Origin of the sequence: Nocardioides sp., assembly GCF_964228225.1 — a bacterium.
Classification (GTDB): Bacteria; Actinomycetota; Actinomycetes; order Propionibacteriales; family Nocardioidaceae; genus Nocardioides.
This window is the reverse complement of the sequence record NZ_CAXQZB010000040.1, coordinates 1-49,816: the sequence shown is the minus strand read 5'-3', so window position 1 is coordinate 49,816 and position 49,816 is coordinate 1. Positions and strand designations below refer to the sequence as shown.

General features: G+C 74.1%; 40 protein-coding genes. 20 read left to right on the top strand and 20 right to left on the bottom strand.

Annotated elements, in window-relative coordinates; all coding sequences use genetic code 11:
- Both ACERUJ_RS08910 and ACERUJ_RS08905 read right to left on the bottom strand, forming a co-directional pair.
- Nucleotides 1-1,709 (bottom strand): class I SAM-dependent DNA methyltransferase (locus ACERUJ_RS08910; protein WP_370248161.1); only part of this gene is annotated, 1,709 nt, incomplete at its 3' end.
- A 92-nt stretch (nt 1,710-1,801) separates the two neighbouring features.
- The gene (locus ACERUJ_RS08905; RefSeq protein WP_370248160.1) at nt 1,802-3,307 is read right to left on the bottom strand and encodes an APC family permease; all 1,506 of its coding nucleotides are present in this window, start codon (nt 3,305-3,307) and stop codon (nt 1,802-1,804) included.
- Between the two features lie 292 nt (nt 3,308-3,599).
- Here ACERUJ_RS08905 and ACERUJ_RS08900 point away from each other — a divergent pair, with 292 nt between their 5' ends.
- The 4 genes from ACERUJ_RS08900 to ACERUJ_RS08885 all read left to right on the top strand — a co-directional run bounded on the left by ACERUJ_RS08900 (nt 3,600) and on the right by ACERUJ_RS08885 (nt 10,962).
- Nucleotides 3,600-4,910: a nicotinate phosphoribosyltransferase gene (locus ACERUJ_RS08900; RefSeq protein WP_370248159.1), complete on the top strand. Its 1,311-nt coding sequence runs from the start codon at nt 3,600-3,602 to the stop codon at nt 4,908-4,910.
- Nucleotides 4,907-5,479, top strand: a complete 573-nt coding sequence (locus tag ACERUJ_RS08895) for an isochorismatase family protein (protein WP_370248158.1) — start codon at nt 4,907-4,909, stop codon at nt 5,477-5,479. The genes ACERUJ_RS08900 and ACERUJ_RS08895 overlap by 4 nt, the downstream gene beginning before the upstream one ends.
- A complete protein-coding gene (locus ACERUJ_RS08890; protein WP_370248157.1) occupies nt 5,476-6,201 on the top strand; it encodes an NUDIX domain-containing protein in 726 nt (241 codons plus the stop codon). Before ACERUJ_RS08895 ends, ACERUJ_RS08890 begins: the two co-directional genes overlap by 4 nt.
- Before the next feature lie 72 nt (nt 6,202-6,273).
- Nucleotides 6,274-10,962 carry an ATP-dependent helicase gene (locus ACERUJ_RS08885; protein ID WP_370248156.1) on the top strand — a complete coding sequence of 1,563 codons (4,689 nt, stop codon included), beginning with the start codon at nt 6,274-6,276 and terminating at the stop codon, nt 10,960-10,962.
- Between the two features lie 87 nt (nt 10,963-11,049).
- Here the strand turns inward: ACERUJ_RS08885 and ACERUJ_RS08880 are convergent, their stop codons facing one another.
- The 7 genes from ACERUJ_RS08880 to ACERUJ_RS08850 all read right to left on the bottom strand — a co-directional run bounded on the left by ACERUJ_RS08880 (nt 11,050) and on the right by ACERUJ_RS08850 (nt 19,658).
- Nucleotides 11,050-11,355, bottom strand: a complete 306-nt coding sequence (locus tag ACERUJ_RS08880) for a helix-turn-helix domain-containing protein (protein ID WP_370248155.1) — start codon at nt 11,353-11,355, stop codon at nt 11,050-11,052.
- Between the two features lie 170 nt (nt 11,356-11,525).
- Nucleotides 11,526-12,137 (bottom strand): CDP-diacylglycerol--glycerol-3-phosphate 3-phosphatidyltransferase, encoded by a 612-nt coding sequence (pgsA, locus tag ACERUJ_RS08875; protein ID WP_370248154.1) that lies wholly within the window; start codon nt 12,135-12,137, stop codon nt 11,526-11,528.
- Nucleotides 12,134-13,561: a 30S ribosomal protein S12 methylthiotransferase RimO gene (gene rimO, locus ACERUJ_RS08870; protein ID WP_370248153.1), complete on the bottom strand. Its 1,428-nt coding sequence runs from the start codon at nt 13,559-13,561 to the stop codon at nt 12,134-12,136. Before rimO ends, pgsA begins: the two co-directional genes overlap by 4 nt.
- A gap of 212 nt (nt 13,562-13,773) precedes the next feature.
- Nucleotides 13,774-15,426, bottom strand: a complete 1,653-nt coding sequence (locus tag ACERUJ_RS08865; protein ID WP_370248152.1) for a helix-turn-helix domain-containing protein — start codon at nt 15,424-15,426, stop codon at nt 13,774-13,776.
- Entirely contained in the window at nt 15,423-18,161 is a 2,739-nt protein-coding gene (locus ACERUJ_RS08860) for a DNA translocase FtsK (RefSeq protein WP_370248151.1), read from the bottom strand. The genes ACERUJ_RS08865 and ACERUJ_RS08860 overlap by 4 nt, the downstream gene beginning before the upstream one ends.
- Before the next feature lie 183 nt (nt 18,162-18,344).
- On the bottom strand, nt 18,345-19,265 hold the full coding sequence (locus ACERUJ_RS08855) for a M56 family metallopeptidase (protein ID WP_370248150.1): 921 nt from the start codon (nt 19,263-19,265) through the stop codon (nt 18,345-18,347).
- Between the two features lie 21 nt (nt 19,266-19,286).
- Nucleotides 19,287-19,658 (bottom strand): BlaI/MecI/CopY family transcriptional regulator, encoded by a 372-nt coding sequence (locus tag ACERUJ_RS08850; protein WP_370248149.1) that lies wholly within the window; start codon nt 19,656-19,658, stop codon nt 19,287-19,289.
- A gap of 98 nt (nt 19,659-19,756) precedes the next feature.
- On the opposite strand from ACERUJ_RS08850, the gene ACERUJ_RS08845 reads away from it, so the two are divergent.
- Genes ACERUJ_RS08845 through cydD form a run of 3 tightly spaced genes read left to right on the top strand, consistent with a single transcriptional unit; the run spans nt 19,757 to nt 25,767 of the window.
- Nucleotides 19,757-21,223 carry a cytochrome ubiquinol oxidase subunit I gene (locus ACERUJ_RS08845; RefSeq protein ID WP_370248148.1) on the top strand — a complete coding sequence of 489 codons (1,467 nt, stop codon included), beginning with the start codon at nt 19,757-19,759 and terminating at the stop codon, nt 21,221-21,223.
- A 42-nt stretch (nt 21,224-21,265) separates the two neighbouring features.
- Nucleotides 21,266-22,300, top strand: a complete 1,035-nt coding sequence (gene cydB / locus ACERUJ_RS08840) for a cytochrome d ubiquinol oxidase subunit II (RefSeq protein WP_370248147.1) — start codon at nt 21,266-21,268, stop codon at nt 22,298-22,300.
- Nucleotides 22,297-25,767: a thiol reductant ABC exporter subunit CydD gene (cydD, locus tag ACERUJ_RS08835; RefSeq protein ID WP_370248146.1), complete on the top strand. Its 3,471-nt coding sequence runs from the start codon at nt 22,297-22,299 to the stop codon at nt 25,765-25,767. The genes cydB and cydD overlap by 4 nt, the downstream gene beginning before the upstream one ends.
- A gap of 14 nt (nt 25,768-25,781) precedes the next feature.
- Here the strand turns inward: cydD and ACERUJ_RS08830 are convergent, their stop codons facing one another.
- The 9 genes from ACERUJ_RS08830 to gcvT all read right to left on the bottom strand — a co-directional run bounded on the left by ACERUJ_RS08830 (nt 25,782) and on the right by gcvT (nt 33,798).
- Nucleotides 25,782-27,467 (bottom strand): ribonuclease J, encoded by a 1,686-nt coding sequence (locus tag ACERUJ_RS08830; RefSeq protein WP_370248145.1) that lies wholly within the window; start codon nt 27,465-27,467, stop codon nt 25,782-25,784.
- Nucleotides 27,468-27,551: 84 nt separating this feature from the next.
- Nucleotides 27,552-28,448, bottom strand: coding sequence for a 4-hydroxy-tetrahydrodipicolinate synthase (gene dapA, locus ACERUJ_RS08825; protein WP_370248144.1), 897 nt, complete (start codon nt 28,446-28,448; stop codon nt 27,552-27,554).
- Nucleotides 28,449-28,500: 52 nt separating this feature from the next.
- The gene (locus ACERUJ_RS08820) at nt 28,501-29,439 is read right to left on the bottom strand and encodes an LLM class F420-dependent oxidoreductase (protein WP_370248143.1); all 939 of its coding nucleotides are present in this window, start codon (nt 29,437-29,439) and stop codon (nt 28,501-28,503) included.
- Nucleotides 29,440-29,496: 57 nt separating this feature from the next.
- Entirely contained in the window at nt 29,497-29,931 is a 435-nt protein-coding gene (locus ACERUJ_RS08815; protein WP_370248142.1) for a hypothetical protein, read from the bottom strand.
- A 163-nt stretch (nt 29,932-30,094) separates the two neighbouring features.
- Nucleotides 30,095-30,622, bottom strand: a complete 528-nt coding sequence (locus ACERUJ_RS08810) for a dihydrofolate reductase (RefSeq protein WP_370248141.1) — start codon at nt 30,620-30,622, stop codon at nt 30,095-30,097.
- Between the two features lie 5 nt (nt 30,623-30,627).
- The gene (locus ACERUJ_RS08805) at nt 30,628-31,440 is read right to left on the bottom strand and encodes a thymidylate synthase (protein WP_370248140.1); all 813 of its coding nucleotides are present in this window, start codon (nt 31,438-31,440) and stop codon (nt 30,628-30,630) included.
- 19 nt (nt 31,441-31,459) lie between these two features.
- Nucleotides 31,460-32,344, bottom strand: coding sequence for a PhzF family phenazine biosynthesis protein (locus ACERUJ_RS08800; RefSeq protein WP_370248139.1), 885 nt, complete (start codon nt 32,342-32,344; stop codon nt 31,460-31,462).
- Complete coding sequence (locus ACERUJ_RS08795) at nt 32,341-32,601, bottom strand: hypothetical protein (protein WP_370248138.1); 261 nt, start codon at nt 32,599-32,601, stop codon at nt 32,341-32,343. Before ACERUJ_RS08795 ends, ACERUJ_RS08800 begins: the two co-directional genes overlap by 4 nt.
- A gap of 90 nt (nt 32,602-32,691) precedes the next feature.
- Entirely contained in the window at nt 32,692-33,798 is a 1,107-nt protein-coding gene (gene gcvT / locus ACERUJ_RS08790) for a glycine cleavage system aminomethyltransferase GcvT (protein ID WP_370248137.1), read from the bottom strand.
- A gap of 85 nt (nt 33,799-33,883) precedes the next feature.
- On the opposite strand from gcvT, the gene ACERUJ_RS08785 reads away from it, so the two are divergent.
- Nucleotides 33,884-35,395 carry a leucyl aminopeptidase gene (locus tag ACERUJ_RS08785; protein ID WP_370248136.1) on the top strand — a complete coding sequence of 504 codons (1,512 nt, stop codon included), beginning with the start codon at nt 33,884-33,886 and terminating at the stop codon, nt 35,393-35,395.
- 18 nt (nt 35,396-35,413) lie between these two features.
- On the opposite strand, the gene ACERUJ_RS08780 is transcribed toward ACERUJ_RS08785, so the two are convergent.
- Nucleotides 35,414-35,788, bottom strand: coding sequence for a hypothetical protein (locus ACERUJ_RS08780; protein WP_370248135.1), 375 nt, complete (start codon nt 35,786-35,788; stop codon nt 35,414-35,416).
- A gap of 237 nt (nt 35,789-36,025) precedes the next feature.
- On the opposite strand from ACERUJ_RS08780, the gene lpdA reads away from it, so the two are divergent.
- The 9 genes from lpdA (at nt 36,026) to ACERUJ_RS08735 (ending at nt 45,965) form a co-directional block, all read left to right on the top strand.
- On the top strand, nt 36,026-37,423 hold the full coding sequence (lpdA, locus tag ACERUJ_RS08775; protein ID WP_370248134.1) for a dihydrolipoyl dehydrogenase: 1,398 nt from the start codon (nt 36,026-36,028) through the stop codon (nt 37,421-37,423).
- Nucleotides 37,424-37,495: 72 nt separating this feature from the next.
- A complete protein-coding gene (gene sucB / locus ACERUJ_RS08770) occupies nt 37,496-39,280 on the top strand; it encodes a 2-oxoglutarate dehydrogenase, E2 component, dihydrolipoamide succinyltransferase (protein WP_370248133.1) in 1,785 nt (594 codons plus the stop codon).
- Nucleotides 39,281-39,430: 150 nt separating this feature from the next.
- The gene (locus tag ACERUJ_RS08765; RefSeq protein WP_370248132.1) at nt 39,431-40,342 is read left to right on the top strand and encodes a TIGR01777 family oxidoreductase; all 912 of its coding nucleotides are present in this window, start codon (nt 39,431-39,433) and stop codon (nt 40,340-40,342) included.
- Between the two features lie 31 nt (nt 40,343-40,373).
- A complete protein-coding gene (locus ACERUJ_RS08760; RefSeq protein WP_370248131.1) occupies nt 40,374-41,297 on the top strand; it encodes an alpha/beta hydrolase-fold protein in 924 nt (307 codons plus the stop codon).
- A 56-nt stretch (nt 41,298-41,353) separates the two neighbouring features.
- Nucleotides 41,354-42,097 (top strand): lipoyl(octanoyl) transferase LipB, encoded by a 744-nt coding sequence (gene lipB / locus ACERUJ_RS08755; RefSeq protein WP_370248163.1) that lies wholly within the window; start codon nt 41,354-41,356, stop codon nt 42,095-42,097.
- 80 nt (nt 42,098-42,177) lie between these two features.
- Nucleotides 42,178-43,125, top strand: a complete 948-nt coding sequence (locus ACERUJ_RS08750; protein ID WP_370248130.1) for an ABC transporter ATP-binding protein — start codon at nt 42,178-42,180, stop codon at nt 43,123-43,125.
- On the top strand, nt 43,122-44,147 hold the full coding sequence (locus ACERUJ_RS08745; protein WP_370248129.1) for a hypothetical protein: 1,026 nt from the start codon (nt 43,122-43,124) through the stop codon (nt 44,145-44,147). Before ACERUJ_RS08750 ends, ACERUJ_RS08745 begins: the two co-directional genes overlap by 4 nt.
- Before the next feature lie 85 nt (nt 44,148-44,232).
- Nucleotides 44,233-45,165 carry a lipoyl synthase gene (gene lipA, locus ACERUJ_RS08740; RefSeq protein ID WP_370248162.1) on the top strand — a complete coding sequence of 311 codons (933 nt, stop codon included), beginning with the start codon at nt 44,233-44,235 and terminating at the stop codon, nt 45,163-45,165.
- Nucleotides 45,166-45,221: 56 nt separating this feature from the next.
- Entirely contained in the window at nt 45,222-45,965 is a 744-nt protein-coding gene (locus tag ACERUJ_RS08735) for a DUF4191 domain-containing protein (RefSeq protein ID WP_370248128.1), read from the top strand.
- Nucleotides 45,966-46,031: 66 nt separating this feature from the next.
- Here ACERUJ_RS08735 and ACERUJ_RS08730 read toward each other — a convergent pair whose 3' ends face one another.
- On the bottom strand, nt 46,032-46,490 hold the full coding sequence (locus ACERUJ_RS08730; protein WP_370248127.1) for an RDD family protein: 459 nt from the start codon (nt 46,488-46,490) through the stop codon (nt 46,032-46,034).
- Between the two features lie 201 nt (nt 46,491-46,691).
- Between ACERUJ_RS08730 and glnA the strand changes: the two genes are divergently transcribed.
- The 3 genes from glnA to xerC all read left to right on the top strand — a co-directional run bounded on the left by glnA (nt 46,692) and on the right by xerC (nt 49,678).
- Nucleotides 46,692-48,110 carry a type I glutamate--ammonia ligase gene (gene glnA / locus ACERUJ_RS08725; RefSeq protein ID WP_370248126.1) on the top strand — a complete coding sequence of 473 codons (1,419 nt, stop codon included), beginning with the start codon at nt 46,692-46,694 and terminating at the stop codon, nt 48,108-48,110.
- 383 nt (nt 48,111-48,493) lie between these two features.
- Entirely contained in the window at nt 48,494-48,766 is a 273-nt protein-coding gene (locus tag ACERUJ_RS08720; protein WP_218279195.1) for an AlpA family transcriptional regulator, read from the top strand.
- A gap of 159 nt (nt 48,767-48,925) precedes the next feature.
- On the top strand, nt 48,926-49,678 hold the full coding sequence (gene xerC, locus ACERUJ_RS08715; RefSeq protein ID WP_370248125.1) for a tyrosine recombinase XerC: 753 nt from the start codon (nt 48,926-48,928) through the stop codon (nt 49,676-49,678).
- The last annotated feature ends 138 nt before the right edge of the window (nt 49,679-49,816 follow it).

Genomic DNA, 49,816 nt, shown 5'->3' with positions numbered 1-49,816 from the left:
TCGTCGAGCAGCGCCTCGACGACGTCGACCGGGGCCGGGGCCGGGTGGGCGAGGAAGAGCCGGGCGGCGTCGTCCCAGGCCCCCTGGTCGGCGGGCAAGGGGACGGCGGCGCGGTGGCGGGCGCTGAACCGGACCGCTCCGGGCTGCAGCCCGCTGCCGTGGAGCCGGGCCGCGAGGAGGGCCGACGTCGTGGGAGCCAGCAGGACCGCGAGGGCACGCGCCCACGCCGGCGGGTCCTCCGGCCCGCCGACCACCGGGACGACGCTGATCACCGGCACCGAGGGCAGCCAGCGCCCCTCCGGGTCGGCCACCGCCTCCACGACCCGGCCCTGCGGCGCGACCAGGACCTTGGGCACCAGCCGGCTCCGGGCCCACCCCGCCAGCGGCTCGGGGAGGTCGGCCGGCGCCACCGCGGGCGCCTGCCAGGTGCGTCGCGCGAACCGGGCCGGCCGACGACCCCACCCGCAGCGTGCGGGGTCGATCAGGCCCGAGGTGACCAGCGGGGCCCACGCCCGCGGCGCCTCCGGATCCTCGAGCTCCGCCGCCTCCCGCACGTGGGGCACCAGGCCGTAGTACTCGTCGCGGAAGTCCGCCGTGATCGTCGCGAGGTCGCCCAGCACCCCGCGGGTGCGGGGCCTCACCGCGGGCACGCGGTGCTCCACCCGCCCGGCCCGCGCGCCGAGCGCCGCCCAGCCCGCGGCGTCGCGGGGCGCCGGCCGCAGGCGCCCGCGGGCTCCCCGCGCGTAGGAGCTCCAGACCCGCACGCGCGGTCGATCCCCGACGGCGTCGGCGGGACCGTCGCGACCCGTCACCGGACCACGTTCCACGACCACCGCGCACGTCTGCACGTGCAGTCCCGGGAACGGTCCGGTGGCGGCCGTGGTCGTCACCGGCTCGACCCACAGGTCCAGCAGCCGGCCCTGATCCAGGACCGCGGAACGCACGGCGACGGCGTCGCGGGCGGCCAGCACCGAGACCGGCTGCACCATCGCGATCCGGCCGCCGGGCGCGACGAGGTCGAGCGCACGGTGCAGGAAGACCGCGGCGGCGTCGGTGTAGGCGCCGAGCCCGCCCGTCGCCGTGGTCGCGGTCGCGGCCCGCAGCCGGCCGAGGAACGGCGGGTTCCCCAGCACGACGTCCACCGGCGCGGCCGGATGCTCCCCCAGCCCGTCGGCCACGCGCAGCCGCGCGACGACGTCGTCCACGTCGGCCGCGGGGTCCGCCAGCAACAGCCGGAGTCGGGCGACCGCCACCGCCACGGGGTCGAGATCGGTGCCGTGCAGCGCTCGGGACGGGACGCCGCGCCGCCGGGCCGCCAGCAACAGGTCGCCCGCCCCGCAGGCCGGGTCGAGCACCGAGGTCGCCGCGGGCGCGCCCGCCAGGGCTCGCGCGACGAGCCAGTCGGCGAGGTCGGGCGGGGTGTAGAACGCCCCCCGGCGGTCCCGGTCCCCGAGCAGGGCGAGGTGGAGCCGTGCCAGCGCGGCGCCGACGTCCGATCCCCCCGGGCCCGCCGGGACGGGCTCGCGGACCAGCGCGGCCGCCATCCCGGTGAGGTCGCTCGCACCGGCGGGCACCGCGAGCCCCCAGGTGTCGACGGGCACCGGCCGACCGTGGTGCGCCGTGACCGCCGTCAGCAGCGCCGACCAGCCCGCCTCGCCGTGGTCGGCGATCAGGGCGGCGGCCTCCGGCCACGGCGTCGTCGACTCCACGGGGGTCGAGCGTAGGGCGCTCCCCCTCCGCGACGACGACGGCGCCCCGGGCCCGCCGCTGCGGATCCCGGGGTGCCGTGGAACGGGCCGGCTCAGGCCAGGCCGGAGGGGTCCTCGAACACCGCGGTCTCGGCGTTGAGGGTCCGGCCGGCGAAGTACGCCGGGCGGGTGATCCGCATGTAGACCATCACCGCGAGGCCGAACAGCAGGATGCCGACACCGATGATGAACACCGCACCGATGCCGCCGACGGCCGAGCCGCTGCCGAAGTCGGGATCGGTGGAGTCGACCAGCGTCTTGACGAACACCGCCCACAGCGCGATGCCGCCGATCAGCGGGGCGAGGAAGCGGAACACCAGGTGGCGGGCGCTGGTGAACGCCGAGCGGCGGAAGTACCAGACGCAGCTGAAGGCGGTGATGCCGTAGTAGAAGCAGATCATCAGGCCCAGGGTGAGGATCGTGTCCTCCAGGACGTTCTCGCTCAGCAGGCGCATCGCGGCGTAGAAGATCGTGGCCACCGCACCGGAGACGATCGTGGCGTAGACCGGGGACTTGAACCGCGGGTGCACCCCGGCGTAGCGGGCCGGCAGCGCCTCGTAGTGGCCCATCGCGAGCATGGTGCGCGTGGGCGAGAGGAACGTCGACTGCAGCGAGGCCGCCGAGCTGGTGAGCACCGCCAGGCTCATCAGCACCGCCAGCGGTCCCAGCACGGGCGAGGCCAGCGCCACGAACACGTTGTCGGCGATGTCCTCGTTGTTCAGTCCGAGCCCGTCGGTGCCGAGACCGGCGAAGAGCAGCACCGCCACGGCGATGAGCAGGTAGAGCACCACCACGACCGTGACGGTGATGACCGCCGCGCGCCCCGGGGTGGAGTCGGCGCCCTCGGTCTCCTCGTTCAGCGTCAGGCAGGTGTCCCAGCCCCAGTAGACGAAGATCGAGACCGACACACCGGCCGCCAGCGCCGAGAACGAGTCGATCTCCAGCGGGTTGAACCACGACCAGCTGAAGGACAGGTCGCTGGTCGCGTCGGCGCCGCCGGAGCCGGCGATCGCGGCGACGATGAAGACCACGAGCACGACGATCTGGAAGCTCACCAGGACGTACTGGATCGGACGCGTGGCCTCGATCCCGCGGTAGCAGATGTAGACCGCGATCACCATGAACGCGGTGCAGGTGAGGATGTTGACGGCGTCGTTGTTGGTGAGGTCCTCGAGGCTGTCGACCCCGGTGACCTGCGCGAGCGCGAGGTAGAAGAAGTCCACCGCGATGGCGGCGAGGTTGGACAGCACGATCACGGTCGCGGCGATCAGGCCCCAGCCGCCCATGAAGCCGACGTAGGGGCCGAAGGCCTTGGTGGCCCAGGTGAAGGAGGTGCCGCTGTCGGGGGTGTCGGCGTTGAGCTCGCGGTAGCCGTAGGCCACCAGCAGCATCGGGATGAAACCGATGAGGAAGATCGCGGGCAGCTGCGGCCCGACCTCCTGCGCGGCGTAGGCGATCGAGGCGGTGAGGGTGTACGCGGGCGCGATGACCGACACCCCCAGCGCGACACTGGCGACCAGACCCAGGGATCCGGTGCTCAGGCCCTTCTTGGACTGCATCGATGAACTCATCGAGGTCCTTCCATCATCGGTGACGGCGCGCGCCGTCGCTGGAGCCGATGGCGTCGTCGCCCTCGGCGGTGGGGCGGGGAGGTGGGCGACGTCGATCCCGATGTCCACGCGCCCCTGCTCCGCCGCAGGTGGTGCCTGATTCTGTGGCCCGCAGGGCCCGAGGGCAACGACATCGCCGCACATCGGACGGATCCGTCGCGGATCCGCCTGAGAACCGATCGCGCGACACGCCGGGGACTGGACTTCTTCCACCCGCAGGTTATAGTCATTCTGACTACTGATGAAGGAGGCGGCGATGGCCCCCTCGGGACTCCTCACCGACCGCTACGAGCTGACGATGCTGCGCTCGTTCCTCGCCGAGGGACGGGCCGAGCACCCCGCGGTGTTCGAGGTCTTCGCCCGCCGCCTGCCCGAGGGCCGCCGCTACGGCGTGCTGGCCGGCCTCGGCCGGCTGCTCGAGCACCTGCCGCGCTTCATCTTCGAGCCCGACGACGTCGCCTGGTTGCGGCGCGAGGGGGTGGTCGACGACGCCACCGCGGCCTACCTGGCCGACTTCCGGTTCCGCGGCGAGATCGACGCCTACCCCGAGGGTGACCTCTACCTGCCCGGCAGCCCCGTGCTGCAGGTGCGGGGCACCCTGGCGGAGGGCGTGCTGCTCGAGACGCTCGTGCTGAGCATCCTCAACCACGACAGCGCGATCGCGAGCGCCGCGGCCCGGATGCGCCTCGCGGCCGGCGACCGACCGCTGCTGGAGATGGGCAGCCGGCGCACCCACGAGGAGGCGGCGGTGGCCGTGGCGCGGGCGGCCTACGTCGCGGGCTTCGACGCCACCAGCAACCTCGCCGCCGGGCGCCGCTACGGCGTACCGACCATGGGCACCGCCGCCCACGCCTTCACCCTGGCCCACCCCACCGAGCGGGAGGCGTTCGCCGCCCAGGTGGCGGCCCAGGGGGTGGGCACGACGCTGCTGGTCGACACCTACGACATCGCCGCGGGCATCCGCACCGCGATCGAGGTGGCCGGTCCCGGGCTCGGCGCGATCCGCATCGACTCCGGCGACCTCGCCGAGGAGGCGGCCCGGGCGCGCACGCTGCTCGACTCCCTCGGCGCCGCCGGCACCCGGATCGTCGTCACCAGCGACCTGGACGAGTACGTGATCGCGGCCCTGGCCGACTCCCCCATCGACTCCTACGGCGTCGGCACCCGCGTCGCCACCGGCTCGGGCCACCCCACCGCGAGCATGGTCTACAAGCTGGTGGCCGTGGGCGACGCCCCCGGCGGCCCGCTGCGGCCGGTCGCCAAGCGCTCGGCCGACAAGGCCTCGGTCGGCGGCGCGAAGACGCCCTACCGCCGCCACGACGACGGCGTGCTCGTGGAGGAGTGGTTCGTCACCGGCGACCCCGCGGCCACTCCCGACGGCGAGCCGGTCCGCGTGCCCGTCGTGCGGGCCGGGGAGGTCGTGCACACCCCGACCCTGCCCGAGGTCCGCGATCGCTGCCGCGCCGCGCTGGCCACCCTGCCCCCCGAGGCCACCGCCATCACCGGGGGCAACCCGTTCCTGACCGCCACGCACCGAGGAGGACACCCATGACCCGCGCCCTGCTGATCGTCGACGTGCAGAACGACTTCGTGGAGGGCGGCTCGCTGGCCGTCGCCGGGGGCCGCGCCGTCGCCGAGGGCATCACCGCCCACCTGCGCTCCCACGCCGAGCAGTACGCCGCCGTCGTCGCCTCGCGCGACTGGCACCACGCCGAGGGCACCAACGACGGCCACTTCGCCGCCCCGGGCGCCGAGCCCGACTACGTCGCCACCTGGCCGGTGCACTGCGTCTCAGGGGCCGAGGGCGCCGAGTACGCCCCCGGGCTCGACACCACCGCGATCACCCACCACGTGCGCAAGGGCATGGGCGTAGCGGCCTACAGCGCCTTCGAGGGCGTCACCGAGGACGGCCGGTCCCTGGCGCACGTGCTCGACGGGCTCGGCGTCACCGCCCTCGACGTCGTCGGCATCGCCACCGACTACTGCGTGCGGGCCAGCGTGCTCGACGCCCGGGGGCACGGACTGGAGGTGCGGCTGCTGCCGGGGCTGCACGCCGCGGTGGCCCCCGAGACCGGCGACCGGGCGGTGCGGGAGATGGCCGAGGCGGGGGCGTCGGTGTGAGCGCCGCGCCCCTCGTCCCCTCCGTGGCGCTCGCCGTCGACCTCGCGGTCCTCACCCTGCGCGCCGACCGGTTGCACGTGCTGCTCGTGCGGCGCGGCGTGCCGCCCTTCGAGGGTGCCTGGGCGCTGCCCGGCGGGTTCGTTGGGCCGACCGAGGACGCCGAGACCGCGGCCTGGCGCGAGCTCGCCGAGGAGACCGGGATGGGGCAGGTGCCTGGCAGCGGTCATCTCGAGCAGCTGCGCACCTACAGCGCCCCCGACCGCGATCCCCGCGACCGCGTGGTCTCGGTGGCCCACGTCGTGCTGGCACCGGACCTGCCCGACCCGACCGCGGGCTCCGACGCCGCGGAGGCGCGGTGGTGGCCGGTCGAGGAGATCCTCGATCCGGCACCCGCCGCGGCGGCCCCGGTGCTCGCCTTCGACCACGCCGAGATCCTCACCGATGCCCTGGAGCGCGTGCGGGCCAAGCTCGAGTACACGACCCTCGCCCTGGAGTTCGTCACCGAGCCGTTCACCCTGGGAGACCTGCGCCGCGTCTACGCCGCGGTGTGGGGTGCGCCGCCGGATCTCGGCAACTTCCGGCGCAAGGTGCTGGGCACCGAGGGGTTCGTCGTCGCCACCGACGACCACGGCGGCGACAGCGGCCGGCCCGCCCGGCTGTACCGGCGCGGCCCGGCGCGGCTGATCTCGCCCCCGATGCTGCGCACCCCCGGCGAGGACTGAGCGGGCCCTCCCGCGCCCGGCCCGCCGCGCCCACCCGCCCGGGTGTCGGTGGCCTCGGCCAGACTGTCGGGCGTGACCCCGGCGGCCCTCGAGGAGTTCAGCGAGCCGACCCGCACCTGGTTCCGCGCGGCCTTCGCCGCCCCGACCCCGGTGCAGGCGGAGGCCTGGCGCGCGATCAGCGCGGGCCGCCACGCGCTCGTCGTGGCGCCCACGGGCTCGGGCACGACCCTCAGCGCCTTCCTGTGGTCCCTCGACCGGCTCCTCACCACGAGCCCGCCCGAGGCCAAGGAGCACCGCACCCGCGTGCTGTACCTCAGCCCGCTCAAGGCGCTGGGCGTCGACGTCGAGCGCAACCTGCGGGCCCCGCTCACCGGCATCCGCCACACCGCGGCGCGTCTCGGCGTCGAGGTCGGCGACGTCACCGTCGGGGTGCGCTCGGGCGACACCCCCGCCCAGGAGCGGCGCAGCCTCGCGTCCCGGCCGCCCGACATCCTCATCACCACCCCCGAGTCGCTGTACCTGATGCTCACCTCCCGCGCCCGGGAGAACCTGCGAGGAATCGAGACGGTGATCCTCGACGAGGTGCACGCCGTGGCGGGCTCCAAGCGCGGCGCCCACCTCGCGCTCTCGCTCGAGCGGCTCGACGGCCTGCTCGAACGCCCGGCCCAGCGGATCGGGCTCTCGGCCACGGTCCGCCCCCTGGAGGAGGTGGCCCGCTTCCTCGGCGGGGCCGCGCCGGTGGAGATCGTCGCGCCGCCGGCCCACAAGGAGTGGGACCTGCGGGTGGTCGTGCCCGTGGCCGACATGACCGACCCCGACGCCGCCCCGCCCGGCGCCCCCGAACGGGCCCCGGCGCCGGTGGTCGAGCAACCGGCCTGGGCCGCCGAACTCGGCGCCCTCGCCGGGCCGAGCTCCGAGGACGGCCGGGGCCGCAGCCTGTGGCCCTACGTCGAGTCGCGCGTGGTCGACCTCATCGAGCAGCACCGCTCCACGATCGTGTTCGCCAACTCCCGCCGCCTCGCCGAGCGGCTCACCGCGCGGCTCAACGAGATCGCCGCCGAGCGGGCCGGTGTCGACGCCGGGGAGGTGGACGCCGCGGGGCCGGTCGCCGTGCCGGCGGCGGCGCCGGGGGCCAGCGGCACCGCCGCGGGCGTCGTCGTCGGGGCGCCGGTGATCGCCAAGGCCCACCACGGGTCGGTCAGCAAGGAGCAGCGGGCGCTCATCGAGGACGACCTCAAACGGGGCCGGCTGCCCGCGGTGGTGGCCACCAGCAGCCTCGAGCTGGGCATCGACATGGGTGCGGTCGACCTCGTGGTGCAGATCGAGTCGCCGCCCTCGGTGGCCAGCGCGCTGCAGCGGGTCGGGCGCGCCGGACACCAGGTCGGCGAGGTCTCCCGCGGCGTGCTGTTCCCCAAGCACCGCGGCGACCTCCCCCAGACCGCGGTCGCCGTGCAGCGGATGCGCGAGGGCGGCATCGAGGCGCTGCGCGTGCCGCAGAACCCCCTCGACGTGCTGGCCCAGCAGATCGTGGCGGCCTGCGCGCTCGAACCGGTCGACGTCGAGGAGCTGTTCGCCGAGGTGCGGCGCGCGGCGCCCTACACCCACCTGCCGCGCTCGGCCTTCGAGGCCGTGCTCGACCTGCTCAGCGGGCGCTACCCGAGCGAGGAGTTCAGCGAGCTGCGGCCCCGGCTGGTGTGGGACCGCGTCGCCGGCACCCTCACGGGGCGTCCGGGCGCGCAGCGGCTCGCCGTCACCAGCGGCGGCACCATCCCCGACCGGGGCCTGTTCGGGGTCTTCCTCGCCGGGGCGGAGGGGCCGGGCAAGCGCGTGGGCGAGCTCGACGAGGAGATGGTCTACGAGTCGCGGGTGGGCGACGTCTTCGCCCTGGGGGCCACGAGCTGGCGCATCGAGGACATCACCCACGACCGCGTGCTCGTGACCCCCGCGCCCGGTCTGCCCGGGCGGCTGCCGTTCTGGAAGGGCGACACGCTCGGCCGACCCGCCGAGCTCGGGGCCGCCATCGGTGCCTTCGTGCGGGAGCTGGGTTCCTTGGCCCCCGACGCCGCCCGCGCCCGCGCCGAGGAGACCGGTCTGGACGCCTACGCCGCCGACAACCTCGTCACCTACCTCACCGACCAGGCCGAGGCCACCCGGCTGCTGCCCAGCGACACCACCCTGCTGCTCGAGCGGTTCCGCGACGAGCTGGGCGACTGGCGGCTCGTGCTGCACTCCCCCTACGGCACGCCCGTGCACGCCCCGTGGGCGCTGGCGATCAACGCCCGGCTGCGCGAGCGCTACGGCATCGACGGGCAGGCGATGGCCAGCGACGACGGCATCGTGATCCGGCTGCCCGACACCGACGGTGAGCCGCCCACCGCCGAGATCGTCGTCTTCGACGCCGAGGAGATCGAGGCGCTGGTCACCACCGAGGTCGGCGGCTCGGCACTGTTCGCCGCGCGGTTCCGCGAGTGCGCGGCGCGGGCGCTGCTGCTGCCGCGACGCGACCCCGGACGCCGCTCGCCGCTGTGGCAGCAGCGGCAACGCGCCGCCGCGCTGCTGGAGGTCGCCTCGCGCTACCCCACCTTCCCGATCGTGCTGGAGGCCGTGCGCGAGTGCCTGCAGGACGTCTACGACCTGCCGGCGCTCACCGACCTCATGAAGCGGCTGGACCGCCGCGAGGTCACGGTCGCCGACATCGCCACCACCACGCCCTCGCCGTTCGCGCGCACCCTGCTGTTCGGCTACGTCGCCCAGTTCGTCTACGAGGGCGACTCCCCGCTGGCCGAGCGGCGCGCAGCGGCCCTGAGCCTGGACCAGTCGCTGCTGGCCGAGCTGCTCGGCCGCGCCGAGCTGCGCGAGCTGCTCGACCCCGAGGTACTGGCCGAGGTCGAGGCCGAGCTCCAACGGCTCGCCCCCGACCGGCGGGCCCGCGACGCCGAGGGCGTGGCCGACCTCCTGCGCCTGCTCGGACCGCTCTCGGCGGCCGAGGTCGCGCAGCGGTGCGTCCCGGCCGACAGCGATGCCGGGGGCGATGCCGGGGGCGACACCGGGGCCGACACCCTGGCCCGGGCCACGACATGGCTCGGCTCCCTGGGCGCCGCGCGCCGCGCCGTGGAGGTGCGCATCGCGGGCGAGCCGCGCTGGGTCGCGATCGAGGACGTCGCCCGGCTGCGCGACGGCGTCGGCGTGCCGGTGCCGCCCGGCACGCCCGACGCGTTCGCGGAGCCCGTGGAGGACCCCCTGGGCGACCTGCTCGCCCGCTACGCCCGCACCCACGGCCCGTTCCGCACCGACGACGTCGCCGCCCGGTTCGGGCTCGGCGTCGCGGTGGTGCGCCACACCCTGCAGCGCCTCGCCGCCCAGGGCCGCGTGCTCGAGGGCGAGTTCCGGCCGGGCGGATCGGGCAGCGAGTGGTGCGACGCCGAGGTCCTGCGACGCCTGCGCCGACGCTCCCTGGCCCGGCTGCGGCAGGAGATCGAGCCGGTCGAGCCGCGGGCGCTCGGACGGTTCCTCGCGGCCTGGCAGCACGTCACCGGTCGGGGCCTGCGCGGCGTCGACGGCGTCCTGACCGCCGTGGAGCAGCTCGCCGGGGCGCCGGTGCCCGCGAGCGCACTCGAACCGCTGGTGCTGGCCTCCCGGGTGCGCGACTACGAGCCCTCCCTGCTCGACGAGCTCACCGCCTCCGGGGAGGTGCTGTGGGCGGGCCACGGCAGCCTGCCGGGCACCGACGGCTGGGTGTCGCTGCACCTGGCCGACCAGGCCCACCTCACCCTCCCCGAGCCGGAGGCGCCGCCGGCCGGTGAGCTCACCGACGCCCTGCTGGCCGCCCTCGACGGCGGTGGCGCCTGGTTCTTCCACCAGATCGCCGAGACGGTGCGGCGCGAAGTCGGCCGCGCCTCGCTGACCGACGCCGACCTCGCCGCGGCCCTCTGGGACCTCGTCTGGGCCGGGCTGGTCGGCAACGACACCCTCACCCCGCTGCGGGCCCTGCTGCGGGGCGGCCGCACCACCCACAAGTCCCGGCGCCCCCCGCCCCGCCCCGGTCGCATCCCGCGGGCCGGCGCCGGCGGCCGGATGATCCGCAGCGGCCCTCCCGAGACCGCCGGGCGCTGGTCGCTGCTGCCCGAGATCGAGACCGACGCCACCCGCCGGGCCCACGCCGCCGCCGAGGGCCTGCTGGAGCGCCACGGCGTGGTGCTGCGCGGCAGTGCGGTGAGCGAGCGGGTCAGCGGCGGGTTCGCCGCGGTCTACAAGGTGCTCAGCGCCTTCGAGGACTCCGGTCGCTGCCGCCGCGGCTACTTCGTCGAGGGCCTCGGCGCCGCGCAGTTCGGCACCAGCGGCGCCGTCGACCGGTTGCGCAGCCTCGCCGAGGTGCCGGCCGACGCCGCCCCGGTCGCGCTGGCCCTCGCCGCCACCGACCCCGCGAACCCCTACGGCGCGGCCCTGCCCTGGCCCGAGTCCGACGGCGGTCACCGGCCCGGGCGCAAGGCGGGCGCGCTCGTCGTGCTCGTCGACGGCGCCCTGGCGCTCTACGTCGAGCGCGGCGGCCGCACCCTGCTCACCTGGAGCGAGGAGCCCGAGGTCCTGCACCCCGCGGCCGCGGCCCTCGCCGAGCGGGTGCGCTCGGGCGCCCTGGGCCGGCTCACGGTCGAGAAGGCCGACGGCGAGGCCCTGCTCGGGCGAGGCGGCAGCCCGCTGCGGCAGGCGCTGGAGGACGCCGGCTTCATCGCCGGCCCCCAGGGCCTGCGCCTCCGCGGCTGAGGCGCCCACCACCCGGTCCGCCGGCGTCGCGCTCGCGCTCGCGCCCTCGGCGCCGGATTTCCGGCGGGGTCCGACAGGGGGGCAGGGTCAGGCGGCGGAGGCGACGACGTCGGGGCGCGGCGCGGGCACGGGGATCGGGGTGGCGCCGGCGGCGGCGGCCTCCTCGAGCGCGACCGCGTCGGAGACCTCGCGCAGGACCTGGGAGAGCGGGAGCTCGAGGGCGCCGCACAGCGAGGCGAGCAGCTCGGAGGAGGCCTCCTTCTGTCCGCGCTCGATCTCGGAGATGTAGCCCAGGCTCACCCGGGCCTCGGCCGAGACCTCACGCAACGTGAGCCCGCGCTCGAGACGACGCTCACGCAGGACGTCGCCGAGCGATCGACGAAACAGCACCATGAGCGGCCTCCCTTTCCTGACAGTGAACGCAACGCTACCGGAGGGCTGTGTCTTCCCGGGGGGAACCCAGCCGATGACACGCCCGATCGTGGCGTGCCCGCGCGCCGACAGCCTCACCCCGCGGGACGACCGGGGCGCCGGGCCGTCAGCCCTCAGCGAACAGGCGCTGCTCAGACCGTGGCGGGCGCGGCCTCGCGGCGCTGGCGGGCGAAGTCGCGGAAGAACTCGTAGCCGGAGTAGGCGGTCATCACGACGGCGACGGCGAGCAGTCCCTGCGCGGCGTAGAACCAGATCTGCCCCGGCACGTCGAGCCAGCCGTCGACCTGCTTGCCGGGCAGGGTGAGCATACCCAGCGCGAGCCCCTGGAAGGTCGTCTTCCACTTGCCGCTGGCCTTCGCGGCGATCACGACGGTCTTGGCGACCGAGAGCCGCAGCAGGGTGATCGACCACTCGCGCAGCAGCACCAGGATCGTCACGGCCCACCACACGTCGCCGATGATCGAGAGCGCGACGAGCGCAGTGCCGGTCAGTGCCTTGTCGGCGATGGGGTCGGCGATCTTGCCGAAGTTCGTCTCGAGGTTGCGCGCGCGGGCGAGGTCGCCGTCGATCTTGTCGGTGGCCATCGCCACGAAGAAGATCCCCCAGGCGATCGTGCGCCACATGACCGAGTCGTGGTCGTGGGCCAGCAGCGCCCAGCCGTACACCGGGACCAGCAGGATCCGCAGCGTGGTGAGCGCGTTGGGCAGGTTCCAGTTGCTCGGGGCGGTCGAGGTCTCGGTCATCGGGCGACTCCGGTGGGGCGGGCCACGAGGTCGACGCCGTCGGTGGCGACCACGGTGGCGGTGACGAGGTCACCGATGCGGTGACCGGTGCCGAGCAGGCGGGTGGTGCCGTCGACCTCGGGGCCCTGGAAGCCGGTCCGGCCCTCCGCGGTGGCGCCGTCGTCGCCGCCGTCGGTGTCACTGTCGGTGTCGAGGGACTCCACGAGCACCTCCACGACCTCGCCGATCCGCTCCTCGGCCCGCTGGGCGTTGAGCTCCTCGACCAGCTGCTGCACCTGCTGGGTGCGCGCCCAGACCTCGTCGGGATCGAGCTTGTCGGTGAAGCCGGCCGCCTCGGTGCCGTCCTCGTCGGAGTACCCGAACACGCCGGTGACGTCCATCCGGGCCGCGACGAGGAAGTCGCACAGCGTCTGCAGGTCCTCCTCGGTCTCCCCCGGGAACCCGACGATGACGTTCGAGCGCACGCCGGCCTCCGGCGCGAGCGCGCGGACCCGGTCGAGCAGCGCCAGGAAGTTCTCGGGGTCGCCGAAGCGCCGCATCCGCCGCAGCACCGCGGCGCTGGCGTGCTGGAAGGACAGGTCGAAGTACGGCACGACGCCGGGTGTGCCGGCGATCGCCTCGAGCAGCCCGGGCCGCACCTCGGCGGGCTGCAGGTAGGACACCCGCACCCGCTCCACGCCGTCGATGCCCGCCAGCTCGGGCAGCAGCGTCTCCAGCAGCCGGATGTCGCCGAGGTCCTTGCCATAGGAGGTGGAGTTCTCCGAGACCAGGAACAGTTCGCGCACGCCCTCGCCCGCCAGCCACCGCGCCTCGGCGACGACGTCGGAGGGACGCCGGCTCACGAACGCGCCACGGAAGCTGGGGATCGCGCAGAAGGTGCAGCGGCGGTCGCAGCCGCTGGCCAGCTTCAGCGGCGCCGTCGGACCGGACTCGAGCCGGGTGCGGGGCGCGACCGCGGGCGCGGCACGCTCGGCCGGCGTGATCGGCAGCAGGCGGCGCCGGTCCTGCGGTGTGTGGGGGTGGTGCGTCTCGCCCGCCAGGATCGAGCGCAGCCGCCCGGCGATGTCCTCGTAGTCGTCGAACCCGAGCACGGCGTCGGCCTCGGGCAGCGACTCCGCGAGGTCCTTGCCGTAGCGCTCGGCCAGACACCCCACCGCGACGACGGCGCGCGTGCGGCCGTGGTCCTTGAGGTCGGCGGCCTCGAGCAGCGCGTCGACGGAGTCCTTCTTGGCCTGCTCGACGAAGCCGCAGGTGTTGACCACCACGGTGTCGGCCTGGTCGGGGTCGTCGACGAGGCGGAACCCGTCGGCAGCGAGGCGGCCGGCCAGCTCCTCGGAGTCGACCTCGTTGCGTGCGCACCCGAGGGTGAGCATCGCGACGGTGAGGGGCGCGTCGGGCCGGTCGGGGCTGGGATGTGAACTCATGTCGGGTCGAGTATGCCGCGCGGCGGCGCTCCGGACGCAACGCGCGACGCGGGCGGCGTGGTGGCCTCCGCCACGCGTCACCACCGGCGCGGTCGCCGCGGCACCCGGCGCACGGCCGGTGCAGGGACGGTGCAGGGACGACGACGGGTGCGCCGGACCACCTGGCTCCGGCGCACCCGAGCAGCGCTGTGTCGCCCCGGCCGTGGGCGGCCTCAGCCCGCGAAGGTGCGCTCCGCCTGGCGTCCGGTGGCACCGAGGGCGCCGTGGTCGGTGTCGCCGACGGTGACGCTCAGGCCGCCGTCGGTGGAGCGGATCCGCACCGGGGCGAGCGCGTCCACGCGCGCGGTCTGCATGAAGGCGAGGTCCTCGTTGAACACCACCCGGCCGCGGGCGTCGCGGATCTCGACCCGCGCCCCGCCGGTGGCGGCGGTGACCTCGACCGTGACGACGTTCCCGGTGGTCGCGCTGCTGAGCGCCCCCTTCTGGCCCGGGGAGCCGTTGAGCACGACCCGGCTGGCCGCCGGCTCCGGGGCACCGGTCACCAGACGTGCCACCGACCACACCAGCACCCCGGCCATCACGGCGGCCACGAGCACCGACCAGTTCACGCCACCGCGGGTACCGCGCAGCGCCCCGGTGCCGGTGGACAACTCGGCCTCGAACACGCAGCGCGGGTCCAGGGGTGCGTCGGCGTAGCGGTCGTCGTAGCGGGCCAGCAGCGGGGCGGCGTCCACCCCGAGCACCCGCGCGAGGGTGCGCAGGTGACCGCGGGCGTAGAAGTCGCCCCCGCAGGCGGCGAAGTCGTCGACCTCGATGGCCTCGATGATGTGGGTCCGGATGCGGGTGCGCTCGGCCACCTGCTCCACGCTGAGCCGCAGCCCGGTGCGCGCGGCGGCCAGATCGGGCCCGATCACGGGGTCGCTGACCCGCACCACCGCGGTCGCGTCCGGCTCGGCATCCACGACCGGCGCGCCGTCCACCGGGGTCACGGCGTCGGGAGCGACCTCCTCCTCGACGCGACGCCACCGCGGACGCGGCGGCAGCACGACGTCGCCACGACGGCCCAGGCTCAGCGCGCGCGTCGGTGCGGCGCCCTGATCCTCGTCGTCCTCGTCGTCCTCGTCGGGTGCGGCCGTCTCGACGACGTCGACGGGCTCGGTCACCCCGGCGATCCCCGCCGACGGCTGCTCGTCGGGCTGCTCGACCGGCTGCTCGACCGGCTGCTCGACCAGCGCGCCGGCCGGTGCGTCGACCTCCGGCCGCAGGTCGCGGGTCTGGATCAGCGGCTCCTCGTCGGGCCCGGGCTCGACGGTCTCGACCCAGCGTGGCGGGTCCACGACGGCGACGGCGGTGAAGCCGGCGCTGAGGTCCTCCAGCGCCTCGGTGAGCTCGTGCCAGTCCGCACCGACCAGGCGGGTGCCGAGGGAGAGCCGCACCCCGATCGGGTCGCCGTCGCTGCGGCGGATGGTGAGCGCGCCGTCGCGCAGCAGCGAGGCCCGCGGCTGGTGCTCGACGCCGGTGACCTCGGGCCACGCGACGCCGGTCCAGGTGCGCCCGCGCCGGGCGCGCACGCCGCGGTCGTCGAGCACCATCAGCGGCACCCGCGCGTCCAGCAGGGTCACGAGCTGCCACACCACCAGGCCGATGAGGCCGAGCAGGGCCGCGACGTCCCACGCCGCCGACCCACCGCTCGCGATGCGCCAGGCGTACGCACCGGCCAGGAGCAGGGCGAGACCGCCGAGGAGGGCGGAGACCAGGCCGTCGCGGTGCACCTCCACGACGTCCTCCGCGGACGGTGTGGGCCGGTCGGCAGCCGGCTCGATCGGACCGTGGTCGGTGGCGGGTCCACGCTGGTCGAGGCTCACTGCTCCCCCTGGATGGTGAAGATGACGGCGTCGAGCTCGTCGGGCTTGATCAGCACGTCGCGGGCCTTGGAGCCCTCGGAGGGACCGACGACGCCGCGGGACTCGAGGATGTCCATCAGGCGCCCGGCCTTGGCGAACCCGACCCGCAGCTTGCGCTGCAGCATCGAGGTCGAGCCGAACTGGGTGGAGACGACCAGCTCGATGGCCTGGATCACCAGGTCCATGTCGTCGCCGATGTCGTCGTCGAGCTCGCGCTTGCTCTGCGCCGGCGCGGTGACGTCGTCGCGGTAGGTGGGCTGCAGCTGCTCCTTGCAGTGCGCGACCACCGCCGCGATCTCGGCCTCGGTGACCCACGAGCCCTGCACGCGGATGGGCTTGGAGGAACCCATCGGCAGGAACAGACCGTCACCCTGACCGACCAGCTTCTCCGCACCCGGCTGGTCGAGGATGACACGGCTGTCGGCGAGGGAGGAGGTGGCGAAGGCGAGCCGGCTCGGCACGTTGGCCTTGATCAGACCGGTGACGACGTCCACCGAGGGGCGCTGGGTGGCGAGCACCAGGTGGATGCCCGCCGCGCGGGCCAGCTGGGTGATGCGCACGACGGCGTCCTCGACGTCGCGCGGGGCGACCATCATGAGGTCGGCGAGCTCGTCGACGATGACGAGCAGGTAGGGGTAGGGGGTGAGCACGCGCTCGCTGCCCAGCGGCACCTCCACCTTGCCGGCCCGCACCGCCTTGTTGAAGTCGTCGACGTGGCGGAACCCGAAGTTGGCCAGGTCGTCGTAGCGCAGGTCCATCTCGCGCACGACCCACGCGAGGGCCTCGGCGGCCTTCTTGGGGTTGGTGATGATCGGGGTGATCAGGTGCGGCACGCCCTCGTAGGCGTTGAGCTCGACCCGCGTGGGGTCGACCATGATCATCCGCACCTCGTCCGGCGTGGCGCGCATGAGCACCGAGGTGATCATCGAGTTGATGAAGCTCGACTTGCCCGAGCCGGTCGCGCCGGCCACCAGCAGGTGGGGCATCTTGGCGAGGTTGGCCACCACGAACCCGCCCTCGACGTCCTTGCCGAGGCCGGCCACCATCGGGTGGTGGTCGCTGCGGGCCACGCGCGAGCGCAGCACGTCGCCGAGGGAGACGATCTCCTTGTCGAGGTTCGGGATCTCCACCCCCACCGCGGACTTGCCGGGGATCGGGCTGAGGATCCGCACGTCGGCCGAGGCCACGGCGTAGGAGATGTTCTTCTGGATGCCGGTGATCTTCTCGACCTTCACCGCCGGGCCGAGCTCCACCTCGTAGCGGGTGACGGTCGGGCCGCGGGTGTAGCCGGTCACCTGCGCGTCGATGTTGAACTCGTCGAGCACCTGGGTGAGGCGGCCGACGATCTCGTCGCTGGCCTTGCTGCGCGCCTTGTGCGGCGAGCCCTCCTTGAGGATCTCGTGGGTCGGCAGCGAGTAGACGATGTCGCCGGAGAGCGCGAGCTGCTCCATGCGCGGCTCCACCGGGGTGTGCGCCGGGGGCAGCAGGTCGGCGTGGGCGTCGCGGGCCGGGGTCGGCTCGTCGTCGTCCACCGGCGGGCTCCAGGCCGCGGTCGCGGGGCCGGGGTCGGGCAGGGCGGACGCCGGGGCGTCGTCCAGGCCCAGGGCGACGTCGAGGGCGTCAGGGCCCGCCGCGCCCTCCGCCGCCGGGCCGGGGTCGGAGGGGTCGAAGGGGTCGCTGGCGGGCAGCTCGTCCAGCCCGCGCACCCGACGCCGCCGGGTCTCGCGGGTCTCCACCACGGGGCTGTCGTAGGGCACGGCGTGCTCGGGCAGCTCGAGGTCGTCGTCGGCGCGGACGTCGTCGTGCTGGTCCCAGGAGCTGCGGTGGCCGACGAGCAGGTCGGCGAGGTGCGCGAGCCGCTCGGGCACCCGGTACAGCGGGGTCGCGGTGATCACGAGCACCCCGAAGACGCTCACCAGCGCCAGCACGCAGACCACGAGCGCGGAGGACCGCAGCAGGTCCAGCATCAGCGAGGAGACGACGTAGCCCACCGCTCCCCCGGCCTCGCGCAGCGAGGAGGTGTCGCCCGACACGGGCTGGGGGTTGCCGCCGGCGAGGTGCACGATGCCCTGCACGCCCAGACCGAGGGCGGCCCAGCCGACCGCCTGCCGTCCGGCCGGTCCCTGACCGACGGGGTCGCGCAGGAGGCGCCAGCCCGACCACACGATCGCCAGCGGCACCAGCCACCCGATCTTGCCGACCGTGCCGACCACGGCCACCCGCACGCCGTCCATGAGACCGCCGGGCACCTCGAACCACACGGCGGCCGCGACCACGCAGGCCAGCGCCACCAGGGTCAGGCCGACGCCGTCGCGGCGGTGCTCGGGCTCGAGGTCGCGGGCGCTGCGGCCGATGCCGCGCGCGATCGCGCCGAGGCCGTGGGCCAGGGCGAGCCAGCACGCGGCGAGACCACGGGCGAGGGCGAGGAAGACGGTGGCGACCGGTCCCCGCCCGCTGCGCACCGCGCGCGGTGCCGGCCGCGCGGCGGGCTTGCGGCCCTTGCCGGCGGCGCTGCCCTTGCGTGCCGAGCTGGCCTTGCCGGACGCGGGCTTGCGCGTGCTGGTGCTCGCGCGGGGCTTGCGGGTGCTGGTGGACTTCCGAGCGCGACTGGGGGCGCGGGAACCGCCTCCTCGACCGGTTGAGGTGGAGGTGGAGGTGCCTCGCGAACCCGTCGGGGAAGACGTACGGGTCGCCATGACACCAAACCTAGGCCACTTTCACACCAGCCACAGGGACCACAGGAATGCGTGTCTTCACCATCTGTCACGCCTCTCACCGCCCCTCGTGGTCGCCGCGGTGGTCGTCGTACCAACCGTCTGTGCTGTTTCTCGGCCCGAGAACAGCACAGACGGTTGGTGCGACGAACCCCCGGAGCCGCCCTAGGCCAGGTCCCGCGCCCAGGGCAGGACGACGGCGAGGGTGGGGAGCAGGAGCAGGGCCGCGGCGGCGAGGAGCGCGAGCGCGGCCTGAAGCCGGTGGGGCCGCTCGTCGGCGAGCAGCCGCACCCGCACGACGAGGTCGACGTCGGCGGCGCCGAGCAGCACACCGGGCGGATGGCCCGACACACCGGGCGGGCCGGCGTCGTCGGCGCGCGCCTGGGCGAGGCCGACCAGCGCGCGGCCGAGGTCGCGGCGCCCCTCCCGGCCACGGCCGCGCACCGCGGCCCGGTCGGCCAGGACCTCCACGAGCAGCCGGACCTCGCTGAGCGCCGCCGCGCTGCGCACCCCGCGCGGGAAGGCGGCGTGCAGCACCGAGAACGCCTCCAGCACGAGGTCGTGGCGGGCCCGCAGGTGGGCCCGCTCGTGGGCCAGGACGGCGTCGACCTCGTCGGCGCCGAGTCGGGCGAGCACACCGGCGGTGAGGACGACGCGGGACTGGCCCGGGCGGTCGCCCGGCACGCAGTAGGCCAGGGGGACGTCGTGGTCGAGCAGGCGCACGCCCGGCGCTGAGCGGGTGCCGACGACGTCGAGCTGCGCGCGGTGACGACGTCGCAGGAGCCGCAGCCGGGTGCCGATCCGGTGGCCGTGCACCAGCAGCCGCGCGGCCACCACGAGCACGACCACCAGGGCGACGCCGGCGACGAGCAGGGCGTCGAGCTCGTCGCGATGCCGCCACCCGCGGTCGGTGGCCAGCAGCACGCCGGCGCCGAGCGCGGCGAGCACCGCCGCGAGCGCCACGCTCTGCCACAGCACGACCGCGGCGCGCGGGGTGGAACGCAGCGCCGGCAGGCGCAGCAGCAGCACCGGCACCGGGCCGGCGAGCACCAGGGCCAGCAGCCCCAGCACCGACGGCGCGATCACGGCCGATCCATGGGGCGGCGCTCAGTCCTCGAGGGCGGCCAGCGCCGCGCGCAGGGCGGTGGCGTCCTCGGGCGAGGCGCCCTCGACGAAGGCGACCAGCGCGGTGGCCCGGTCGTGGCCGGTGAAGTCGGCCCGGGTCTCGTGCAGGATCTCGGCGGTCATCGCGGCCCGACTGCCCCGGGGCCGGTAGCGGTAGGCCCGGCCGTCGCGCTCGCGCACCACCAGGCCCTTGCGCTCGAGCCGGTCGAGCACGGTCATGACGGTCGTGTAGGCGAGGTCGCGCTCGGCGGCGAGGTCGGCATGGACCTCCCGCACGGTGGCGTAGGTCTCGGGCGCGAGCCAGAGCCGCTCCATGACGGAGCGCTCGAGGTCGCCGAGTTGCGAGAAGGGCACGAGGTGATTGTACCTACGGCGAACCGCGTACTACAGTCGGTCGTAGTTACTACGGTCTGTAGTACGCAAAGCAGTAGTACTACGCATGGGAGGACCTCATGGACGTCGTCGACCTCGCGCGGTGGCAGTTCGGGATCACCACCGTCTACCACTTCGTCTTCGTGCCGCTCTCGATCGGCCTCACCGCCCTGGTCGCGGTCCTGCAGACCCGCTGGCTGCGCACCCGCCACCCCGACTACCTGCGCCTGACCCGGCTCTTCGGCACCCTGATGCTCATCAACTTCGCCATCGGCGTCGTGACCGGCATCGTGCAGGAGTTCCAGTTCGGCATGAACTGGAGCGACTACTCCCGCTTCGTGGGCGACGTCTTCGGGGCCCCGCTGGCGATGGAGGGCTTGGTCGCCTTCTTCCTGGAGTCCACGTTCCTCGGCCTGTGGATCTTCGGCTGGGACCGGCTCCCCCGCGGCCTCCACCTGGCCACGATCTGGATCGTGCACCTGGGCACCCTGGCCTCGAGCTGGTTCATCCTCGCCGCCAACTCCTGGATGCAGCACCCCGTGGGCTACCGCTTCAACCCCGACACCGGCCGCGCGGAGCTCACCGACATCGCCGCGGTGATGACCAACAAGGTCCAGCTCGTCACCTTCCCCCACGTCATCGCCGCCTCCTACCTCACCGCGGCGGCGTTCCTCGTCGCCGTCGCAGGGTGGCTGGCCTGGCGGCGTGACGCCGACGGGCGTCCGGTCGGCGAGGCCGACCGCGGGATGTACCGGCGCGCGATCCGGCTCGGCGCCGGCGTCGCCCTGGTGGCCGGGCTGGCCGTGGCGGTCACCGGCGACCTCCAGGGCAAGGTGATGACCGAGGTGCAGCCCATGAAGATGGCCGCCGCCGAGGGCCTCTACGACTCCGCCGACTCCTGCGCGCCCTTCTCGATCCTCACCCTCGGCACCCCCGACGGGCGCAGCGAGAAGTTCTCGGTGACCGTGCCGTGCCTGCTGTCCTACCTCGGCACCGGATCCACCGACGGTGCCATCGCCGGCATCGACGACCTGCGCGCGCAGTACCGCGCGACCTACGGCAGCGACCCGGGCACCGCCTACTACCGCGCCGGCGACTACGCGCCCACCATCCCGGTGACCTACTGGTCCTTCCGGCTCATGATCGGGCTCGGCATGGCCGCCTCCGCGGGCGCCGGCCTGGTGCTGCTGCTCACCCGGCGCGACCGCATGCCGACCTCGCGCTGGTTCGGCCGCCTCCTGGTGGGGCTGCCCCTGCTCGCCGTCGCGGGCAACTCCTTCGGCTGGATCTTCACCGAGATGGGGCGCCAGCCCTGGGCCGTGTTCGGCCTGATGACCGTCGACCACGCCGTCTCGCCGGGCGTCTCGGTGACCGAGGCGGCCCTCGGGCTCGCCGCGCTCACCCTCGTCTACGCCGTGCTCGCGGTGATCGAGGTCCGGCTGCTGCTGCACACGATCCGCACGGGCGCCCCGGCCTACGTCGAACCGCCTGCGCCGACCCTGCGCGGGCCCCAGGACGACGACGTCCCACTGACCTTCGCCTACTGACCCGCACCCGCCACCCCACCGACCCTGCGCCCGGAGCACGCCATGGAACTCACCACCGTCTGGTTCAGCCTCATCGCCGTCTTGTGGATCGGCTTCTTCTGCCTGGAGGGATTCGACTTCGGAGTCGGGATCCTGCTGCCCGTGCTCGCGCGCGACGAGGCCGAGCGCCGGGTCCTGCTCAACACCGTCGGCCCGGTCTGGGACGGCAACGAGGTCTGGCTCCTCGTGGCCGGCGGCGCGACCTTCGCCGCCTTCCCCGAGTGGTACGCCACGCTGTTCAGCGGCTTCTACCTGCCGCTGCTGCTCATCCTGCTGGCCATGATCGTGCGCGGCCTGGCCTTCGAGTACCGCCACCACCGCGACGACGCCGCCTGGCGCGCCCGCTGGGACCGTGCGGTGATCGTAGGCTCCTGGACGCCGGCGGTGCTGTGGGGGGTCGCGTTCGGGGCGCTCCTGCACGGCGTGCCGCTCGACGCCGACCACGAGTTCACCGGCTCCCTGCTCACCCTGCTCCACCCCTACGCCCTGCTCGGCGGACTGGTGACCCTGGGCCTGTTCACCACCCACGGCGCGATGTTCCTGGCCCTGAAGACCCTCGGCCCCGTGCGCAGTCGCGCCTCCGCGCTGGCGGTCGAGGTCGGGCTGGTCACGGCGCTCGCGGCGGTGGCGTTCCTGGTCTGGACCCAGGCCATCACCGGCACGCCGGCCTCGGCCGTGGCCTTCGTCGGCGCGGCACTGGCACTGGTGGCGGGACTGGTCGCGGCCGCCACCGACCACGAGGGCCGGGCCTTCCTCGGGACCTTCGCCGCGATCGCCCTGGCGGTGGCCGGCCTGTTCCTCGCCCTGTTCCCCCAGGTGATGCCCGCCGACGTCGCCGCCCACAGCCTCACCACCACCAACGCCGCCGCGACGCCGTACACCCTCACGCTCATGACCTGGGTGGCCGCGGCGATGACGCCGGTCGTGGTGGGCTACCAGGCCTGGACCTACTGGGTGTTCCGCCGCCGCATCGGCGTGCAGCACCTGCCGGGTGCGTCGACCACGTCCGCCGATCCCGAGCGGGAGGGCGTGGCATGAAGCCGCTGGACCCCCGGGTCCTGCCGCTGCTGCGCCCGGGAGCCCGCGCCCTCGGCGTCGCCGCCCTCGCCCAGACCGTGCTCGCGGGACTCATCGTGGCGCAGGCCGTCGCCCTCGCGGCGCTGCTGGTCGCGGTGATCACGGGCGGTCCGTGGCACGGCGCGGCGCTGGCGCTGGCCGCGGTCCTGCTGGGCCGGGGCGCGGCCGGGATGGTCGCCGAGACCGCCACCACCCGGGCGGCGGGCCGCATCGGCGCCCAACTGCGCCAGGACACCCTCCGCGCCGCCGCCCGGCTCGGCGACACCGAGTCCGACACCGAGTCCGACACCGGCGACCACGACCACGGGGACGCCGTGCCGCACCCCCGCCACCGACTGGGCGAGCTCGCCGCGCTGGCCACCCGCGGCGTGAGCGCGCTCGAGCCGTACCTGGTGCGCTACCTGCCCGCCCTGGTGCTCGCGCTCGTGCTGCCGCTGCTGACCCTCGCCGCCCTCGCCCGCGCCGACCTCCTCGCGGCCGGCGTCGTGGCGGCCACGCTGCCGCTCGTGCCGCTCTTCGCCGCCCTGATCGGGCTCGCCACCCGCGACCGCGTGGACCGGCAGTGGCGCAGCCTGAGCGTGCTGGCGGGCCACTTCGTCGACCTGCTGCGCGGGCTGCCGACGCTCGTGGCCCACGGCCGGGCCCGCGCCCAGCACGACCGCATCGCCGCGGTCAGCGAGCAGGCGCGCCGCGCGCAGCTGCCGGTGCTGCGACTGGCCTTCGCCTCCTCGCTGGTGCTCGAGCTCGTCGCGACCCTCTCGGTGGCACTGGTGGCCGTGGTCGTCGGCCTCCGGCTCGCCGCCGGCCACCTCGACCTCGACACCGCGCTCGTCGTGCTGCTGCTCGCGCCGGAGGCCTACTGGCCCTGGCGGCGGGTGGGCGCGGAGTTCCACGCCGCCGCCGAGGGCGCCGCCACCCTCGCGGCCTGGCAGGACCTGCAGGACCGCACCGCGGTGCGCACGCACGGTCAGCGCCGGCCCTGCGAGCGGACCGGACCGCGCGACGGCCTGCGCGTGCGCGGGGTGGCGCTGGGCTGGCCCGGTCGCGCGACCCCGGCCGTCGTCGGCCTCGACGCCGACGTCCCGGCCCGCGGGCTCACCGTCGTGGTGGGCCCCTCGGGCGCGGGCAAGTCCACGCTCCTGGCGGCGCTCGCCGGACGCCTGGTGCCGTCGGCGGGCGCGGTGGAGGTGGACGGCGTGCCGCTCACCGACATCGACCCCGTGTGGTGGCGCCGCCAGATCGCGGCGCTGGACCAGCGGCCGTGGGTGCCCGAGGGCACCGTGCGCGCCGCCCTGCGCCCCGGCGCGACCACCGGCGGCCCGGAGGAGGACGCCGTGCTGCGCCGCACCCTGACCCGGGTCGGCCTGCCGACGGACCTGGACCACCGGCTGGCCGAGGACGGCGCCGGCTGGTCAGCCGGCCAACGGGCCCGGCTCGCCCTGGCGCGGGTCCTGGTCTCGGACCGCCCGGTGGTCCTGGCCGACGAACCCACCGCGCACCTGGACCCGGCCACCGAGGCCCTCGTGGTCGACGTCCTGCGCGAGCTGGCGCAGCGCCGCACCGTCGTCGTCGTGTCGCACCGACCCGCCGTGCTGGCCGCCGCCACCACCGTCGTGACGCTGCCGGCCCCGGCGCCTCTCCCCCTGCCGCGCCCGAGGCCGACCCAGCTCGCGGCCTCGGGCGACCGTGCGGACGCACCACGCGCCGACGCACCTGCCGCCCCCGCGCCGGAGCCGACCGGGGGCGAGCACGCCGAGCGGCGACGGCTCCTGGTCGGCACCCTCGCCGGCATCGGCGCCTCGGGCTGCGGCGTCGCGCTCACCGCCACGGCCGGCTGGCTCATCGCCCGCGCCGCCGACCACCCGCCGGTGCTCACCCTGATGGTCGCGATCGTCGGGGTGCGGGCATTCGGCCTCGGGCGCCCAGTCCTGCGCTACGCCGAGCGGCTGCTCACCCACGACGCCGCGCTGCGTGCGCTCGCCCGGCGCCGGGTGAAGGTGTGGGACGACCTCGTGCCGCTGGTGCCGGGCCGGCTCGGGCGTCGCGGCGACCTGCTGGCCGCCGTCGTGGACGACGTCGACGCCGTCGTCGACCTCACCGTGCGGGTGCGCGTGCCGCGCTGGACCTGGGCAGGGACGACGCTGCTGACGATCGCCGTCGGGGCCCTGCTCTCCCCCGCCTCCGCGGTCGCGATCGGACTCGGGTCGGTGGTCGCGGCTGCGGGTGCCACCGCGGTGGCGCGGCTCGGCGCCCAGCGTCATCTCGGCGCCGCCGTCGCCGCGCGCGGGGTGCTCGCCACGCGGGTGACGGCGCTGCTCGACCAGGTCGACCCGCTGCGCGACTGGGACGCCCTGGAGCCGGCTCTGGCCGCCGTGGCCGCCACCGACCGCGGGGCGTCGCGGCGTCGCGTGGCGGCCGCGCGGTGGGCCGGGGCGGCGCAGGCGTGGCCCCTGCTCGTCACCGCGGCGACCGTGGCGGCCGTGGCCGCGCTCGTCGCCCCCACCCCCGGCCCCGTGGCGGCGCTGCTGGTGCTCGTGCCGGTGGCCTTGCTGGAGGTCGTGCTCCCGTTGGGCGCCGCCGCCTCCGCCGGCGTCGGGGCCGGGGCCGCGCTGGCCCGACTCGACGCCCTGGCCGACGTCGCGCCGGCCGCGGCCGACCCGCGGCGTCCCGCGCCGCCGCCGCCCGGCCACGACGTCGTCGTCACCGGGCTGCGGGCCGGCTGGCCGGCCGCGGGGCCCACCGCGACGGCCCTCGATCTGCCACGGCTGGTGCTGCCGGAGGGAGCAGCGCTGGCCGTGGCGGGCCCCTCGGGCTCGGGCAAGTCCACCCTCGCCGCCGTGCTCGCGCGGTTCCTGCTGCCCGAGGCGGGCGACGCACGGCTCGGCGGCACCGGGATCCCCGCGCTGCGCGGCGAGGACGTGCGGCGTCGCATCGGCTGGCTCGGCGACGACCCGTGGCTCTTCTCCTCCACCGTGGTCGAGAACGTGCGCCTGGCCCGTCCTGGGGCCGACGACGCCCAGGTGCGCGCCGCGCTCGAGGCGGCCCGGCTGGGCGACTGGCTGGCCGGGCTCCCCGCGGGGCTGCAGACCCGCATCGGCGACGGCGGGGTCGGGGTCTCGGGCGGGGAGCGCGCGCGGATCGGGCTCGCCCGGCTGCTGCTGGCCGATCCCGACGTCTGGGTGCTCGACGAGCCGACCGCCCACCTCGACCACGTCACCGCACGGGTCCTGGCCCACGACGTCCTCGACGCACGCGGCACCCGCAGCCTGGTGTGGATCACCCACACCGAGGAGGCCCTGGACCTGCTCGACGACGTCGTCCGGCTGCAGACGCCGGGCCGGGCCGACGTCGTACCAACCGGTCCTGCTGTTTCCAGGCCGGGAAACCGCAGGGACGGTCGGTACGACGAACCCCCGGGAGCCGCCTGAGGAGGGAGCGGGGGTCAGGCCTCGACGACGACCGGCAGGATCATCGGACGGCGGCGGTGGGTGTTGCTCACCCAGCGCCCGACGACGCGGCGCACCACCTGCTGCAGCTGGTAGGAGTCGGTGGTGCCCTCGGCGATGGCGGCGTCGACGGCCTGCACGATGGGCTGGCGGATGGCGTCGAAGGCGCCCTGCTCCCAGGCGTGGCCGCGCGCGTGGATCTCGGGACCGCCGGAGACCTTCCCGGTGACGGAGTCGACCACGACGATGATCGAGATGAAGCCCTCCTCGCCGAGGATCCGACGGTCCTTCAGCTCGGCCTCCGTGACACCGCCCACCGAGGTGCCGTCGACGAAGACGTAGCCGGCCTCGACCTTGCCGACGATGCCGGCCTTGCCGTCGACCAGGTCGATGACCATGCCGTCCTCGGCCACGACGACGTTCTCGACGCCGGTGGCGCGGGCGAGCTCGGCGTTGGCGAGCATGTGGCGGATCTCGCCGTGGACCGGCAGCACGTTGCGCGGCTTGACGATGTTGTAGCAGTACAGCAGCTCACCGGCGCTGGCGTGGCCGCTGACGTGCACCAGGGCGTTGCCCTTGTGCACCACGCGCGCCCCCCAGCGCGACAGGCCGTTGATGACCCGGTAGACGGCGTTCTCGTTGCCCGGGATGAGGCTGGAGGCGAGCAGCACGGTGTCGCCCTCCTCCAGGTGCACGAAGTGGTGGCTGCGGTGGGCGATCCGGCTCAGCGCGCTCATCGGCTCGCCCTGGCTGCCGGTGGAGATCAGCACCTGGCGCTCGGGGGCCAGGTCGGCCAGCTCCTTGGCGTCCACCAGCACGCCGTCAGGCACCGTGAGGTAGCCCAGGTCGCGGGCGATCGCCATGTTGCGCACCATCGAGCGCCCGACGTAGGCCACCTTGCGGTCGTGGGCGACGGCGGCGTCGAGCACCTGCTGCACGCGGTGCACGTGGGAGGCGAAGCAGGCCACGATGATCCGCTGGCTGGACTCGCGGAAGACCCGGTCGATCACCGGGGTGATCGATTTCTCCGCGGCGGTGAACCCGGGGGTCTCGGCGTTGGTGGAGTCGGTGAGGAACAGGTCCACCCCCTCCTCGCCGAGCCGGGCGAAGGCGCGCAGGTCGGTGATCCGGCCGTCCAGCGGCAACTGGTCCATCTTGAAGTCGCCGGTGTGCAGGACCAGCCCCGCCTCGGTGCGGATCGCCACCGCGAGGGCGTCGGGGATGGAGTGGTTGACCGCGATGAACTCCAGCTCGAAGGGCCCCATCGGGAGCCGCTCGCCCTCCTTGACCGGGTAGTGCACGGTCTCGCGCAGGCGGTGCTCCTGCAGCTTGCTGCGCAGCAGCGCCAGGGTGAGCGCGGACCCGACCAGCGGGATGTCCTGACGCTCGCGCAACAGGTAGGGGACGGCCCCGATGTGGTCCTCGTGGCCGTGGGTGAGCACGATCGCCACGATGTCGTCGAGGCGGTCCCGGATGGGGGCGAAGTCGGGGAGGATCAGGTCCACGCCCGGGTGGTTCTCCTCGGGGAACAGCACCCCGGCGTCGACGATGAGCAGCTTGCCGGCGTGCTCGAAGACGGTCATGTTGCGCCCGACCTCGCCGAGCCCACCCAGCGGGATGACGCGCAGGCCGCCGTCGGGCAGCGGGGGCGGGGTGCTCAGCTCGGGGTGCGGGTGGCTCACAGGTCTCCTTGTCGGCTCGCGCCGCCGACCACGCAGGGGTCGGACGGTTGGCGGGAGTGGGTGCCGCGGCGCGCCGCGACGGGGTCAGAGCAGGCCGGCGGCGGCGAGCCCGGCGCGCAGCGCCGCGTACTCGTCGTCGTCGAGGGGCACCAGCGGCGAACGGACCGTGCGGTGCTCGAGCACGCCGAGCAGCTGCAGGCAGCCCTTGGCGGTGGTGGCGCCGTAGTTCGGCACGCCCATGACGGCGGCGAACGCCGGCGCGAGGCGGTGGTAGATCTCCAGCGCACCGGCGTGGTCGCCGGACTGGAAGGTGCGGATCATCGCGGACAGCTCGCGGCCGGCGGCGTGGCCGACGACCGAGACGAGCCCGCAGGCGCCGTGGGCGAGGAACGCCAGGGTGTTGACGTCGTCGCCGCTGTAGACGGAGTAGCCCAGCTGCACCAGGCGGGCCGCGCGCGGCATGTCGCCCAGGGCGTCCTTGACGGCGACGACCGGCTCCCAGCCGATCATCTCCTCGTACGAGGCCAGCTCGATGGCGCTGCCGGTGCGGCCGGGCACGTCGTAGAGCATGACCGGCAACTCGGCGGCCTCCACGACCTGCCGGAAGTGCTGCACGATGCCGCGCTGGCCGGGCTTGTTGTAGTAGGGCGTCACGAGCAGGACCGCGTCGGCCCCCTGCTTGCGGGCCTGCTGGGCGAGCCAGACCGAGGTGCTGGTGTCGTTGGTGCCGACCCCGGCCACGAGGTGGACGTCGGGCCCGACGGCGTCGCGGACCGCGGCGAGGACCTCGCCGTCCTCCTCCTTGGAGGTCGTGGCGGACTCCCCCGTGGTGCCGGAGACGACCAGGCCGTCGTGGCCGGTGGCCACCAGATGGCGGGCGATGCGCTGGGTGCCCTCCAGGTCGAGCGCGCCGTCGGGGGTGAACGCGGTCGCCATCGCCGTCAACATGGTGCCGAACGGAGCGGCGGGCGCGGTGCTCATGGGGCTCAGGCTATCGCTTCACCGACCGGGTGAGGGTGTCGGGACCCGCCGCTCACACGTGCGGCATCACCTCGGCGGCGATGAGGTCGAGGTGCTCGAGGTCGCGCAGGTCCAGCACCTGCAGGTAGATCCGCCGCGCCCCGATCGCGGCGAAGTCGGCGATCCGCTCGATCGCCTCGGCCGGCGTGCCGGCGACGCCGTTCGTCCGCAAGTCCCCCACCTCCCGGCCGATCGCCGCGGCCCGGCGGGCGATCTCGGCCTCGTCGCGCCCGACGCAGACCACCAGCGCCGCGGAGTAGGTGAGGTCCTCAGGGTCGCGGCCCAGCCGCTCGCACGCCGCACGCACCCGGGCGAACTGCGCCGCACCGGCCTCGGCGTCGACGAAGGGCAGGTTGAACTCGTCGGCGTAGCGGGCGGCCAGGGCGGGGGTGCGGGTGGGACCCATGCCGCCGATGAGCACCGGCGGCGGGTCCTGCACCGGCTTGGGCAGCCCCGGGCTGTCGGTGACGCGGTAGTGGGCGCCCTCGAAGTCGAAGCCGCCCTCGGTGGCCCACAGCCCGGTGATGATCGCCAGCTGCTCCTCGAAGCGGTCGAAGCGCTCGCGGGTGCTCGGGAACGGGATGGCGTACTTGGTGTGCTCGGCCTCGAACCAGCCGGCGCCGATGCCGAGCTCGATGCGTCCCCCGCTCATCTGGTCGACGTTGGCGACGCTGATCGCCAGCGGCCCGGGGTGGCGGAAGGTCGCGCTGGTCATCATCGTGCCCAGACGGATCGTCGAGGTCTCCCGGGCCAGGCCGGCCAGGGTGATCCAGGCGTCGGAGGGGCCGGGCAGCCCCGGGGTGCCCATGCCGAGGTAGTGGTCGGAGCGGAAGAAGGCGCCGAACCCGAGCGCCTCGGCCCGCAGGGCGACGGCCAGCAGGTCGTCGTAGACCGCGCCCTGCTGGGGCTCGGTGAAGATGCGCAGCTCGGTCGGGCCGGACGTCTCGCTCATGTCCGCCAGCCTGCCACGCGCCACCGACACCCCCGGCGCCGGACCGGGGCGGACGGCTCAGCCGACGGCGAGCACCAGCGGCACCGCCGTCGGCGCCGGCACGTCGACCTCGAGGGTCAGCCCGTCGGTCGGGCTCAGGTCGGCCTCGAACACCAGCGGACGCGACGCCGCGGGGGGCAGCGTGCCCTGAGCGGTGAAGCGGAACACCAGCACCCGGGCGTCGTCGTCGCCCTCGCACTCGACCCGCTCGGCGGGGGTCCAGCCCGCGGCCCGCGGGTGCTCCGGGTCGGCGGCGGCCGCCCCGGCCACCCGCACCACGACCTCCAACGGCCCGAGGGGGTCGCCGGACTCCGACGCCTCGGCCCCGGGGTGCGGCGGTCGGGCCACGACCAGGTCGACCAGCAGACGGCGCCCGCGGCGTACCGCCGAGCCCACCACGTGCGGGGGGACCGAGGCCGCCCCGGCGAGACGACGACGCGACAGCACTCCCATGGGGCCCGGACCTCCTCGGCGGGCGGCGTCACGCTCCGGGAGCCACGCCGCGAACTCGGCTGTTGTCTGACAATCGGCCTCCCACCCTACGCGTCCCCGGCCCCGGTCCCGCACCTGCCCCGGATCTGCCCGGATCTGCCCGGATCTGCCCGGGTCCGGCGGGTCAGACGGGTCCGGGCCGCCGGCGCCAGCGCACGACGTCGAAGCCGTCGTGGGCCGTGCGCTCGACCTCGACCCACTCCCGGGGGTCGATGCGGGGGTAGTGGGTGTCGCCGTCGGGGGTGAGGGCGACCTCCGAGACCACCTGCTCCTCGGCGTGGGGCAGCAACGCCTCGTAGACCGTCGCACCGCCGGCCACGAACACGGTGCCGCCCGCGGCACGGGCCGCGGCCAGGCCCTCCTCGACGGACCCGGCCACGACGACCTCGGGGTGTCCGGGGTCCCAGGTCGTGTCGCGGGTGAGCACCACGGTGCGGCGCCCCGGCAGCGGCCGGCCGATGGAGTCGTAGGTGGCGCGCCCCATCAGCAGGGTGTGGCCCAGCGTGGTGGCGCGGAAGTGGGCGAAGTCGGCGGGCAGGTGCCAGGGGATGCCGCCGTCGGCGCCGATCACCCCGTTGCGGGCCACCGCCGCGATCAGCACGACCGGCCCGGGCTCCGCCGGCGTGTTCCCGGGGTCCGCGGGGAGACTCACCGCGCTCAGACCGCGATCGGGGCGGCGATGGCGGGGTGGGGGTCGTACCCCTCGACGGCGATGTGCTCGAGGTCGAAGGCGTCGAGCTCGGTCACCCGGGGGTCGAGCACGAGGCGCGGCAGCGGCCGGTGGTCGCGGGTGAGCTGGAGGCGGGCCTGGTCGAGGTGGTTGAGGTAGAGGTGGGCGTCGCCGAGGGTGTGCACGAAGTCGCCCACGCGCAGCCCGACGACCTGGGCGACCATGTGGGTCAGCAGCGCGTAGCTGGCGATGTTGAAGGGCACGCCCAGGAACACGTCGGCCGAGCGCTGGTAGAGCTGCAGCGACAGCCGCGCGGGGCCGCCGTCGTCGGCCGGGGCGACGTAGAACTGGAACAGGGTGTGGCACGGCGCCAGCGCCATCTGCGGCAGGTCGGCCACGTTCCACGCCGACACGACGTGTCGCCGGGAGTCGGGGTCGGTGCGCAGCTGGGCGACGACGTCGGCGAGCTGGTCGACGTGACGCCCGTCGGGGGTGGGCCAGGACCGCCACTGGTGGCCGTAGACGGGACCGAGGTCGCCGCGCTCGTCGGCCCACTCGTCCCAGATCGTGACGCCGCGCTCCTGCAGCCAGGCGACGTTGGTGTCGCCGCGCAGGAACCACAGCAGCTCGGCGAAGACCGAGCGGGTGTGCACCTTCTTGGTGGTGACCAGCGGGAACCCGGCTTCGAGGTCGAAGCGCATCTGGTGGCCGAACACGCTGCGGGTGCCGGTGCCGGTGCGATCGCCCTTGACGACGCCGTCGTCGAGGATCCGCTGCAGCAGTTCGTGGTAGGCCTGCACGCGAGCAGCCTAGACCGGGTCAGGACGGCAGGCGGAGCACCCCGCGCAGCGTGGTCCAGGTGTCGCCGGCCACCCACACCTGATCGCCCTGGCGCGACACGTGCACGCGCCCGGCCCGGCCCAGCACGGTGCCCTGGGCCGCGACGTAGTCGGCCGGCAGCACCCGGCCGGCCAGCCACTGCCCCAGTCCGGCGTTCAGGCTCCCGGTGACCGGGTCCTCCGGCACGCCGTACTGCGGGCAGAACGCCCGCACCTCGACGTCGGCCTCGCCCGCCCCGGCCGCGCCGTAGGGACCGACGACGCCGAGCTTGAGGTCGCCGAACGCGGCGAAGTCGGGACGCAGCCCGAGCACCGTGGCGGCGTCGGCGAGCAGCAGGCCCAGCCACCCGGGGCCGTTGTCGATCCACGAGGCCTCGACGACGGCGTCGGGATCCAGGCCCAGGGCGGCCGTGGCGGCGGCGAGCTCGGCCGGCGTCGGGGGCCCGGAGCGCAGCAGGTCGGGGGCGGCGAAGGCCAGCCGGCCGCCGGTGCCCGTCTCGCGCACCGTGACCAGCCCGACGCCGCACTCCTGGACCAGCCGCCCCGGGACCCGGGGCACTCCCCCGGCCTCGCGCCAGGCGTGCGCGCTGCCGAGCGTGGGGTGGCCGGCGAAGGGCAGCTCGCCGCCGGGGGCGAAGATCCGCAGCCGGTAGTCGGCGCCGGCCGCGGCCCCCTCGGGCGTGGGCGGCAGCAGGAAGGTGGTCTCGGACAGGTTCGTCCAGTGGGCGAACCGCGCCATCGTGGCGTCGTCGAGGTCCTCGGCGTCGTGGACGACCGCCACGGGGTTGCCGGACAGGCCACCGTCGCTGAACACGTCCACGCAGCGGTAGGTCCAGCCCGGGAGGTCCTGCCCGGGCCGGCTCATGCCCGCAGGCTCATGGGGCCGTAGACCTCGCGGTCGACCTCGAGGAGCACGACCTGCTCGACGCCCTCGGCCAACAGCGCGGGCCAGACCTCGCCGATCCACGACTCCGCGTCGCCCTGGGACAGGAACCGCTGGTCGGCGAGCTCGCCGCCCTCGAGCGTGACCTCGGCGGCGTCGGCGTCGAGCAGCCGCCAGGACCACGGTCGCTCGGAGGCGTTGGGACGACGGAACACCGAGGGCTGATCGGGCAGGCTCATGGCACCAGTCTGCCGCCCCGCGCCGACACCCGGTCGCACCGACCGGGTGGTCGCCCCGGCGACCGGGCGGGTGGGGTCGGGCGGGTGAGGTCAGTCGTCGGAGCGCACCGAGGTCTCCACGAACGGCAGCGGCCGCAGCCGGAACTCCTCGCGACGCCCGCGGACGTCGACGCCCACCACGGCGTCGGGGGCCACGACGGTGGAGAGCAGGGCGAGCGCGATCCCGCGCCGCAGCGTCGGGGAGAACGTGCCGGAGGTGACCTCGCCGAGCAGGACGTCGGGGGTGAGGCTCACGCTCATGCCCGGGCGCGGGATCGCCCGGCCCACGGCCTCCAGCGCGTAGATCCGACGCCGCGGCCCCGCGGCGCGTTCGGCGAGCAGCACCTCCCGGCCCCAGAACGCGGGCTTGTCCCAGCCGACCGCCCAGCCGGCGCGGCCCTGCAGCGGGGTGATGTCCAGCGACAGCTCGTGGCCGTGCAGGGGGTAGCCCATCTCGGTGCGCAGGGTGTCGCGGGCCCCCAGGCCGCAGGCCCGCACCCCGAACTCGGCCCCGGCCTCCAGCAGCGCGTCCCACAGCGCGGGGGCCACCTCGTGGGGGCCGATCAGCTCGTAGCCGCGCTCGCCGGTGTAGCCGGTGCGGCACACGGTGATCGGCCGGCCGGCGAACTCGGCGGTCTCGAAGCGCATGTAGGAGTGCCCGGTCGGCAGGCCGAGGCGGTCGAGCAGGTCGTCGCTGTCGGGCCCCTGCACGGCCAGCACCACGAGGTCGCGGTGCCGGTCGGTGACCTCCACCCCGGCCGGCGCCTGGGCCTGCAGCCGCCGCACGACCTCGGGGGTGTTGGCGGCGGTGGGCACCAGCAGGACGTCGTCGTCGGCGCGCAGGTAGGCGATGAGGTCGTCGACGACCCCGCCGGAGGCGTCGTCGCAGCACAGCGTGTACTGCGCCTGACCGGGGCCGATGCGGTCGAGGTCGTTGGTGAGCGTGGCGTTGACGAACGCGCGGGCCCCGGGTCCGGTGACGGTGGCCTTGCCGAGGTGGCTGACGTCGAAGACACCCACGCCCTCGCGCACCGCGGCGTGCTCCTTCAGCACCCCGCCGCCGGCGTACTCCAGCGGCATCTCCCAGCCGCCGAACTCGGCGAACTTGGCGCCCAGCGCCGCGTGACGGTCATGCAGGGGCGAGCGCAGCAGCGTCATGGACCGAACCTAGCGCCCGGCACACCTCACCGCGCCCCACCCGGGTGCGGACCGCGCCGACGGCCCCGGCGCCTATCCTGCTCGGGTGACGTCGTACGCGCTGCGCAGCGCCAGCCCCGCCCGCACCAAGGCCGACGCCGTCGTGGTCGGCGTCCGGCCCGGCGAGGGGTCCGGCGGCCGGCCGAGCCTGGCCGAGGGCGCGGAGGACGTCGCGGCGGCGTACGGCCGCAAGCTCACCTCCCTGCTCGGCACCCTCGGGGTCACCGGCGCGGCCGGTGAGATCGTGAAGGTGCCCACGCAGGGCACGCTCGGCAGCCCCGTGCTCCACCTGGTGGGCCTCGGCAAGGACGACTCCGTGGTCGCGCTGCGCCGCGCCGCCGGTGCGGCCGCCCGGGCGGTCAGCAACGCCGCGTCCGTGGCGCTGGCGCTGCCCGCCGACACCCCGGAGCGCGTGCGCGCCGTGACCGAGGGGTTCCTGCTCGGCGGCTACACCTTCACCGCCTACAAGAGCAGCACCCGCAGCACCGCGCCCGCCGAGGTCGCGGTGCTGAGCCCGGCCGCACGCCAGGCCGAGGCCAAGCAGGCCTTCGCCGAGGCGCAGACGATCGCCACCGCGACCGCCCGCACCCGGGACTGGGTGAACACCCCGCCCAACGACCTCACCCCGCCGCTGTTCGCCGAGCGGGTCGAGCAGGTGCTGGCCGAGCGCGGCCGGGACGCGGCCCCGATCACGGTGACGGTGCACGACGAGGAGCAGCTCGCCGCCCTCGGCTGCGGCGGCATCCTGTCGGTCGGGCGTTCCTCGGCCGCCCCGCCGCGCCTGGTCACCCTCGAGTACGCCCCGCCGGGCGCCGTGGCCCACCTCGCGCTGGTCGGGAAGGGCATCACCTTCGACTCCGGCGGTCTGTCGATCAAGCCCGGCGGCAGCATGACCACGATGAAGTCCGACATGGCCGGCGCCGCCGCGGTCGTGCACGCGACCCTCGCCATCGCCGAGCTCGGGCTCCCGGTACGGGTCAGCACCTGGGCGGCCCTGGCCGAGAACATGGTCAGCGGGCGCGCGTCGCGGCCGGGCGACGTCGTCACGATGTACGGCGGCACCACCGTCGAGCTCGCCAACACCGACGCCGAGGGCCGCATGGTGCTCGGTGACGCCCTGGTGATGGCGGCCGAGGCCGAGCCCGACCTCATCGTCGACGTCGCCACCCTCACCGGTCACATGGTGATGGCGCTGGGCGACCGGCTCAGCGGCCTGCTCGGCACCGACGACGCGGTCGACCTCGTGCGACGCGCCGGGGAGGTCGCCGGCGAGGAGCACTGGCCGATGCCGATCCCGCCGGTGATGAGCGAGCGCATCCGCAGCAGCACGGTGGCCGACCTCTCCCAGCACGACTGGATCCGCTGGGGCGGCGGGCTGTTCGCCGCCGCGTTCCTGCGCGAGTTCACCGGCGGTCGTCCGTGGGCCCACCTCGACATCGCGGGCCCGTCGTTCGTCTCCGCACCCACCGGCCACTGGACCGCGGGCGGCACCGGCGTCACGGTCAGCACGCTGGTGGAGCTGGCCCGACTGATGGCCGACGGGTCCGACGGGGCCTGAGCGCTCGGGCTCAGCCGCTCAGCGGCCCTGCTCGCGCTGCTGTCGCTTGATGCGGCTGTTGTAGTCGCGCATGCGCTGCGGGATGCCGACCACGGCGGCGTCGTAGGACGGCACCCGGTGGTTGTTGGCGAAGTCGTGGGCCCACTTCACCGACGGCACGCGCCGACGCGTCCACTCGCCGTCGTGGGCCACCAGCAGCAGGGTGACCTCGCTGACGGCGGTGCGGGGCTCGACGAAGCCCTCCACGCCGGTGCGGGTCTCGACGAACTCCTGCAGATGGGCGAGGTCGACCTTGTCGGAGGCACGCACCCGGGTGGAGCCGGTGCGCAGCCCGTCGCGCACGGGGCCGCTCATCGCGGGGCCGCGTCGCTTGAACCGGTCGAGGAACGCCATACCCCCAGTCTGCCAAAGAACCCAGGCCGCCGCCGCGGACGCCACGACGGGGCCACGACCGGACCGTGAGGCCGGGCCCGTCCCGGGGCGCGGTGGACGGGGCTACCGGCCCGTAGCGGTGCCGTTGCGAGGCGGCCCGGCGGTAGTGCAAGGATGGGACCGACCTCCCGCAGATCGCAGGACGCACCACGGGGGCAGGTCCTGGAAGGGGACCGCTGGGGACCGGAAGGGGACAGGGTGACCGACGTCGACGTGCTCGTGCTGGGCGCGGGCTCCGGCGGCTACGCCACCGCGCTGCGCGCCGCGCAGCTCGGCCTCCGCGTCACCCTCGTCGAGCGCGACCGGCTCGGCGGCACCTGCCTGCACCAGGGCTGCATCCCCACCAAGGCGCTGCTGCACGCCGCCGAGGTCGCCGACCACGTGCGCGACGCGGCCCACGTCGGCGTGCGGGCCAGCCTGGAGGGCATCGACATGCCCGCCGTGAACGCCTACCGCGACCAGGTCGTGTCCCGGCTGTTCAAGGGCCTCACCGGCCTGGTGGGCAGCCGCGGCATCACCGTCGTCGCGGGTGAGGGGCGCGTGACCGGTCCCCGGGAGGTCACCGTCACCGACGCCGCCGGCGTCGCCACCGTGCACACCGGACGTCACCTCGTGCTCGCCACCGGGTCGATGCCCCGCACCCTGCCCGCCGTCCCGATCGACGGGCGCCGCGTCGTGACCTCCGAGGAGGCGCTGCGGCTCGACCGCGTGCCGGCCTCGGTCGTGGTGCTGGGCGGCGGCGTCATCGGCTGCGAGTTCGCCAGCATCTGGCGCAGCCTCGGCGCCGAGGTCACCCTGGTCGAGGCACTCCCCCGGCTCGTCGCCGGTGAGGACGAGGCCGCTTCCGCCGCCCTGCAGCGCGGCTTCCGCAAGCGCGGCATCACCGTGCGCACCGGCTCCCCCGTCACCGGGGTGAAGGTCGAGGAGGGCACCGCCGGGCCCGTCACCGTCGCCCTCGAGGGCGGAGACACGCTGCGCGCCGACCTGCTCCTCGTCGCCGTCGGCCGGGTGGCCCGGGTCGACGACCTCGGGTTCGAGGCGATCGGGGTGCGCGTCGAGCGCGGTCTCGTGGTCACCGACGAGCGGTGCCGCACCGGCGTCGACGGCGTCTACGCCGTCGGCGACCTCACCGCCGGCCCCCAGCTGGCCCACCGCGGCTTCGCGCAGGGCATGTTCGTGGCCGAGGACATCGCCGGCCTCTCCCCCGCCCCGGTCGACCCCGCCGCGGTCCCGCGCGTGACCTACAGCCGACCCGAGGTGGCCTCCGTCGGGCTCACCGAGACCGAGGCCGTGCAGGCGCACGGCGCCGACGCCGTCCGGTCCCTCACCTACGACCTCGCCGGCAACGGCAAGGCCCAGATCCTCGGCACCCAGGGCTTCGTCAAGCTCGTGCGCCGCGTCGACGGGCCGCTGCTGGGTGTCCACCTCGTGGGAGATCGCGTCGGCGATCTGGTGGGCGAGGCCCAGTTGATGGTCGGCTGGGAGGCCCACCCCGAGGACGTCGCACCCCTGGTGCACGCCCACCCCACCCTCGACGAGGCCCTCGGCGAGGCCTGCCTGGCCCTGGCCGGCTCCCCGCTCCACACCCACGGTTGACCCGCACGACCCCGCAGCACCCTGATCCACCAGCACCAGCACCGACCCACACATCGAAGGACACGCGATCCCATGGCCACCGAAGTCACCCTGCCGGCACTCGGCGAGTCCGTCACCGAAGGCACCGTCACCCGCTGGCTCAAGCAGGTCGGTGACACGGTGGCGGTCGACGAGGCGCTGCTCGAGGTCTCCACCGACAAGGTCGACACCGAGATCCCCTCCCCCGTCGGCGGCACCCTGCTCGAGATCCGCGACGCCGAGGACGACACGGTCGAGGTCGGCGCCGTGCTCGCGCTGATCGGCGAGGCCGGCGAGGCCCCCGCCGGCGGTGGCGAGCCCGCCGCGCCGGCCCCCGCGGCCGCCCCCGAGCCCACCCCCGAGCCCGAGCCGGCACCGGTCGCCGAGGCGCCCGCCGCTCCGGCGGCCGAGGCCCCGGCTGCGGCGCCCGCCGCCGCTCCCGCGGCCGCGTCGGGCACCGCCGTCACCCTGCCGGCGCTGGGTGAGTCCGTCACCGAGGGCACCGTCACCCGCTGGCTCAAGCAGGTCGGCGACGCCGTCGCCGTCGACGAGGCGCTGCTCGAGGTCTCCACTGACAAGGTCGACACCGAGATCCCCTCGCCCGTGGCCGGCACCCTGCTGGAGATCAAGGTCGCCGAGGACGAGACGGTGGAGGTGGGCGCCGAGCTCGCCGTCATCGGCGACGCCTCGGCCGCGGCGGCTGCACCGGCCCCCGCCCCGGAGCCCGCGCCCGCCCCGGAGCCGACGCCGGCCCCCGAGCCCGCTCCCGCGCCCGAGCCGACCCCCGCCCCCGAGCCCGCTCCGGCGGCGCCCGCGGCTCCGGCGGCGCCCGCGGCTTCGGCGGCACCCGCGGCGCCGGCCGCTCCGGAGCCGGCCGCGCTGGCCGCCGTCGCCAACACGGCCTCCGGCGACGGCCCGAACTACGTCACCCCCCTGGTGCGCAAGCTCGCCGCCCAGCACGGCGTCGACCTCGCCCAGGTCACCGGGTCCGGCGTGGGGGGTCGCATCCGCAAGCAGGACGTGCTCGACGCCGCCGCGGCGCAGAAGGCCGCCGCCCCGGCTCCCGCCGTCCCGGCCGCCGCTGCCGCACCCGCGGCGCCGAGCGCCCCCGCGGCCACCCCGTCGCCGCTGCGCGGGACCACCGAGAAGCTCAGCCGGCTGCGCAAGATCATCGCCGAGCGGATGATCGAGTCCCTCGACACCTCCGCCCAGCTCACGCAGGTGGTCGAGGTCGACGTCACCAACATCGCCCGCCTGCGCGAGGCGAACAAGGCCGACTTCGCCGCGCGCGAGGGCGTGAAGCTCAGCTACCTCCCGTTCTTCGCCAAGGCCGCGATCGACGCCCTCAAGGTGCACCCCAAGCTCAACGCCGCCATCGACACCGAGAAGGGCGAGGTCACCTACTACGACCACGAGAACCTCTCGATCGCGGTCGACACCGAGAAGGGCCTCATCACCCCGGTGATCAAGGACGCCGGCGACCTCTCGATCGCCGGTCTGGCCAAGAAGATCGCCGACGTCGCCGAGCGCACCCGCACCAACAAGATCGGCCCCGACGAGCTGTCCGGCGGCACCTTCACGATCACCAACCTCGGCAGCGTGGGCGCCCTGTGGGACACCCCGATCATCAACAAGCCGCAGGTCGCCATCCTCGGCCCCGGCTCGGTGGTCAAGCGCGCCGTCGTGATCGACGACCCCAACCTGGGCGAGACGATCGCGGTGCGCCACATGGTCTACCTCGCGCTCACCTACGACCACCAGCTGGTCGACGGCGCCGACGCCGGCCGGTTCCTCTCCGACGTCAAGAAGCGCCTGGAGGCCGGGGTCTTCGACCTCTGACCCTCCTCCCCCGGCGGCCCTGCGTGGGTCGCCGGGGGGACGTCGTCACAAGCATTCGGCAGGTGGAATCAGCGATTTCACCTGCCGAATGCTTGTGACGACGGGAAACGGTGACCACAGGGGTGACCGTGATCCTGGGAGGGTGGGGGCATGGAGCAGCTGCACGTCGTCGTCGCCGGAGCCTCGGGGTTCCTCGGACAGGCCCTGGTGGCCGAGCTGGGGTCGCGGGGTCACCGGGTCACCCGGCTGGTGCGTCGCGACCCCGCCGGGTCCGGGGAGTCGCAGTGGGACCCCTACGCCGGCACCGACGGGCGGCTCGACGCCGCGGTGATCGAGGACGCCGACGTCGTGGTGAACCTCGCCGGCGCGCCGACGGTCGGCAACCCCCACTCCAAGAAGTGGGCGCGTGAGCTGCTCGAGAGCCGGGTGCGCACCACCCACGCCCTGGCCGTCGCGATCGCGGGCTCGCAGCGGCGTCCAGCGTTCCTGGCCGGCAACGGCATCTCCTACTACGGCGATCACGGCGACGCGGTGGTGACCGAGGCCTCGGAGTCGCGCGGCGACGCCCTGCTGACCCGGGTGACGCGCGACTGGGAGGCCGCCGCCGATCCGGCGCGTGCCGCCGGGGCCCGCGTGTGCGTGCTGCGCACCTCACCGGTCATGGACCGTCGCCACGCCCCGCTGCAGCAGCTGCGGCTGCTCTTCAAGGCCGGCCTGGGCGGACGGATCGGCAGCGGCCGGCAGTACATGCCGATGTCCACGCTGCGCGACTGGGTGGGCGCCACGATCTTCCTCGCCGAGCACGACACGGTGAGCGGGCCGGTCAACATCGCACTCCCCGAGGCGCCCACCAACGCCGAGTTCACCCGGGCGCTGGCCGCCGCACTGCACCGCAAGGCGTTCCTGCCCGCGCCCGCCGCCGTCGTGCGGCCCGCCGCCGGCGCGATGGGCCCGGAGCTGCTGGGCTCCGTGCGCGCCCACCCGAGCGTGCTGCTCGAGGCGGGCTTCACCTTCGCCGACCCCGACGTCGCGAGCCTGCTGCGCACCGGCCTGGCCGGCTGAGTCCTTAGCCACCGCGTGGGAGGCTAGGCCCGTGATCGGCCCGCCCCCCGCGCTGCGTCGTCGCGCCCTGCTGGGCGCCCTCGCCGTCGCCACGACGTCGGCATGCAACCGCGCCGCCGACCCGGCCGGCCGTACCGGCGGTGAGACCGACGGCGGCCCCTGGCAGCCGACGTCCACCTCCACGCTCGCGCGGGTGCCCGACGTGTCGGTCGGTCCGGTGGAGCGTCACGAGTTCACCTCCGCCGCGATGCGCGGGGCGCGGGTGCGGTGGTGCCTGATGCGCCCGCCCGGAGTGCGCGGGAGGGTTCCGGTGGCGGTGGCGCTGCACGGCCACGGCGGCACCGCGGCGTCGTTGGCGGGCGAGCCGGTGCACCTGGCGCGCTGGCTGGCCGCGGCGGTGTCCGACGGCGTGCCGCCCTTCGCGATCGCGGCGATCAGCGGCGGCAACGGGTTCTGGCACACCCGGCCCGACGGCGTTGACCCCGGCGCGCTGGTGACCGACGAACTGCTGCCCCGACTGGCCGACCACGACCACGTGGCGCTCGGCGCCCGCGGACGACGACGCCGGTGCGCCCTGCTGGGCTGGTCGATGGGCGGCTACGGCGCGCTGCACCTGGGCGGGCTGCTCGGACCCGACCGGGTGGCCGGGATCGCCGCGGGCAGCCCCGGGCTCTACCTCGATCCTGCCGCCGCGCACCCCGACGGGTTCGCCGACGCCGCGGAGTACGAGCGCTACTCGGTGATGGGACGCCAGGCCGAGCTGGCCGACCTGCCCACCCGGGTCAGCATCGGCACCTTCGACCGCTTCTTCCCCGCCACCCTGCGCTACGTGCGCGGCTTCCCGCCGGGCGCGCCGCTGGACCTCCACGTCGGCGTCGGCGGCCACACCCTCGGCTTCACCTTCGGGCAGCTGCCCGCCGACCTGCGGTTCGTGGGCGAGGCGCTCGCCTCCTGAACGCCCGACACCGAGATGACGGGAGTACCGTCGGAGGTGTGAGTGCAGCTCAGCAGGTGCCGGGACCGGCCGTGGAGATCGCCGGGTTCGGCGCCGACGCCGTGGAGTACCTCGCGGCCTGGGAGCTGCAGCGCGAGGTGCACGCCGCGGTGGTGGCCGGCGAACGGCCCGACACCGTGCTCCTGCTGGAGCACCCGCCGGTGTTCACCGCGGGCAAGCGCACCGACGCCCACGAGCGTCCCCTCGACACCGGCGGCGCCCCGGTGATCGACGTCGACCGCGGCGGCAAGATCACCTTCCACGGCCCCGGCCAGCTGGTGGGCTACCCGATCGTGCGGCTGCCCCAGCACGTGCTCGTCGTCGACTACGTACGCCGTCTGGAGGAGGCGCTGATCGAGGTCTGCGCCGACTTCGGCGTCACCACCGCACGCGTGCCCGGCCGGTCGGGGGTGTGGCTGCAGGCCGACCCGGGACGCGGGCGCCCCGAGCGCAAGATCGCCGCGATCGGCATCCGGGTCAGCCGGGGGGTGGCGATGCACGGCTTCGCCCTCAACTGCGACGTCGACCTCGGCTGGTACGACCGGTTCGTGCCCTGCGGGATCGCCGACGCCGGCGTCACCTCCCTCTCGGCGGAGCTGGGGCGCGACGTCGGCGTCGTCGAGGTCGTGCCGGTGCTGGAGCAGGCGCTGGCGCGCTACCTCGCCTGGGAGCCCTACACCCCCACCCCCGACTACGAGCCCCGCCCCGAGCCAGGCCGCACCGCCGGCCCCCGCGTGCAGGTCCTCACGCCCGGCGCCTGACTCCCCGGAGCTCGCGAGCAGCATCGGACACGCCGACGCCGAGCGGGCCCGCGTCGCGGTGGGCGTGGTCGGATGCAGGGGTGAGCGACTACGTCATCGAAACTCGGGGCCTGCACAAGGAGTTCCGCAGTCGACGCGGCACACGGGTAGCCGTGGCCGACCTCGACCTCGCGGTGCCCGCAGGCGGTGTCCACGGCTTCCTCGGTCCCAACGGCTCGGGCAAGACCACCACGATCCGCATGCTGCTGGGGCTGGCGCGCGCCACCCGCGGCGAGATGCGGCTCTTCGGCCAGGCGGTGCCCCAGGCGCTGCCCGACGTCCTGCCCCGGGTGGGCGCGGTCGTGGAGTCGCCGAAGTTCTCCCCCAACTTCACCGGCCGCCAGAACCTGCGCCTGCTGGCGATGGCCGGCGGTGCACCCGCTGCCCGGGTGGACGCCGCGCTGGAGACCGTGGGGCTGGTCGGTCGCGACAAGGACCGGTACAAGTCCTACTCCCTGGGCATGAAGCAGCGCCTGGCGATCGCGGCGACCCTGCTGCGCGACCCCGCGCTGCTGATCCTGGACGAGCCCACCAACGGCCTCGACCCCGCCGGCATCCGGGAGATCCGCGACACGATCCGCGACCTCGGCGCCAGCGGCGTCACGGTGCTGCTGAGCTCGCACATCCTCGCCGAGGTGCAGCAGGTGTGCGACTCCGCCACGATCATCGGCCGGGGCCGGATGCTGGCCTCCGGCTCGGTGTCCGACCTCATCGGCGGGCAGGACGCCGGCCACCGCGTGCGCGTGGACGGCGACCCGGCGACGGCGTTCCAGGTGCTCGCCGCCGCCGGTGTGAGCGCCCGCATCGACGGCGACGCGCTGGTCGTGGAGGACCCCGACGGCGCCCGGATCTCCCGCACCCTCGGCGGTGCGGGGCTGTGGGTGAGCGAGCTGGTGCCCCAGCGGCGCGACCTGGAGTCGGTCTTCCTCGAGCTCACCGAGGGTGAGGCGCTGGGCCACACCGGCGCGACGACGGGCGGTGCGGCATGATCCGCCAGATCCTGGTCGAGCTGACCCGGCTGCGCTGGCGCCGGGCGATCCTGGTCCTGCTGGTGAGCGCCCTGGTCATCCCGACCGTGGTGGCGCTGTTGATGGTCTTCTCGACCTCAGCCCCCACCGCCGAGGACCAGGCGCAGGCGGCGAAGCAGCAGGCCCAGAGCGTGCGGGTGACGCAGCGCGACTACGAGCGCTGCGTGGCCAAGCCCGACCGGTACGGCATCGAGGCGGCCGACCCGGCGCAGACCGAGGAGCTGTGCCGGGAGTACACCGGCCTGAACTACCTCTCCGAGGACCCCGAGGACTACTACTACGAGGTCAACATCCTGCGCCCGGACCGCGAGATCGAGGAGGGCTCGGGCCTGCTGGTCGCCGTCGTGCTCGTGGCGTGGGCGTTCCTGGTCGGCACCACCTTCGCCGGACACGACTGGAACACCGGCTCGATGAGCAACCAGGTGCTGGTGCGTGCCCGACGCGGACTGGTGTGGTCGGCCAAGGCGATCGCGGTGGCCCTCACCGGCGCGGTGGTCTCGGTGCTGGGAGCGGCGGCCTACACGACGCTGATGTACGCCGCCGTCACCGGGCGCGACTTCCCGGCGACCCGCGCGGGGCTGCTGGGCGATCTCGTGGCCTTCGACGTGCGGGTGGCCCTGTTCGCCGGGGCGGCCGCGTTCGGCGGGTACGCGCTGACGATGCTCTCGCGCTCGACGGTCTTCAGCCTGGGGCTGATCTTCGGCATCGCCCTGATCGGCGAGACGCTGCTCAACACCGTCGGTCCCGACGACCCCGGCCCATGGAGCCCGGCCTACAACGCCGCCGCGATCGTGAGCGACGGCACCAGCTACTACGTCAACGCCCCCGACGCCTGCTACTCCGGCGCCAGCACCCCCGCGGGCCTGGACTGCAGCACCGAGCGCACCCTCGAGCTCGGCGACGGCGTGCGCTATTACGGGCTCGTGCTGGGCCTGCTCGGCGCCGCCTCGGCGGTCTCGTTCCGCCGTCGCGACCTGCCCTGACGGTCCCCTCCACGACGCCGTCGCCCGGCGTCCCGGCGATGTCCGGGGCGCTGGGCGTGCGGCGTAGGCTGAGGGGGTGACGTCGATGCCGAGCCCTGACGGTCGCAAGCTGCTGCGGTTGGAGGTCCGCAACGCCGAGACCCCGATCGAGCGCAAGCCGGAGTGGATCAAGACCCGCGCCCGGATGGGGCCGGAGTACCAGGCGCTGCAGAAGCTGGTGAAGTCCGAGGGCCTGCACACCGTGTGCCAGGAAGCGGGCTGCCCCAACATCTTCGAGTGCTGGGAGGACCGGGAGGCGACCTTCCTCATCGGCGGCGACCAGTGCACCCGACGCTGCGACTTCTGCCAGATCGACACCGGCAAGCCCCAGCCGCTGGACCGCGACGAGCCGCGGCGGGTTGCGGAGTCGGTGCAGCAGATGGAGCTGCGCTACGCCACGATCACCGGCGTCGCGCGCGACGACCTCGAGGACGGCGGCGCCTGGCTGTACGCCGAGACCGTGCGCGCCATCCACGAGCTGAACCCCGGCACGGGTGTGGAGAACCTGATCCCCGACTTCAACGGGCGGCCCGACCTGCTGGCCGAGGTCTTCGACTCCCGTCCCGAGGTGCTGGCGCACAACGTCGAGACGGTTCCGCGGATCTTCAAGCGCATCCGCCCGGCGTTCCGCTACGAGCGCTCCCTCGACGTCCTCACGCAGGCCCGGGCCGCCGGTCTGGTCACCAAGTCCAACCTCATCCTCGGCATGGGCGAGACGCGCGAGGAGGTCAGCCAGGCGCTGGTCGACCTCCACGACGCCGGCTGCGAGCTGATCACCATCACCCAGTACCTGCGCCCGACCGTGCGCCACCACCCCGTCGAGCGGTGGGTCAAGCCCGAGGAGTTCGTCGAGCTCGCCGCCGAGGCCGAGGAGATCGGGTTCTCCGGGGTGCTCTCAGGACCGCTGGTGCGTTCGTCGTACCGGGCCGGGCGCCTGTACCGTCAGGCGATGGACGCCCGCGACGGCGTCCGCGCCTGAGCCGCCTCCCCCGGCTCCGCCCCGACCCGCCGACCAGCAAAGGCAGCCTGCGCCCGATGGCCAAGGAGAAGAAGTCCGGCACCACCGCCGGTGCCCCCCTCGACCCGACCACCATGAGTCGGCGTCGTCAGATCATCGAGACCTACAAGCTGTCCACCCAGGGCGACCCCGCCCTGCCGTGGTGGCTGCTCGGTTCCGCGGTGGTCTTCGGCGGCCTCGGGTTCGCGCTGTTCTACTGGCTGCCGCCCTCGGGCCAGGGGGTCTTCAACTGGATCCTGTCCGCGCTCGGCGGGCTGATCTTCGGCATGCTCGGCACCCTCGTCGTCTTCAGCCGTCGTGCCGAGCGCGCGGCCTACCAGCGCATGGACGGCCAGCTCGGCGCCGGCGCCCGTGCCCTGACGACGCTGCGCCGCGGCTGGCGGGTGGAGGAGGTCGTGGCCTTCACCAAGCAGCAGGACCTGGTGCACCGCGTCGTCGGCCCGCCCGGAGTGGTGCTGGTCGCCGAGGGCAACCCGAACCGCGTGCGGCCGCTGCTCACCAGCGAGCGCAAGCGCCACCAGCGCGTGCTAGCCGACCTGCCGGTGCACGAGATCGTCGTGGGCAACGACGAGGGTCAGGTGCCGCTGGCGCGGCTCACCAAGCACCTGCGCAAGATGAAGCGTCAGGTCAAGCCGGCCGAGATCACCGACGTGCTCAACCGGCTGCGTGCGCTCGACGCCCAGCGCCCCAAGGTGCCGCTGCCCAAGGGCCCCGTGCCGACCTCGATGAAGGGCATGCGCCAGAACATGCGCGGCCGCTGAGCCCGCACCCCGTTCCTCCCCCGCGCCCCGCGCCGCCCCGGCGGCCGGGGCGCGGGTGCGTTTTCCTCAGCGACCGCCGCGTGCCTTGGCGAGCATCGCGTCGAAGATCGAGCGCTTCACCGTGGCGGTGCCCACGAGCACGTCGTGCAGCCCGCGGCCGTCGGGCCGGAAGACCAGCGGCGGGACCACCAGGGCCACCATCACCTGGCGCAGCACGAGGCTGAGCGGGTTGAAGGCCCGGAAGCGCCCGTCGGCGGGCACCACCCGCAGGCCGGTGGCGAGCTTGCCGAACGACCCGCCGTTGAGCCAGGTGAGTAGCGAGGACTCCAGCACGTACACCCCGAGGGTGAGGAAGCCCGCGGGGCTGCCGGGGTCGTAGTAGCGGTCGGGGCCGATGATCGCGAGCACGACGAGGGTGGAGGCCACCCAGTCCAGGGCCAGGGCGAGGAACCGGCGGGCCCAGGAGGCGGTCGGCAGGCCGGCGTCGGACCCGCTGGCAGCGCGGGACGAGGGCGTCGTGTTCACGTCCTCGAGCCTAGAGGGCGGCGCCTCCTCGGAGCGGGTGAGGCAACCGCCGGACGGACAAGGCGTTACATGGGCGAAACAAACCCGATACGGTCGAGTAACGGCCCGCTCCTAGTTTGCGGGAAGGGCTCATCGCTGCCCAGCGTGAGCCACCTCACTGTCGAGTTCTGTCACAGGCCGCGCTGCGGCCAAGGAGGACGAATGTTCCAGACCAGCGATGAACTGCTCGCGTTCATCAAGGACGAGGGCGTCGAGATGGTCGACGTCCGGTTCTGCGACCTGCCGGGCATCATGCAGCACTTCACGGTTCCCGTGTCGTCCTTCGACCAGTCGGTCTTCGACGACGGCCTCGGGTTCGACGGGTCCTCGATCCGCGGCTTCCAGGCCATCAACGAGTCCGACATGGCGCTGTTCCCGGACCCGACGACGGCGTTCATCGACCCGTTCCGCACCGCGAAGACGCTGGTCGTGAACTTCTTCATCCACGACCCGATCACGGGTGAGCCCTACAGCCGCGACCCGCGCAACAGCGCGCGCAAGGCGCTGGCCTACCTCGGCACGACCGGCATCGCCGACACCGCGTTCTTCGCCCCCGAGGCCGAGTTCTACATCTTCGACCAGGTGCGCTACTCGACCGGTGTGAACGAGAGCTACTACCACATCGACTCGATCGAGGGCTGGTGGAACTCCGGCAAGGAGGGCGACAACCTCGGCTACAAGACCCGCCTCAAGGGCGGCTACTTCCCCGTCGCGCCCTACGACCACTACACCGACCTGCGCGACGAGATGGTCAAGAACCTCGAGGGCGTGGGCCTGCAGGTCGAGCGCGCGCACCACGAGGTGGGCACCGCCGGCCAGGCCGAGATCAACTACAAGTTCGACACCCTGCTCAAGGCCGCCGACGATGTCATGAAGTTCAAGTACATCATCAAGAACACGGCGTGGGCCAACGGCAAGTCGGTCACCTTCATGCCCAAGCCGATCTTCGGCGACACCGGCTCCGGCATGCACGTGCACCAGTCGCTGTGGAAGGACGGCTCGCCGCTGTTCTTCGACGAGACCGGCTACGGCGGCCTGTCCGACATGGCGCGCTGGTACATCGGCGGCATCCTCAAGCACGCCCCCGCGCTGCTGGCGTTCACCAACCCGACGGTGAACTCCTACCACCGCCTGGTGCCGGGCTTCGAGGCCCCGATCTCGCTGGTGTACTCCTCGCGCAACCGCTCCGCCTCGGTCCGGATCCCGATCACCGGCTCCAACCCCAAGGCCAAGCGCATCGAGACCCGCTTCCCCGACCCGTCGGCCAACCCCTACCTGGCCTTCGCCGCGCTGATGCTGGCCGGTCTGGACGGTGTGAAGAACAAGGTCGAGCCCGCCGCCCCGGTGGACAAGGACATCTACGAGCTCCCGCCGGACGAGATGGCCGAGATCGCCCAGGTGCCGACGTCGCTCGGTGCCGTGCTCGACGCCCTCGAGGCCGACCACGAGTTCCTCACCGCCGGTGACGTGTTCACCCCCGACCTGATCGAGACCTGGGTGGACTACAAGCGCACCCACGAGATCGCGCCCGTGCAGCTGCGCCCGCACCCGCACGAGTTCGAGCTGTACTACGACATCTAACCGGGCCGCCGGCTCCGGTCCTTCAGCAACGCCGAACGACCGCAAAGAACAGCCGCTGACCTGCACAAACGCCGCCGAGCGACCTTTTGGTCGTTCGGCGGCGTTTGCTGTTGGTAGCCGCTCGTCTGTTACAAATCCGGTACAAATTTGGGTAGCGCCATCTCCTGCCACACGGTCCTCAGGGGACTCTTCGGGTAGGTCGCGGCCCGGGTCGGTTGCCCGAGCCAGCAGCCTGGCATCGCACAGTTGGGCAACCACCGCCGCAATGCCCGAGTCATCTTGCTGCCACATCGTTTCCGCCGACGTGATCGCTCCCGTGCCGCCGTCGGACATAGGTGCCCGTAGACCAACTGTCCGTCAACGCCGCGAGGAGGGGCTGGATGATGGCAACGAACTCGAACGTGCCGGCTATGGAACCGGGAATCTTTGGGCCGCGGCGGCGCGGAGACCGCGGAAGCCGGGCACCCAGGCTGGTCGAGGCCCAAGAGCTGTGGGACATCGACGATGTCGCTTCCTACCTTGGCGTGACAAAGCAGACCATCTACTCCTGGCGGACGACAGGTTACGGCCCGGCCGGCTTCCGTGTCGGCAAGCACCTGCGCTGGCGGGCAGCAACCGTGATCAATTGGACGGTGCGACTCGAGGAGAATCAGTGATCCCGACAGGCCATCAGCCTGACCCGGAATCGACTCCATCGCCACCAGCGAGCAGATGCTCATCAGCATGTTTGGTCACCCGGTCCGACGCTGCCGAGGGCTGCCATGGCAAGCATTAGCTCTGGGAGACCATCCGACGACGGCAGCCCTCGCTACGTTGTGAACTATCGAGATCCGGAGGGGCGGCAGCGCCGCAAGACCTTCAGACGCAAAGCCGAGGCGGTCGCATTCCGCAACACGGTTGAGGCGGACAAGCTCCGTGGAACCTACCTCGATGTCGACGCCGGCAGGATCTCGTTTCGGGCCTACGCCGAGGAATGGCTCGACAGCCGGACCTTCAGTCCACTGACCTACGAGGCGACTGAATTGCGACTCAGGCTCCACGTGTTCCCGACGCTGGGACACCTCGAACTGCGACAGATCAAGCCGTCCACGATTCAGAAACTCCTGCGATCGATGGAGATGGCCGAGACCTACCGGCGCGTCATCTTCTCGAACGTATCTGCCATCTTCTCGGCTGCGGTCGACGACGACATGATCGCCAAGAATCCGTGCAAGGCCAGTTCAGTGACAAGGCCCGCAACGTCGCGCCGCAAGGTGGTGCCTTGGCCGTCCGAATGGGTCTCCTCCATGCACGACGCACTCCCGCCCCAATACAGGATCGCAGTCACGCTAGGTTCTGGGCTGGGACTACGCCAAGGCGAGGTATTCGGGCTCGCGGTCGAGGACATCGACTTCCTCCGCGGTGTCGTCGAGGTCAGGCGACAAGTCAAGGTGTTCGGAGGAAACCGTCTCGTCTTTGGCCTGCCCAAGGGCGATAAGACCCGCACCGTCCCCCTGCCCGAGAGCGTCGCAACGGAACTCAGCAGCCACCTCGCCACCTACCCTCGGCGAAGCGTCACGCTTCCATGAACCGTCACGGGTTCTCTGCCGCTTCTATACGGGGTGCGGCTCTCGGTTGAGGGCAGCGTAGTAGTCGTGCTCGTGCTCGGCGGGTGGGATCTGGCCGATGCTGGAGTGCAGGCGTCGGTGGTTCCACCAGTCGACCCA

Bases quoted from the DNA above. Each gene is read 5' to 3' on its own strand.
- ACERUJ_RS08905 (WP_370248160.1), bottom strand. From the start codon at position 3,307: ATGCAGTCCAAGAAGGGCCTGAGCACCGGATCCCTGGGTCTGGTCGCC.
- ACERUJ_RS08900 (WP_370248159.1), top strand. From the start codon at position 3,600: ATGAAGGAGGCGGCGATGGCCCCCTCGGGACTCCTCACCGACCGCTAC.
- ACERUJ_RS08895 (WP_370248158.1), top strand. From the start codon at position 4,907: ATGACCCGCGCCCTGCTGATCGTCGACGTGCAGAACGACTTCGTGGAG.
- ACERUJ_RS08880 (WP_370248155.1), bottom strand. From the start codon at position 11,355: ATGGTGCTGTTTCGTCGATCGCTCGGCGACGTCCTGCGTGAGCGTCGT.
- pgsA (WP_370248154.1), bottom strand. From the start codon at position 12,137: ATGACCGAGACCTCGACCGCCCCGAGCAACTGGAACCTGCCCAACGCG.
- rimO (WP_370248153.1), bottom strand. From the start codon at position 13,561: ATGAGTTCACATCCCAGCCCCGACCGGCCCGACGCGCCCCTCACCGTC.
- ACERUJ_RS08860 (WP_370248151.1), bottom strand. From the start codon at position 18,161: ATGGCGACCCGTACGTCTTCCCCGACGGGTTCGCGAGGCACCTCCACC.
- ACERUJ_RS08845 (WP_370248148.1), top strand. From the start codon at position 19,757: ATGGACGTCGTCGACCTCGCGCGGTGGCAGTTCGGGATCACCACCGTC.
- cydB (WP_370248147.1), top strand. From the start codon at position 21,266: ATGGAACTCACCACCGTCTGGTTCAGCCTCATCGCCGTCTTGTGGATC.
- cydD (WP_370248146.1), top strand. From the start codon at position 22,297: ATGAAGCCGCTGGACCCCCGGGTCCTGCCGCTGCTGCGCCCGGGAGCC.
- dapA (WP_370248144.1), bottom strand. From the start codon at position 28,448: ATGAGCACCGCGCCCGCCGCTCCGTTCGGCACCATGTTGACGGCGATG.
- ACERUJ_RS08820 (WP_370248143.1), bottom strand. From the start codon at position 29,439: ATGAGCGAGACGTCCGGCCCGACCGAGCTGCGCATCTTCACCGAGCCC.
- ACERUJ_RS08815 (WP_370248142.1), bottom strand. From the start codon at position 29,931: ATGGGAGTGCTGTCGCGTCGTCGTCTCGCCGGGGCGGCCTCGGTCCCC.
- ACERUJ_RS08800 (WP_370248139.1), bottom strand. From the start codon at position 32,344: ATGAGCCGGCCCGGGCAGGACCTCCCGGGCTGGACCTACCGCTGCGTG.
- ACERUJ_RS08795 (WP_370248138.1), bottom strand. From the start codon at position 32,601: ATGAGCCTGCCCGATCAGCCCTCGGTGTTCCGTCGTCCCAACGCCTCC.
- gcvT (WP_370248137.1), bottom strand. From the start codon at position 33,798: ATGACGCTGCTGCGCTCGCCCCTGCATGACCGTCACGCGGCGCTGGGC.
- ACERUJ_RS08780 (WP_370248135.1), bottom strand. From the start codon at position 35,788: ATGGCGTTCCTCGACCGGTTCAAGCGACGCGGCCCCGCGATGAGCGGC.
- sucB (WP_370248133.1), top strand. From the start codon at position 37,496: ATGGCCACCGAAGTCACCCTGCCGGCACTCGGCGAGTCCGTCACCGAA.
- ACERUJ_RS08765 (WP_370248132.1), top strand. From the start codon at position 39,431: ATGGAGCAGCTGCACGTCGTCGTCGCCGGAGCCTCGGGGTTCCTCGGA.
- ACERUJ_RS08745 (WP_370248129.1), top strand. From the start codon at position 43,122: ATGATCCGCCAGATCCTGGTCGAGCTGACCCGGCTGCGCTGGCGCCGG.
- lipA (WP_370248162.1), top strand. From the start codon at position 44,233: ATGCCGAGCCCTGACGGTCGCAAGCTGCTGCGGTTGGAGGTCCGCAAC.
- ACERUJ_RS08735 (WP_370248128.1), top strand. From the start codon at position 45,222: ATGGCCAAGGAGAAGAAGTCCGGCACCACCGCCGGTGCCCCCCTCGAC.
- glnA (WP_370248126.1), top strand. From the start codon at position 46,692: ATGTTCCAGACCAGCGATGAACTGCTCGCGTTCATCAAGGACGAGGGC.
- ACERUJ_RS08720 (WP_218279195.1), top strand. From the start codon at position 48,494: ATGGCAACGAACTCGAACGTGCCGGCTATGGAACCGGGAATCTTTGGG.